At 60.8% G+C, this 57,671-nt stretch carries 53 protein-coding genes and 2 pseudogenes (1 of these 55 running past the window's edge); 32 read left to right on the top strand and 23 right to left on the bottom strand.

Going from position 1 to position 57,671, the window contains the following annotated elements; genetic code table 11:
* The 6 genes from HFO71_RS21270 to HFO71_RS21245 form a co-directional block, all read left to right on the top strand.
* Positions 1-217: the end of a MarR family winged helix-turn-helix transcriptional regulator gene (locus HFO71_RS21270; RefSeq protein WP_077976771.1), read on the top strand. The gene continues 269 nt to the left of window position 1, outside the view; only the last 217 of its 486 coding nucleotides appear in the window; its start codon lies off the left edge, out of view; it ends in the stop codon at positions 215-217.
* Positions 218-338: 121 nt separating this feature from the next.
* Positions 339-1,745 (top strand): adenylate/guanylate cyclase domain-containing protein, encoded by a 1,407-nt coding sequence (locus HFO71_RS21265; protein ID WP_025397037.1) that lies wholly within the window; start codon positions 339-341, stop codon positions 1,743-1,745.
* Positions 1,746-2,297: 552 nt separating this feature from the next.
* Positions 2,298-3,428 (top strand): TRAP transporter substrate-binding protein, encoded by a 1,131-nt coding sequence (locus HFO71_RS21260; RefSeq protein WP_077976770.1) that lies wholly within the window; start codon positions 2,298-2,300, stop codon positions 3,426-3,428.
* Positions 3,429-3,487: 59 nt separating this feature from the next.
* Positions 3,488-4,135 (top strand): TRAP transporter small permease subunit, encoded by a 648-nt coding sequence (locus HFO71_RS21255; RefSeq protein ID WP_017959442.1) that lies wholly within the window; start codon positions 3,488-3,490, stop codon positions 4,133-4,135.
* Complete coding sequence (locus HFO71_RS21250; protein ID WP_077976769.1) at positions 4,132-5,559, top strand: TRAP transporter large permease; 1,428 nt, start codon at positions 4,132-4,134, stop codon at positions 5,557-5,559. Before HFO71_RS21255 ends, HFO71_RS21250 begins: the two co-directional genes overlap by 4 nt.
* Positions 5,560-5,593: 34 nt before the next feature.
* A complete protein-coding gene (locus tag HFO71_RS21245; protein ID WP_020047375.1) occupies positions 5,594-5,776 on the top strand; it encodes a hypothetical protein in 183 nt (60 codons plus the stop codon).
* Positions 5,777-5,957: 181 nt separating this feature from the next.
* Here HFO71_RS21245 and HFO71_RS21240 read toward each other — a convergent pair whose 3' ends face one another.
* Entirely contained in the window at positions 5,958-6,857 is a 900-nt protein-coding gene (locus HFO71_RS21240) for a helix-turn-helix transcriptional regulator (protein ID WP_094087754.1), read from the bottom strand.
* A 248-nt stretch (positions 6,858-7,105) separates the two neighbouring features.
* On the opposite strand from HFO71_RS21240, the gene HFO71_RS21235 reads away from it, so the two are divergent.
* From HFO71_RS21235 to HFO71_RS21200, 8 genes are all read left to right on the top strand, one after another.
* Complete coding sequence (locus tag HFO71_RS21235; protein WP_221988403.1) at positions 7,106-8,569, top strand: aldehyde dehydrogenase; 1,464 nt, start codon at positions 7,106-7,108, stop codon at positions 8,567-8,569.
* Positions 8,570-8,637: 68 nt separating this feature from the next.
* Positions 8,638-9,957, top strand: coding sequence for an ABC transporter substrate-binding protein (locus HFO71_RS21230; protein WP_221988402.1), 1,320 nt, complete (start codon positions 8,638-8,640; stop codon positions 9,955-9,957).
* A 6-nt stretch (positions 9,958-9,963) separates the two neighbouring features.
* Positions 9,964-10,719 carry an ABC transporter ATP-binding protein gene (locus HFO71_RS21225; protein ID WP_206108839.1) on the top strand — a complete coding sequence of 252 codons (756 nt, stop codon included), beginning with the start codon at positions 9,964-9,966 and terminating at the stop codon, positions 10,717-10,719.
* On the top strand, positions 10,716-11,444 hold the full coding sequence (locus HFO71_RS21220; RefSeq protein WP_168335544.1) for an ABC transporter ATP-binding protein: 729 nt from the start codon (positions 10,716-10,718) through the stop codon (positions 11,442-11,444). Before HFO71_RS21225 ends, HFO71_RS21220 begins: the two co-directional genes overlap by 4 nt.
* On the top strand, positions 11,441-12,349 hold the full coding sequence (locus tag HFO71_RS21215) for a branched-chain amino acid ABC transporter permease (RefSeq protein WP_221988401.1): 909 nt from the start codon (positions 11,441-11,443) through the stop codon (positions 12,347-12,349). The genes HFO71_RS21220 and HFO71_RS21215 overlap by 4 nt, the downstream gene beginning before the upstream one ends.
* Positions 12,346-13,383: a branched-chain amino acid ABC transporter permease gene (locus tag HFO71_RS21210; RefSeq protein ID WP_131641403.1), complete on the top strand. Its 1,038-nt coding sequence runs from the start codon at positions 12,346-12,348 to the stop codon at positions 13,381-13,383. Before HFO71_RS21215 ends, HFO71_RS21210 begins: the two co-directional genes overlap by 4 nt.
* A 40-nt stretch (positions 13,384-13,423) precedes the next feature.
* Positions 13,424-14,209: a coniferyl-alcohol dehydrogenase gene (locus tag HFO71_RS21205; RefSeq protein ID WP_132612153.1), complete on the top strand. Its 786-nt coding sequence runs from the start codon at positions 13,424-13,426 to the stop codon at positions 14,207-14,209.
* A 23-nt stretch (positions 14,210-14,232) separates the two neighbouring features.
* The gene (locus HFO71_RS21200) at positions 14,233-15,678 is read left to right on the top strand and encodes an aldehyde dehydrogenase (protein WP_221988400.1); all 1,446 of its coding nucleotides are present in this window, start codon (positions 14,233-14,235) and stop codon (positions 15,676-15,678) included.
* Positions 15,679-15,833: 155 nt separating this feature from the next.
* Here the strand turns inward: HFO71_RS21200 and HFO71_RS21195 are convergent, their stop codons facing one another.
* From HFO71_RS21195 to tssH, 20 genes are all read right to left on the bottom strand, one after another.
* Entirely contained in the window at positions 15,834-17,012 is a 1,179-nt protein-coding gene (locus tag HFO71_RS21195; protein ID WP_221988399.1) for a hypothetical protein, read from the bottom strand.
* Positions 17,013-17,107: 95 nt separating this feature from the next.
* Positions 17,108-17,680 (bottom strand): hypothetical protein, encoded by a 573-nt coding sequence (locus HFO71_RS21190; protein ID WP_077976760.1) that lies wholly within the window; start codon positions 17,678-17,680, stop codon positions 17,108-17,110.
* Between the two features lie 328 nt (positions 17,681-18,008).
* On the bottom strand, positions 18,009-18,512 hold the full coding sequence (locus HFO71_RS21185) for a hypothetical protein (protein WP_131641406.1): 504 nt from the start codon (positions 18,510-18,512) through the stop codon (positions 18,009-18,011).
* Positions 18,513-18,596: 84 nt separating this feature from the next.
* Positions 18,597-19,490, bottom strand: coding sequence for a leucine-rich repeat domain-containing protein (locus tag HFO71_RS21180; protein WP_132612161.1), 894 nt, complete (start codon positions 19,488-19,490; stop codon positions 18,597-18,599).
* Positions 19,491-19,900: 410 nt separating this feature from the next.
* Positions 19,901-20,812: a hypothetical protein gene (locus HFO71_RS21175; RefSeq protein ID WP_221988398.1), complete on the bottom strand. Its 912-nt coding sequence runs from the start codon at positions 20,810-20,812 to the stop codon at positions 19,901-19,903.
* A gap of 70 nt (positions 20,813-20,882) precedes the next feature.
* On the bottom strand, positions 20,883-21,482 hold the full coding sequence (locus tag HFO71_RS21170; protein ID WP_131641410.1) for a hypothetical protein: 600 nt from the start codon (positions 21,480-21,482) through the stop codon (positions 20,883-20,885).
* Between the two features lie 253 nt (positions 21,483-21,735).
* Positions 21,736-22,176: a hypothetical protein gene (locus HFO71_RS21165; protein ID WP_131641411.1), complete on the bottom strand. Its 441-nt coding sequence runs from the start codon at positions 22,174-22,176 to the stop codon at positions 21,736-21,738.
* Positions 22,169-22,621: a hypothetical protein gene (locus HFO71_RS21160; RefSeq protein ID WP_221988396.1), complete on the bottom strand. Its 453-nt coding sequence runs from the start codon at positions 22,619-22,621 to the stop codon at positions 22,169-22,171. Before HFO71_RS21160 ends, HFO71_RS21165 begins: the two co-directional genes overlap by 8 nt.
* 24 nt (positions 22,622-22,645) lie before the next feature.
* Positions 22,646-23,311 (bottom strand): GAD-like domain-containing protein, encoded by a 666-nt coding sequence (locus tag HFO71_RS21155; protein WP_025397019.1) that lies wholly within the window; start codon positions 23,309-23,311, stop codon positions 22,646-22,648.
* Between the two features lie 267 nt (positions 23,312-23,578).
* Complete coding sequence (locus HFO71_RS21150; protein ID WP_080685848.1) at positions 23,579-23,881, bottom strand: PAAR domain-containing protein; 303 nt, start codon at positions 23,879-23,881, stop codon at positions 23,579-23,581.
* 123 nt (positions 23,882-24,004) lie between these two features.
* A complete protein-coding gene (locus HFO71_RS21145) occupies positions 24,005-24,679 on the bottom strand; it encodes a GAD-like domain-containing protein (protein WP_025397017.1) in 675 nt (224 codons plus the stop codon).
* Between the two features lie 125 nt (positions 24,680-24,804).
* The gene (locus HFO71_RS21140) at positions 24,805-25,107 is read right to left on the bottom strand and encodes a PAAR domain-containing protein (protein ID WP_131641413.1); all 303 of its coding nucleotides are present in this window, start codon (positions 25,105-25,107) and stop codon (positions 24,805-24,807) included.
* Between the two features lie 13 nt (positions 25,108-25,120).
* Positions 25,121-25,810, bottom strand: a complete 690-nt coding sequence (locus HFO71_RS21135; RefSeq protein WP_131661147.1) for a hypothetical protein — start codon at positions 25,808-25,810, stop codon at positions 25,121-25,123.
* Positions 25,811-25,897: 87 nt separating this feature from the next.
* On the bottom strand, positions 25,898-26,476 hold the full coding sequence (locus tag HFO71_RS21130) for an SMI1/KNR4 family protein (protein WP_025397014.1): 579 nt from the start codon (positions 26,474-26,476) through the stop codon (positions 25,898-25,900).
* Positions 26,477-26,482: 6 nt separating this feature from the next.
* The gene (locus tag HFO71_RS21125; RefSeq protein WP_025397013.1) at positions 26,483-27,307 is read right to left on the bottom strand and encodes an HNH endonuclease; all 825 of its coding nucleotides are present in this window, start codon (positions 27,305-27,307) and stop codon (positions 26,483-26,485) included.
* Positions 27,300-28,367 (bottom strand): DUF4123 domain-containing protein, encoded by a 1,068-nt coding sequence (locus HFO71_RS21120; protein ID WP_025397012.1) that lies wholly within the window; start codon positions 28,365-28,367, stop codon positions 27,300-27,302. The genes HFO71_RS21125 and HFO71_RS21120 overlap by 8 nt, the downstream gene beginning before the upstream one ends.
* Positions 28,367-30,769 carry a type VI secretion system tip protein TssI/VgrG gene (tssI, locus tag HFO71_RS21115; RefSeq protein WP_168335545.1) on the bottom strand — a complete coding sequence of 801 codons (2,403 nt, stop codon included), beginning with the start codon at positions 30,767-30,769 and terminating at the stop codon, positions 28,367-28,369. The genes HFO71_RS21120 and tssI overlap by 1 nt, the downstream gene beginning before the upstream one ends.
* Before the next feature lie 13 nt (positions 30,770-30,782).
* Complete coding sequence (locus HFO71_RS21110; protein WP_105008874.1) at positions 30,783-31,376, bottom strand: hypothetical protein; 594 nt, start codon at positions 31,374-31,376, stop codon at positions 30,783-30,785.
* Between the two features lie 79 nt (positions 31,377-31,455).
* On the bottom strand, positions 31,456-31,932 hold the full coding sequence (locus tag HFO71_RS21105) for an Hcp family type VI secretion system effector (protein ID WP_003575677.1): 477 nt from the start codon (positions 31,930-31,932) through the stop codon (positions 31,456-31,458).
* Positions 31,933-31,973: 41 nt separating this feature from the next.
* Entirely contained in the window at positions 31,974-34,748 is a 2,775-nt protein-coding gene (tssH, locus tag HFO71_RS21100) for a type VI secretion system ATPase TssH (RefSeq protein ID WP_168335546.1), read from the bottom strand.
* 230 nt (positions 34,749-34,978) lie between these two features.
* Here tssH and tssA point away from each other — a divergent pair, with 230 nt between their 5' ends.
* The 14 genes from tssA (at position 34,979) to HFO71_RS21030 (ending at position 53,657) form a co-directional block, all read left to right on the top strand.
* Positions 34,979-36,046, top strand: coding sequence for a type VI secretion system protein TssA (gene tssA / locus HFO71_RS21095; RefSeq protein ID WP_168335547.1), 1,068 nt, complete (start codon positions 34,979-34,981; stop codon positions 36,044-36,046).
* Between the two features lie 58 nt (positions 36,047-36,104).
* A complete protein-coding gene (tssB, locus tag HFO71_RS21090; protein ID WP_168255848.1) occupies positions 36,105-36,629 on the top strand; it encodes a type VI secretion system contractile sheath small subunit in 525 nt (174 codons plus the stop codon).
* Positions 36,630-36,758: 129 nt separating this feature from the next.
* Positions 36,759-38,240, top strand: coding sequence for a type VI secretion system contractile sheath large subunit (tssC, locus tag HFO71_RS21085; protein WP_168335548.1), 1,482 nt, complete (start codon positions 36,759-36,761; stop codon positions 38,238-38,240).
* A 75-nt stretch (positions 38,241-38,315) separates the two neighbouring features.
* Positions 38,316-39,704 carry a type VI secretion system contractile sheath large subunit gene (tssC, locus tag HFO71_RS21080; protein ID WP_168255847.1) on the top strand — a complete coding sequence of 463 codons (1,389 nt, stop codon included), beginning with the start codon at positions 38,316-38,318 and terminating at the stop codon, positions 39,702-39,704.
* A complete protein-coding gene (locus HFO71_RS21075; protein ID WP_168335549.1) occupies positions 39,701-40,531 on the top strand; it encodes a type VI secretion system accessory protein TagJ in 831 nt (276 codons plus the stop codon). The genes tssC (HFO71_RS21080) and HFO71_RS21075 overlap by 4 nt, the downstream gene beginning before the upstream one ends.
* On the top strand, positions 40,524-41,033 hold the full coding sequence (tssE, locus tag HFO71_RS21070) for a type VI secretion system baseplate subunit TssE (RefSeq protein WP_025397003.1): 510 nt from the start codon (positions 40,524-40,526) through the stop codon (positions 41,031-41,033). Before HFO71_RS21075 ends, tssE begins: the two co-directional genes overlap by 8 nt.
* The gene (gene tssF, locus HFO71_RS21065; protein ID WP_168335550.1) at positions 41,026-42,807 is read left to right on the top strand and encodes a type VI secretion system baseplate subunit TssF; all 1,782 of its coding nucleotides are present in this window, start codon (positions 41,026-41,028) and stop codon (positions 42,805-42,807) included. Before tssE ends, tssF begins: the two co-directional genes overlap by 8 nt.
* Before the next feature lie 20 nt (positions 42,808-42,827).
* Positions 42,828-43,829, top strand: coding sequence for a type VI secretion system baseplate subunit TssG (tssG, locus tag HFO71_RS21060; RefSeq protein WP_168335551.1), 1,002 nt, complete (start codon positions 42,828-42,830; stop codon positions 43,827-43,829).
* Between the two features lie 11 nt (positions 43,830-43,840).
* Positions 43,841-45,034: a type VI secretion system-associated FHA domain protein gene (locus tag HFO71_RS21055; RefSeq protein ID WP_168335552.1), complete on the top strand. Its 1,194-nt coding sequence runs from the start codon at positions 43,841-43,843 to the stop codon at positions 45,032-45,034.
* Complete coding sequence (tssK, locus tag HFO71_RS21050; protein ID WP_168335553.1) at positions 45,024-46,364, top strand: type VI secretion system baseplate subunit TssK; 1,341 nt, start codon at positions 45,024-45,026, stop codon at positions 46,362-46,364. Before HFO71_RS21055 ends, tssK begins: the two co-directional genes overlap by 11 nt.
* Positions 46,361-47,893 carry a type VI secretion system protein TssL, long form gene (tssL, locus tag HFO71_RS21045; protein WP_168335554.1) on the top strand — a complete coding sequence of 511 codons (1,533 nt, stop codon included), beginning with the start codon at positions 46,361-46,363 and terminating at the stop codon, positions 47,891-47,893. The genes tssK and tssL overlap by 4 nt, the downstream gene beginning before the upstream one ends.
* Entirely contained in the window at positions 47,890-51,366 is a 3,477-nt protein-coding gene (tssM, locus tag HFO71_RS21040; protein WP_221988394.1) for a type VI secretion system membrane subunit TssM, read from the top strand. Before tssL ends, tssM begins: the two co-directional genes overlap by 4 nt.
* Positions 51,367-51,376: 10 nt before the next feature.
* The gene (tagF, locus tag HFO71_RS21035) at positions 51,377-52,750 is read left to right on the top strand and encodes a type VI secretion system-associated protein TagF (protein WP_170269004.1); all 1,374 of its coding nucleotides are present in this window, start codon (positions 51,377-51,379) and stop codon (positions 52,748-52,750) included.
* Positions 52,740-53,657, top strand: a complete 918-nt coding sequence (locus tag HFO71_RS21030) for a serine/threonine-protein kinase (protein ID WP_168335557.1) — start codon at positions 52,740-52,742, stop codon at positions 53,655-53,657. The genes tagF and HFO71_RS21030 overlap by 11 nt, the downstream gene beginning before the upstream one ends.
* On the opposite strand, the gene HFO71_RS21025 is transcribed toward HFO71_RS21030, so the two are convergent.
* On the bottom strand, positions 53,654-54,793 hold the full coding sequence (locus HFO71_RS21025; protein ID WP_168255837.1) for a polysaccharide biosynthesis/export family protein: 1,140 nt from the start codon (positions 54,791-54,793) through the stop codon (positions 53,654-53,656). The genes HFO71_RS21030 and HFO71_RS21025 overlap by 4 nt on opposite strands.
* A gap of 272 nt (positions 54,794-55,065) precedes the next feature.
* On the opposite strand from HFO71_RS21025, the gene HFO71_RS21020 reads away from it, so the two are divergent.
* The 4 genes and pseudogenes from HFO71_RS21020 (at position 55,066) to HFO71_RS21010 (ending at position 57,167) form a co-directional block, all read left to right on the top strand.
* Complete coding sequence (locus tag HFO71_RS21020; RefSeq protein ID WP_168258433.1) at positions 55,066-55,413, top strand: DUF488 domain-containing protein; 348 nt, start codon at positions 55,066-55,068, stop codon at positions 55,411-55,413.
* 146 nt (positions 55,414-55,559) lie between these two features.
* Positions 55,560-56,080, top strand: a pseudogene (locus HFO71_RS21015) (DUF4142 domain-containing protein).
* A gap of 9 nt (positions 56,081-56,089) precedes the next feature.
* Positions 56,090-56,457: pseudogene (locus HFO71_RS35870) on the top strand (cupredoxin domain-containing protein).
* Positions 56,454-57,167, top strand: coding sequence for an RNA polymerase sigma factor (locus HFO71_RS21010; protein WP_168339505.1), 714 nt, complete (start codon positions 56,454-56,456; stop codon positions 57,165-57,167). Before HFO71_RS35870 ends, HFO71_RS21010 begins: the two are co-directional and overlap by 4 nt.
* A 124-nt stretch (positions 57,168-57,291) precedes the next feature.
* Here the strand turns inward: HFO71_RS21010 and HFO71_RS21005 are convergent.
* Positions 57,292-57,671 (bottom strand): winged helix-turn-helix domain-containing protein (locus HFO71_RS21005; protein WP_221988393.1); only part of this gene is annotated, 380 nt, incomplete at its 5' end.

Genomic DNA, 57,671 nt, shown 5'->3' with positions numbered 1-57,671 from the left:
CGTCAACCGGCTGGCCGCCCGTGACCTGATCGAGCGCCGCCCCTCCGCTGCCGATCGCCGCCGCCAGGAACTTCATTTGACGAAGGAGGGACGCGCAATGCTCGCACGGGCGCGAGAACTAATCGATAGGCATGAACAGCGCTTCATCGAGCTGTTTTCGCGCGAGGAACTGGATGCGCTGCTGGCTGCGCTGAAGCGGATATACAAGGGGAGCTGAAGCCGCTTCGCTCGGGAAGCGAGCGGCATCCGAGCCTCTAGATTTCTATTGGGAAACTCCCGTGTTATGATCCCGGTCCTGGCGTCGTCCGCCGTGGGTTCTGCGCACGGAGACTTGTCTGATGAGCGAAGTGGACGTCCTTTTTGCCTCCCTGCGACAGGCGGCTGACCCGCAGACGGTGGAGTGTATCGAAAACGTCGTTATGCATGGCTCGGATCGCGAGCTCAATCGCATCAATGCGCTCGCTTTCGCCGATAAACACCATCTCGATGAAGAGAAAACGATCGCCGCATTTCTCCATGCAGCCCGCATAGGCGCATTCGAGATGACCTGGAATGTCCTTTGCCCAGGATGCGGCGGCGTCCTCGACAGCGGCGCAACCCTTAAAACCGTCGTCCATGAGACGTATCATTGCGCGCTCTGCGCGGCCGGATACGAGCCGACCCTCGACGAGATGGTCGAGGTCACGTTCACGGTCAGTCCGCGCGTGCGCAGGATTGCCGCTCACGATCCCGATCGGTTGTCGCCACTCGAGTACTACCGCCAGATCTTCTTCAGCTCCGGCGTTGACCTGCCTGACGATCTCGAAGCGAGGCTGGCGCGCATCCAGCTGGAGATGATCGAACTGGACCCGGGCGAAAAGGCCTTCGTCTCCCTGCAACTGCCGGCGCAATTCGTCATCATCTTCGATGCGGTGACACACTCGGCGCAGTTCATCGACGTGCAGGGTGAGCCCACCGACGAACGTCAAACCCTCTCGATGATCATCAGTCGGACGCATGCGCTGAACGAAACGCTGACGCTGCGCCCCGGCTTACTGCGGCTGACGCTCGAGAACCACACAGATCGCAGAGTGGTGCCGAACGTCTGCATCGCAGGCGATGACCTGCACGACCTCTTGGGCCGCAGGCAGGCTTTCCTGACCGCCAAGCGCCTGCTGACGAACCAGAGTTTCCGGGACATCTATCGCACCGATACACTCGATGTCGACCAGCGCCTCAAGATCACCAGCCTGACCTTCCTCTTCACCGACTTGAGAGGCTCGACCGCGCTTTACGAGCGCGTCGGAGATCTTGCCGCCTTCGATCTGGTGCGAGCGCATTTCCGGGTTCTTCACGAGATCGTCGCCACAGAGGCCGGAGCAGTCGTCAAGACCATAGGCGATGCCGTGATGGCGACGTTCCCGAGCCCGGACCGCGCCGTGGCGGCGGCACTCAGGATGCGGGAGGCGATGCTTCGCTTAAATGCCGAACACGGCAGCGACGATCTTCTCCTGAAGATCGGCATCCATGAGGGGCCCTGCCTCGCAGTCAACCTGAACGACCGGCAGGACTACTTCGGCCAGACCGTCAATATCGCTTCCCGCGTCCAGGGCCTTGCCGATCCCAATGTGATCATGACGACGGAGGCGATCGTCGGGGATGCCCAGGTTTCAGAAATCCTCCGCGACAGCGGCATCAAATCGGCCTCCCGGATGGCGGAGCTTCAAGGCATCGGGCGGGAAGTGAGGATTTTTGCGCTGTCGTGAGCTTGGTCTGCTCTTCGACATCGAGCCAGCTTTAGCAGTTTCCACTAACGGCCATTTTTGGACTTTCATTGGGCAATCAGTGTTCGGCAGCTTCGCGCCTCTTCTCGGTCATAGAGGCAATTGTTGCCGCTCCCCGAAAGCGGCCATAGCATTGGTTTGGCGAGACGACATCCGTGCGCCATGTGTGGACGTCGGCTCTCTTCGGCTTAATCGACTTGGGACGAAGGCGATCAAGAACGAGCACGTGGTTCCAGTTCAGCATATGGCTCCAGTTCATCGTCGACGGGCGAAAGCAGCTCTTTCTTTCTAAGCTGAGGTAGTCCGGACAACGCGGAGTAGCGGTACTGTGCCTTGGACGCTGGACCACAGCCCCAAGCTGTGATCAACAACAATTGAACGTCTGTCAGAATTGCAAAAAGTGTGCATAATAGACAAATGAGAACAATCAGTTGTTGATACTGATCGCGAAAAGGTTGGGAGCCCTCCTCTTCAACTTAGCAGACTACCAGGAAATGCAGGGAGAATTCGACTACAATCCAGGGAGGAAGAACAATGACCAAAAAGGCAGTATCGCGTCGAGAGTTGCTGGGAGCCTCTACGCTCGTTGGAGTAACCGCAGTTGGGGCTCTTGCCGCCCCGGCCGTGCTGGCCCAGGCACCCACCGTCATTAAAATGCAAACATCCTGGCCCGCGTCGGACATCTGGATGGATTTTGCCCGCCTGTACGTCGAACGGGTCGAACGAATGTCCGGCGGACGCCTGAAGTTCGAACTAATGCCTGCCGGTACGGTCGTCGGCGCGTTTCAGGTGCTCGACGGCGTCAACGATGGCGTGATCGACGCAGCCCACACCGTTCCCGTCTATTGGTACGGAAAGCACAAGGCAGCTTCCCTCTTCGGTACCGGGCCGGTATTTGGCGGCAGCGCAACCACCATGCTCGGATGGTTCCATCAAGGTGGCGGCAAGGATCTCTACCGAGAACTCACCCAGGACATCATGGGGCTGAACCTTTACGGCTTCTATGGCTTCCCGATGCCCGCGCAGCCGTTCGGCTGGTTCAAGAACCCGGTCGCGACCGTGAACGACGTCAACGGCCTCAAATATCGTACGGTCGGGCTCGCCGCCGATCTCATGCAGAATATGGGCATGAGCGTCGCTCAACTTCCGGGCGGCGAGATCGTGCCGGCAATGGAGCGAGGTGTGATCGACGCCTTCGAGTTCAACAATCCCTCCTCTGACATACGGTTTGGTTCGCAGGATGTCGCCAAGAACTACATGCTGTCGTCCTACCATCAAGCGAGCGAATCTTTCGAGTTCCTCTTCAACAAGGATGTGTTTGACGACCTTCCCGAAGATCTGCAGGCGATCCTGGAATATGGCGTGGAGGCAGCAAGCACGGCGATAACAGCGTCCGCGATGGACAACTATTCAAGCGACCTTCAAAAACTCCAGGCCGAACATGGCGTGACCGTGCACCGCACTCCAAAGGAAATTCTGGATGCGCAACTGAAGGCCTGGGATGAGATCATCCCCACGCTTGAAGCGGATGCGTTCATGAAGAAGGTGCTCGACAGTCAGCGGCAGTGGGTGGAGAGGGTCGTGTACTACGAGTTGATGAACTCCGCCGATCTCGCACTCGCCTATGAGCACTATTTCCCCGGAAAATTGAACCTCGGAAAATAGATGGGGAAGGCCCGGTATTTCCGGGCCTCGTCCCTCTTCGAGATTAGGGAGGCGCTTGCATGCTCCGTTACATTGCATTCGCCGACGAATTGTCGGCGTGGTTCGGCAAGGTGTTCGCGTGGGGGATACTCATCATGGCCTTCGGCGTCGGCTATGAGGTTGTTGCACGCTACCTCTTTCGCGCGCCGACCCCCTGGGCCTTCGATCTGAGCTACATGCTCTATGGAACGATCTTCATGATGGCGGGAGCGTATACCCTCTCGCGTGATGGCCATGTGCGCGGCGATTTCATCTACCGGCTCTGGAAACCGCGCACCCAGGCCAGGCTGGAACTGGTGTTGTACTTCATCTTTTTCTTTCCCGGTATTACCGCGCTTGTGATCTCGGGCTGGAAATATGCCGCACGCAGTTGGGGCTATCTGGAGGTCAGTTCCAACAGTCCCGCCGGTGTGCCGATCTTCCAGTTCAAGGCCGTGATCGTCGCCGCCGGCATTCTCCTGTTCCTGCAGGGCGTGGCGCAGGTCTTCCGCTGCATTCTCTGCATAAGGACGGGCGAATGGCCGAAGCAGGCCGAAGATGTCGAAGAACTGGAAAAGGTACTACTGGAAACAAAAAGCCTGGACGTGCTCAAGTCCGAGGACGAGGGTTTCCTTCCGTCGCGGGAAGTTGACGCTGGACGTGAACCACGGGATCGGGACGCTCAATGACGGATGCACATATCGCCGTCGGGATGCTCCTCATCCTGATCCTCGCCATCTTCCTCGGATTCCCGGTGGCGTTCACCTTGATGGCTCTGGGTGTCGGCTTCGGATACTATGCCTATTTCGATGCCGGCCGCATGTGGCGCGGCTATGACCGCGCGCTCGAATCCGGCGGCGATGCCTTTACACTGGCGCAGACCTGGATCGGCGGTTTCTTCAACAACCGGATCTTCGATCTGTTCGTCAACCAGACCTACTCGGTCATCCAGAACGACGTGCTGACGGCTATCCCGCTGTTCCTGTTCATGGGCTACATCGTCGAGCGAGCCAACATCGTCGATCGGCTGTTCTCGACGCTATTCAGCGTCACGCGCCGGGTGCCCGGCTCGATGGCGGTCGCCGCCCTGGCCACCTGCACACTCTTTGCCACGGCAACCGGCATCGTCGGGGCCGTGGTGACGTTGATGGGACTGCTCGCCCTACCAGCGATGCTGAAGGCAAAGTACGACGTGCGCTACGCGACGGGCGTGATCTGCGCGGGCGGCACGCTCGGGATCCTGATCCCGCCTTCCATCCTGCTGATCGTCTATGCGGCCACCTCCGGGATCTCGGTTGTCCGAATGTATGCGGCGGCGCTCCTGCCCGGCCTCGCCCTGGCGGGGTTTTATCTCATCTATGTCGTGGTGCGAGCAATCCTGCAGCCGCAACTGGCGCCGCGGCCAACGAAAGAAGATGTGGGCGAGCACACGCCGGTCCAACTCGCCTGGATGATGCTTACATCCTTCGCGCCGCTCGCCTTTCTAATTCTTGCGGTGCTGGGTGCCATTCTCTTTGGCCTGGCAACGCCGTCGGAAGCCGCCGCAATCGGCGCATTGGGGGGACTGGCGCTTGCTGCGGCCTATCGGGCGCTGACCTGGCAGCGACTGAAGGAGTCGGTGTATCTGACGGCGCGAACGACCGCGATGGTCTGCTGGTTGTTCGTCGGTTCGGCGACCTTCGCATCGGTATTCGCCTATCTCGGCGGCCAACAGTTCATCAGTGACTTCGTGACCGGCCTGGACATGTCGCCGCTGATGTTCCTGATCCTGGCCCAGATCATCATCTTCATTCTCGGCTGGCCTCTGGAATGGACTGAAATCATCGTCATCTTCATCCCGATCTTCATTCCGCTGCTGCCGCATTTCGGGATCGATCCGCTGTTCTTCGGTATCCTCGTGGCAATCAACCTGCAGACGGCCTTCCTATCACCACCCATGGCGATGTCGGCATACTACTTGAAGGGCGTCTCGCCTCCGCATGTCAAACTGACCGACATCTTCCGCGGCATGATGCCGTATATGTTGATCGTCATTCTCTGCATGGTGGTCATCTATCTGTTCCCGAGCATCGTCTACATGCTGCCGAATCTACTCTATGGAGTACAGAGATGACGCAGTGTCTGGCCCATTCCGAAAGGATAGACCGATGAACAGAAGCCGGTTTTTTGCAATATTTGCATTCGTGACGCTTGTCGCGTTCTGCGCGATCATCCTGGCGTTTGTTCCACGGTTCGATTTGGCCGCTGCACTGCTGATCGGGATTGTCCCTGCGGGGTACGACATCTGGGATCAGCTCTTTCGGCGACGCCCGTCGAAATCGTCCGGATAGACTGCAATCGTTCAACCGCCGCCCTTTCGTGACGGCAATCCGCTGCAAAAAGCCCGTTCGTCCATCGACCTACGGGCTCTCGGCTTGGAAATTGGTCACCCATGGCCCCTCCCTGTGAAAGCGAGAGGCACCGGCGTTACGCGAACTTCCGGTTGACTCGCATCGAGAAGGCGTCGGTGCCCTAAGGCCAATCCGCATAACCCGAGGACAGCATGCTGTTTTCCGAGCCGGCGGAAGCGCGGGCGATCTCGCGGTAGCCGGCGGGTGAAAGGCCGGTCTTGCGCTTGAAGAAATGGCTGAAATAGGTTGGGTCGCGAAAGCCGAGGCTGTCGGAGATTTCCTGGATATTGCGGGCCGATCGCTCCAATCTGAGCTTTGCCTCCTGCACCACACGCTCGTGCAGCAGTTGGATCGGCGAGCGGCCGAGCGCCCTTTGGCAGGTGGAATGCAGCCGGTCGGCCGTGACGCCCAACTCCGCGGCATAATCGCTGATCGGCCGGTGCTGGCGGAAACCGGCCTCGACCAGTTGCCGATACCTCTGCAGGATCGAACCCACTTCGCCCTGCCCGCGCTGCTCGCTTCTCTCGCCATCGGAGCCACGCCACAGCGCCATCAGGATGAGCCTGATATAGGCGGAGGCGACCATCCAGGAGGAGCGGGAGGGGTCGCCCAGTTCCCGCACGAAGCCGGAGATCAGCGGGCTGATTTCGGTGACCGTCAAGGGATCCAGTGCCTCGACCAGCTTGCGCTGTTCGGTGAAGATGCGCAGCGAATAGGATTCCACCTTGTCGCCGATCGCATCGACCATGATCTGCGGCGAAGCGCCGACCAGATGAGCCGCGGTTCCGGCTGATATCGACAGGTCGCATCGCGCCTGCGGCGGCAGGAAGGCAAGCAGCGGTCCGTGCAGCGGCCGATGTTCGCCATTGTCGAAATGAAGCTCCCCACTCCCCTCCCCAAGCAGCAGGAAATGGTGGAAATCGGCATACAACCCTTTTTGAAAACGGATGCGCCGGTGCGACAGCGACGGAGCATGCCATTCGCCCCTGGCATAATGATGAATCCCTCCGTCCGTCGCCAATGCTTTTCCTCCGCTTCCCAAGTCAAGCAATGCTGATATCACCGGATAATTACAATATTAACCCAATAAATCGCATTCCATCCGCGCCAGATCGGCGTAACCTTTCTCCATCAGCCTTTGGGAGGAGGCACTTCAACAGATGCAGGAACGGTCAGGCCGCCTTCGTGGCGCCGCGTCCGCTCGTTTTCTCCCATGGCAACAACGCAAACCGGCATGTGGCGCCAGCACGTGGCGCCAATACGGGTCGAATGGGTGGAACAGTGTTTTCGGCAAAGCTGATGATCAACAACGAGGCGATGGATGCTTCCGAAGGGGCCACCTTCGAACGCATCGATCCGTTGACCGGCGACATCGCAACGATCGCCTCGGCAGGATCCATTGCCGACATGACGCGGGCAGCCAATGCGGCAGCAGCCGCCTTTCCGGACTGGTCGCAAACCGGCCCGGGCGAACGGCGCAGACTTCTGAATGCCGCAGCCGATATCCTGGAGGCCCGCACATCCGAACTCGTTGCCGCCATGACCGGCGAAACCGGCGCCACCACGCAATGGGCGGCGATCAATTGCGGGCTCGGCGCCGATATCCTCCGCGAGGCGGCGGCGATGACCACGCAAATATCCGGAGAGCTCATCCCTTCCGGCACTCCGGGAAGCCTTGCCATGGCCGTCCGTCAGCCGGCAGGCGTCTGTGTCGGCATTGCCCCCTGGAACGCACCTATCATCCTCGGCACCCGCGCCGTCGCCATGCCGCTTGCCTGCGGCAACACCGTCGTCCTCAAGGCCTCCGAACTCTGCCCGAAAACCCATGGCCTGATCGGCGACATCCTGCGTGACGCCGGCTTTCCGCGCGGAGTCGTCAATGTCGTTTCCAATGCGCCGAGCGATGCCGCCGTTGTCGTCGACGCGCTGATCGCCCATCCCGCCGTGCGCCGCATCAACTTCACCGGCTCCACCCGTGTCGGCAGGATCATTGCCGAATCCGCGGGAAGGCATCTCAAGCGCTGCCTGCTCGAACTCGGCGGCAAGGCGCCGTTCATCGTCCTTGCCGACGCCGATATCGATGAGGCCGTGCGCGCTGCCGCCTTCGGCGCCTTCATGAACCAGGGGCAGATCTGCATGTCGACCGAACGGATCATCCTGATGGACGAGATCGCCGATGGCTTCGTCGGCAAATTCCGGACGAAAGCCGCAACCCTCGTCGCGGGCAATCCCAAGGACGGCAACACGCCGCTCGGCACGCTGATCAACACTGAGGCCGTCCGGCGTGTCCGGTCGCTCGTCGATGATGCCCTGCAGAAGGGCGCGGTCCTCGTCTGCGGCGGCCAGGCCAACGGCACGCTGATGGACGCGACGGTCATCGATCACGTGACGCCTGCCATGCGCATCTACCGCGAGGAAAGCTTTGGACCGGTCGCAGCGATCGTCCGCGTCGGCAGCGTCGACGAGGCCGTGACGGTTGCCAACGACAACGAATACGGGCTGTCGGCCGCCGTCTTCAGCGCCGACGTCAATGCCGCACTTGCCGTCGCCATGCGGCTCGAATCCGGCATCTGCCACATCAACGAGGCGACCGTTTCCGACGAGCCGCAAATGCCCTTCGGCGGCGTCAAATCAAGCGGTTACGGCCGCTTCGGCGGCAAGGCGGCGATCGATGAATTCACCGAGCTCCGATGGATCACCATGGCGTCGGGAAAACGGCACTACCCGATCTGAATTGAGATCGGCCGATATGAACAATGGGAACGGGCCGGGAGGCCCGATCAAGAGGGAGGAATGATTTCATGAACGGCATTTTCCGCAGCGGAAAAATCAACGCGGCATCGCTGAGCCGCCGGTCTTTCATCGCATCGACCGTGGCGGGCGGTGCGGCGCTGGCGCTTTCCGGCCGCACGGCCTTCGCTCAAAGCAGCGACACGCTGAAGGTCGGCTTCATCAGCCCGCGCACCGGCCCTCTCGGCGGCTTCGGCGAGACGGACGGTTATGTGCTGGAACTGGCGCGCAAGGCGCTGGCGAACGGCCTGCAGGCGGGCGGCAAGACCTGGAAGGTTGACATTCTCGACCAGGACACTCAGTCCGATCCCTCGCGCGCCGGCCAGCTGGCGAAGGACCTGATCAACAACCAGGCGATCGACCTGATGCTCGCCGTCTCGACGCCCGAAACCATCAATCCGGTGGCCGATGCCTGCGAAGCGGCAGGCATTCCCTGCCTCTCGACGGTCATGCCCTGGGAAGCCTGGTATTTCGGCCGCGGCGCCAAGCCGGGCGCGCCCTCGCCGTTCAAGTGGACCTATCATTTCGGCTTCGGCGTCGAAGAGTTCCACAAGGCCTATGTTTCGCAGTGGAACCTGATCGAGACCAACAAGAAGGTCGGCGTCATGTATCCCAACGACGCCGACGGCAATGCGATCCGCACCCATCTGGCGCCGGCACTTTCCAAGGCGGGCTTCACCATCGTCGATCCCGGCGCCTATGAAACCGGAACCACCGACTTTACCGCGCAGATCGCTCTCTTCAGGCAGGAGGGCGTGGAGATCTTCAATTCGTTCCCGATACCGCCTGACTTCGCCGCCTTCTGGCGTCAGGCCGCGCAGCAGGGCCTCACCCAGCAGATCAAGATCTGCCAGATCGCCAAGACGGGCCTGTTTCCCTCCGACATCGAGGCGCTCGGCGATCTCGGCCTGAACATCGGCAGCGCCGCCTACTGGCATAAGGCCTTCCCGTACAAATCCGCGCTGACGGGCGTTTCCGGCACCGAACTTGCTGATGGCTATGAAACGGCAAGCGGCAAGCAGTGGACACAGCAGCTCGGCGCCAGCCTTGCGCTTCTCGACGCCGGCTTCGATGCGCTGAAGGCCAGCACCGACGTCAAGAGCAAGGAGGCCGTCGCCAAGGCGATCAGCACGCTGAAGACCACCACCATCGCCGGCAAGGTCGACTTCAACAGCGGTCCCGTCGCCAACGTCTCTCCCGGACCAATCATCGGCACGCAATGGGTGAAAGCGCCGGAGGGCTCGAAATTCGCGCTCGACTATGTCGTCACCGAAAACGCCACCGACCCCAATGTCCCGGTCGGCGCCAAGCTCACCGCCTATAACGGGTAGCGCACAGTGCTGCAGCGGGAAGCTCAAAGACGGCCGGGGGGAGCCTTTCTCTCGGCCAAAGGGATCCACAAGCGGTTCGGCGCGCTGGTGGTGCTGGAGAATCTGGATTTTTCCATGGGCGATGGCGAGGCGATCGGTATTGTCGGGCCGAACGGCGCTGGCAAGACGACCCTGCTCAGCGTGCTCGCCGGCGCCTTCCCGCCGAATGAGGGAAGCATCACCTTCGACGGCGTCGACGTCACGCGCCGGACGGCGGCGGAACGCTGCCGCTCCGGGCTCGTCCGGACCCATCAGATTCCCAAACCCTTCGGCGGCATGACGACCTTCGAAAATGTCTTCGTCGCCGCATCGCACGGCAATACCGCAAGTCGCGACGAGGCCTATGAGCGCGTGGTGGATTCGCTTTCGCTCTGCGGCATGCTTGGCGTCGCCAACCGCCCCGCCGACACGCTCGGCCTGCTGGACCGCAAACGCCTGGAGCTTGCCCGTGCGCTTGCCACGCAGCCAAGGCTGATGCTGCTCGACGAGATCGGCGGCGGCCTGACCGATGGCGAGGCAAGCGAGCTCGTCGAAACCATCCTCGAATTGCGCCGCCGCGGCATCGGCATCGTCTGGATCGAGCATATCGTTCATATCCTCCTGCAGGTGGCGGAGCGGCTGATCTGCATGGACGCCGGCAGGATCATCGCCGATGGCGAGCCGAAAACGGTCATGAGCAATGCGGAGGTGGTCAAGGCCTATCTCGGAGGGACACCCGCATGAGCCTTCTCTCCATCCGCGACCTCGACGTCCGCCACGGCCTGCTCCAGGCGGTGCGCGGCGTCAGTTTCGATCTTGCCAAGGGCGAGGTGCTGGCGCTGGTCGGCGCAAATGGCGCCGGCAAGACGACGCTGCTCAGATCGATCGCCGGCGCCCATCTGCCATCCTCCGGCCACGTCCTTCTCAACGATGAAGATCTGGCCGCCGTCCCGTCCCACAAGCGGATCGCCAAGGGCATCGCCCTGGTGCCGGAAGGCCGGCGCCTGTTTTCGCAGATGACGGTGGAGGAAAACCTGCTTCTCGGAAAGAGCTCCGGCCGCAAGGGCGAGTGGAGCATCGACCGCGTCCTCGACGCCTTTCCGAACCTGAAACCCCGCCGTCACGCCAAGACAGGACACCTCTCGGGCGGAGAACAGCAGGCGACCGCCATCGGCCGGGCGCTGATGAGCAATCCCGATATTCTTCTCCTGGACGAGGTCTCGCTCGGCCTTTCGCCTCTGGTCGTCGATCGCGTCTATGCCCAGCTGCAGGCCCTGCTCACCTCGGGAACGACCATCGTGCTCGTCGAGCAGGATCTCGCCCGCGCCATGAGCGTGGCAAGCCGTGTCATCTGCATGCTGGAAGGACGCATCGTTCTCGACAGGCCGGCCGCCGCCGTCACGCGCGAGCACGTCACTCAAGCCTATTTCGGATTACACCGGGCAGCCGGCGAAAGGAGCGCATCGTGATCAACACCCTGCTCCAGGGCATTCTGCTCGGCGGTTACTACGCCGTCATCGCCTGCGGACTGTCCTTCATGTTCTCGGTCATGCGGATCATCAATCTCGCCCATGGCAGCCTGGCGGTCGCAGCCGCTTACGGGCTGTGGCTGCTCGCCGCCAAAGCCGGCATTCCACCTTTCGCCGGCCTGCTGATCGTGCTGCCGGTCATGGCGGCCGCCGGCTGGCTGCTGCAGCGCTTCATTCTGGAACGCAGCGCCCGCGGCGGAACGCTGCTGCCGATCCTGACGACCTTCGGCCTGTCGATCGTCATCGACAACCTGCTGTTCGAGCAGTTCGGCGCCGACACCCGCTCGCTCGCCCCGTTCATCGGCAATCTGTCCTATGCATCCTGGCAACTGCCGGGCCACATCTACGTCGGCAAGCTTGCCGTCATGATGATGGTGACGGCAATCCTCGTTCTCGGCGGGCTGCAGTTCTTCCTGAGCCGCTTTGCACTTGGTCGCGCGATCCGCGCCACGGCCGAAGATCCCGATACGGCGGGGCTGGTCGGCATCGATGCCCGCAGGGTAAACGCCGTCGCCACCGCGATCACCATGGTCACGGTCGGGATCGCCGGTGCTTTTCTCGGGATGCGGGCAACCTTCAGCGCCTATTCCGGCGGCCCGCAGCTTCTCTTCGCCTTCGAGGCGGCCGTGATCGGCGGAGCGGGATCGCTATGGGGCACGCTTGCCGGCGGCATCGTTCTCGGCCTTGCCCAATCGCTCGGCGCGCAATTGCATCCGCAAGGCTTCCTGATCGGCGGCCATGCCGTGTTCCTGCTGGTGCTTTTCGTCAGGCTATCCCGGTTCGGCATGCCGGCTCTCGACAAACTTGCCGCCTCCCTGCGCACCCGTCTCCGGAGCCCGACATGAGCCCCAACGCGACCCTTGCCTCCAACGGAATATCGATAGAACGCTGGACGAAAGCGTCACGGGTGGCGCTCGGCTGCATGGCCGCGGTGCTTGCCCTGCTGATGTTTGCCCCAGCCGTGCTCGGCGCCGGCGCGATCGACCGGATGACGGCCCTGTTCATCTACGTGATCCTTGCCGCCATGTGGAATGCGCTTGCCGGTTTCGGCGGGCTGGTCTCAGTCGGCCAGCAGGTGTTCTTCGGCCTCGGCGCCTATTTCACCATCCGGCTTGCGGATGCGGGGCTCAATCCCTTCGTCGCGCTCCTTGCCGCCGCGATCGTGACCGGCGCGCTGTCGATCCCGCTTTCGCTGTTCATGCTGCGCCTGAAGGGCGGCGAGTTCGCGATCGGCATGTGGGTTATCGCGGAACTCGCCCATCTGCTCGTCAACCTCGACCGGCTGATCCAGGGGGAAACGGGAACCTCGCTGATCTCGCTCAACGTCTATGACGGCGCGACGCGGCGGGCAACGATCTACTGGCTCGCCTTGACGGCCATGGCCGCCCTGCTCGGTGCTCTCTTCATCCTGATGCGCAGCCGTGCCGGCGCTGCGATGCAGGCGATCCGCGACAATGAGGAGGCGGCAACCTCGGTCGGCGTGCGCGTGATCGCAACCAAAAGGCTGCTCTTCGTGCTCGCCGCCTTCGGTATCGCGGTCGCCGGAGGCCTATGGCTGGCGACCGCCACGACCTTCCAGCCGAAGACCTATTTCAGCGTCCAGTGGACGGCCTACATGATCTTCATGGTGCTGGTCGGCGGGATCGGCAAGTTCGAAGGCGCGATCCTCGGCGCCATCCTGTTCTTCGTGATCGAAACCGTCTTCGGCGGAGCCGGCGTCTGGTATCTGATCGGCCTCGGCGCCACGGCCTTGATATTCTCGCTCTACCTGCCGCGCGGCCTTTGGGGCGAAATCGAGCGCCGCTTCGATTTTCAACTTCTGCCGGTCGGCTACCGGCTGAAATTGCCCGGTCCGCATAAAATCAAATGGGAAGAATGAGCCGGCTTATTTCCGGATTCTGTTGCGAAAGGTGACGTTCATGCTTTTTGGTAAAACAATCCTGGTGACCGGCGTCGCATCCGGCATCGGCGCCCGCACGGCGGAACTGGCCGGCCAGATGGGCGCCGAGGTCATCGGCGTCGATGTGCGCGAGCCTGCCAGTGGAGGGGCCGCCTTCATCAAGGGCGATCTGTCGACTGCATCAGGCGTTGCCGAGATCGTTGCGCAGCTTCCGGTGCGCCTCGACGCGCTCGCCAATGTCGCCGGCCTCTCCGGCAGCACCGGCATCTCCTCGACGCTCGCCGTCAATTTCTACGGGCTTCGCGCCCTGTCGGAAGCCGTGGCGCCGCGCCTGCGCGAAGGTGGCGCCGTCGTCAACGTCGCCTCGATCGCCGGCTACGGCTGGCGCGCCAACATCGAGCGGGCAAAATCCTTGGCCGGAATCGAAGGCTTTCCCGAAGTGGCGGCGGTTGTCGCCGAGCACGGTCTCAAGGATGAGGAAGGTTACCCGATCTCCAAGGAGCTGCTGCTGCTCTGGACCATGCGCGCCGCCCATCAGCCGCTGTTCAAGAACCGCGGCATCCGGGTGAATGCGGTCAGCCCCGGGCCGGTGGAAACGCCGATCCTCAAGCAGTTCCGCGCCGTGCTCGGCGACGCCAGGGTCGACAGCGACATTACCCGCGTCGGCCGCGCCGGCACCTCCGCCGATATCGCACCCGCCGTGCTCTTCCTCTGCTCGGATGGCGCACGCTGGATCAACGGCGCCAATCTTGCCGTCGACGGCGGCCTCGAAGCTTCCATCAACGCCGAAGTCCTCGGCTTCTAGTTCTTGTCCCAAGGAGACCTCCGATGAATATTTCCCTCCTCATCAACGGCGCAGACCGCGCGGCCTCCGGCGGCCGCACCTATGATCGCATCGATCCCTTCACCGAGAAGCTCGCAAGCCGCGCCGCCGCGGCAAGCCTGGAAGATGCTGCCGCTGCGGTCGATGCCGCCAGCGCCGCCTTCGGCGCCTGGTCGAAGACCGGCCCCGGCCAGCGCCGCGCGATCCTGATGAAGGCCGCCGATATCATGGATTCCAAGGTGGGCGAGTTTACCCAGCTGATGATCGAGGAAACGGGCGCCACCGCGCCCTGGGCCGGCTTCAATGTCATGTTCGCCGCCAACATCCTGCGCGAGGCCGGCGCCATGACGACGCAGATATCAGGCGAAATCATCCCTTCCGACAAGCCCGGCACGCTCGCCATGGGCGTTCGCCAGGCTGCGGGCGTCTGCCTGGCGATCGCCCCCTGGAACGCGCCGGTCATCCTCGCCACCCGCGCCATCGCCATGCCGATTGCCTGCGGCAATACGGTCGTGCTCAAGGCCTCCGAACAATGCCCCGGCACGCACCGGCTGATCGCCACCGCGCTGACCGAAGCCGGCCTGCCGGCCGGTGTCGTCAATGTCATCACCAACGCGCCGGAGGATGCGCCCGAGATCGTCGCCGCGCTGATCGCCCATCCGGCCGTCAAGCGCGTGAACTTCACCGGGTCGACCAAGGTCGGCAAGATCATCGCCGAGACCTGCGGCAGGCATCTCAAACCCGCCCTCCTCGAACTCGGCGGCAAGGCGCCGCTGGTTATCCTCGACGACGCCGATATCGACGGTGCCGTCAACGCCGCCATTTTCGGCGCCTTCATGAACCAGGGCCAGATCTGCATGTCGACGGAACGCATCATTGTCGACGAGACGATCGCCGATCAGTTCGTGGCCAAACTGGCCGCCCGCGCCAGCCAGCTCCCGGCCGGCGATCCGCGCGGCCACGTTGTTCTCGGTTCGCTGATCAGCCTCGACGCGGCGAAGAAAATGGATGAGCTGATTGCCGATGCGACCGCCAAGGGTGCAAAGCTCGTGGCCGGCGGCAAGCGCTCGGGCACCGTGGTCGAGGCGACGCTGCTCGATCACGTCACGCCCGAGATGCGTGTCTACTCGGAAGAATCCTTCGGTCCGGTCAAGCCGATCATTCGCGTCTCCGGTGAAGAAGAAGCCATCCGCATCGCCAACGACAGCGAATACGGCCTGTCCTCCGCTGTCTTCAGCCGGAATGTCCAGCGAGCAATGGCCGTTGCGGCGCGGATCGAATCCGGCATCTGCCACATCAATGGCCCGACCGTGCACGACGAGGCGCAAATGCCCTTCGGCGGCGTCAAGGGCAGCGGCTACGGCCGCTTCGGCGGCAAGGCGGCGATTGCCGAATTCACCGATCTGCGCTGGATCACGGTCGAGGATTCCGCCCAGCACTATCCTTTCTGAGCCGGTTTTACAGCCGTCACCGTGCCACGACGCCATTGCGATCGTGGCACGGCCTATGCTCAGACCGGCGAAAGAGATTCGCTCCGCCCTTAGGAAGATGCTTCAGCGCTTCGATATGGCGTGGGCGGCGACCCGCGACTGCGATCGGTCCGAGTTCAGCTCTCCAGCCATTGGGCGATGAGCTTGGCTGCCGCCCGCTTGCGCCCCACACGAATGTCGGCGGCGCCGGTATCGAAATCCAGGCCGTTTTTCTCGCGCACCTGTCTCAGCCATGTCGGAAAGGCATAAAGATTTCCGCAACCGAGAACGGGAAGGCCGAGATCGTTCCGGCAGGTCTTTTTCTCGCTTTCCGAAAACTCTCCGCGCTCGGCGATACGCGCATTCAGTTCCCACTGCCAGTCCGGGTTCGGCCGGATCTGCAATCGCACAACGTTCTTGGCAATCAGCGGATGACCTTCGGAACCGCGCAGCGGGACCGCAATATGAATTTCCCAGTCCTCGTCATCGCCAAATGGCAGGCCCAACCTTTGGGCCAGAGCGACGGATTCGGTGGCATTGCGGCGCGCAAGCTCGATGCCCTTGAGCTGCCGCGCCAGCGAGCGGAAACGCTCTTCGTCAGGCTCGATATCCGGCAGGACTGTCTCGACATAGCGGTGCAACATCGCCAGTTGCTCGACGCGCCGCATGAGATCATATTTGCCCTCGATCATATCGGCAACAAGATCGCCGCGGGTCGCCTTGTTGAGCAGGCAGATAAACACCATGCCCCAGAAGCTGAGATTGGTGACATCGTAGAGGTCTTCGCCGTAACGTCGGTCGTGGCGATAGTCGAGATGCCGGAAAACCTCGAGAATGCGCACCGCCTCGTCGGCAAAGGGAACAAACTTTGCCTTCTTGTCGCGCTGCGCAGGCATCGTCGTATAATTGCCGACCTGCGCAATGAGCTTGAGCCGCGCTTTTAGCGCCTTGGCCGAAATCGTCTCGCCGCTGGGCAAGGCGCCAGTATCGTCAAAACCGAACACGAACAGCAGCTTGTGCCGCCGCGACATCTGGATGACGCCGCCAAGATCGAGAAACGGCAGCATCCGCCGATAGGCCTCGAGCAGCAGCGGCATTTCCTTATCTCCGACGGAGGGTGCGCCGCCGGCAATGCGCATGAAATGGAAATAGAAATCGATCTGCTCGTTCGGATCGAGCAGCCCGGAAGCTTTGGTCGCCAGAGGCCCGATACGATAGTGATTGGCAGGCCAAAATTTCCCCTGGCACCGATCGGCAAAGGCTTCGTTCTCATCGGCAATGAATGTCCGCAGCAACTTTGCGTCGGTGTCGGTCATGGCGCTCCCCTAATTGTCGCGAAGCCGTCCATTGCTTAGGAAGCCGCTCGATTTGTCTCAGCACCTCAGCCACATCGAGCGAAGGTCGCTTCGGGTTATCTCAGCTCAGCCAATATGCTCCGGTCGTAAGTCATATTCTGGCGGCGATGAACCGCAGTGGTGCTCAGCCGTTTACCAGCTCGCAGCATTTGAACTGCCTCAGTGCTCAGCCACCAAGATTGAACTTTTTCGAACTTCGCCTTTTTCAGAGAAGCCTGAAAATCTCGCATTATTTTCTTTGCGAATTCATTGTTGTGCATTGACCTGACACTTCCGGGTAAAAGGGTGCCGTCCTCCCAAATGCCGGCGAGCGTCATTTCAACAGACTCGTCATTAAATCCGCTATAGACACTCCACATCTTCCTTCCGAACGTGTCGGAGTCCTCGCTCGTATACGGATGTAAATTCAACCGCGAGCCGGCAGGAACAACGAGATATGAATCCGATCCGCTGGCGGTTTCGTTCGTGGCAACCCCTGGATTGGGTATTTCGGCCCCGGAAATCAGCGGAGGGTCTTTAATGTCATAGCTTCCAACTCGTGCAAACACGATTTTGTTGGTCGTCTCCAAAGCAGAAATTATCGGCTGTATATCGTTTGGAGTCGCAAAGAATAGGATCTGCTTCATCATCCGACTTTCGGAACTAGTGCTTCAGAGCCTTGGTCGCAAAGATATTTTTCTTACCGGAATAGCGATGCATGACCGTCGTGAGCCGTTCGGGCAAGTCGTCAGCTCAGTTCCCGATTCGAAGAATTCCGAAAGCGATTCTCGCGTTCTCTGCAGGTCCTGCAGAAAGACATCTTCCCCGATGGCGAGCGTATACGCTGCACATCCTCTGAAGATAGTCGGTTCCGATTCCCTTTGACACCCTTGATCTTGAAGCTGGGGCGCTGTGGCCGCAAATCGCGCCTGATGCGGCGCACGGCATCTAATGCCGGCTGACGGGACCAAAACCGCATCACACGACGACGGTTCCCTCGCTTTCCTTTCGATTAAAATGCAACGACGTATCGCGGGCCACTTCTTCCCTGACGGTAGCAACGATCTTCTCCCACCAATCCAATGCGATGATCTTCACCTTGGCCTTTTGGGCAATCGCAGCAAGCGCCGCTCTGATCATCTCGAGAAACCGGTCGAGCTTGTTGGATGCGCCGGTGATCGCCTCGTAGCGCAGGCGCACGTAATACGCCACCCAGTCGCAGCCGGAAGGCTTGGACGCCCTACCATACAGGAAGACATCCGGATCGTTCGCGCTGGCGGCAATCCCTTGTTGCGCGGCCAGCACCGAGCCTCGCAGACTGTCCACGTAGACAGTGATATCTAGTCCCTTATGCGCGGTGGTCCGTTTCGTCTCGTCGAAGCCCGCCGCCGAGATAAGGCCTGCGAGCCGGATGATCAGAGTGTGGGAAACCCACAATGCGGAACTCGTGTCCGTCATGGATTGGAGGAAACCCAACTTCATCGCTTCATCCCGTGCTTGCCTACTGCACAATGCTACAGCGTCCTTCGAGCGTCTGAAAAGACGTGCAGGACGGGAAAAGCCCTCTCAATCAAAAATGCTGCTCAACGCGCGCCCCAGCTTCCCGAGATCGCCCCCTTCTTCATAGAAGGGGTCACGCGGCCGATAGGCATTGATGACGTAGTTGCGCAGCTTCGGAAAATCCTCTTTCGATAACTTGCAAGGAAGGTGAGATATTTCGAGATTTTGCACAATATCACTCTTTAGGTTTTCCCAGCCTTCCAGCTTGTTCTTCCCATATATCCGTAGCGACCGGAGTTTCTTCAACTTCGAAAAAACCGAAACATCGCCTGCAATCTTACATGAGGAAATCTGCAAAACTTCGATCTCCTTGAAGCACAGAATGTCCTCGACGTCCTTGATGGTCGAAGCGATCAGGAAAAGCCTCTTGATCGGAGCTCCTTCGAAAATCGACAGGGAGCCGGAAAAGCCTTGGAGCGAGAGATTGGCGAGGTTGGGCCATTTGCCATTCAGCGCTTTGATCTTATTGGCCTTCCAATCAAGATTGAGCCATGCCTCAAGTTGCGGAAACAGGTCCGGCAGCGCATCTCCGAAAGGCACATCTTGGGTTGTGATCGCCTTGACGCTGCCGAACCGCTTGAACCTGTCGAGATCGAAATCCTTAGCAAAAGCGCCCGATCCGGACACGCCGATCTTTCCAATGGCATCCTTGTTCTTGATACCATCGAGGCTAGGGGCGAAGTATTCCTGCAGCCTCCCCTCGGCGACATCCTGAACTTCGATGGAGAAGCCATCACATTCATATTGGTCGATCAGATCACCGTATTTTTCGAAGCCTTCCTTGTTGAAGGCCGCTTCCTTCTTTGCAAATCGGGATGCAGCCGTCCGCACGATGACATGAGGCCCCCTCATCAAATTGTCCATGGTTCGCTCATCGGCTTCGAACAGAACTTCCGACACCTATTTCTCCTTATCAAGGGCAAGCAACAGTTACCTGGCTGTAGCATTTTCTTGAGACCTGGCGCTTTTGCGGCCAACGTCAAACATCGTGGAGCTGTATCAGCACTGCCGCCGCCAGAGCAGTCGCAATCATTTTTGAAATTCACATCCTCGCGTGGAGCCGGCCATCCATGATTAAGGTCCAGCAATTCTGCATCCATGTGGCTGTCCAATGGCGTCGCCCTGCATGCGAAGCCGTCGCACACCGAATGCCACGGCGCGCTTGGCATGGCCGGCGAGTTCAAAGCTCACGTGAACCTTGTTGGCCGATTGTTCCTCCGGCGCGGTAATCTCGCCATCCACGAGGAAGTCGACACTCGGCATGCTCATCGAATTCCGCATTGTATTCGGCATCGCATACCACTGCCGGTTCAGACTTTCAGATCGAACTTGTTGGTCGCGGCGGCGTAAGCCGGCAGAAGTTTTGCCAAGGTTTCGTCAAACGGAACCGGCAGCGCATTCTGGAAGCAGCAAAGCGGCGTGGCGTAGAACAGGGGATGATCCAGCGGCGGCAGATCCAGGCCACGTTGCTGGCGGAGCCGGCATGCGGCTAGCAATTCGACCGGGAAGAACCACAATTCTTCTTCGTTGACGACGTCGTAGTCATCCGTCCCGCGCCCCGATGCATGGAAGTCCGCAGCTTTTGCCAATGCCTCGTCGAATGTATGGGGCCGCGGATCGAAGAGCGTTTCGAGCAATGGGGAAAATTCACCCATTTCTACGTCATCCGGCTCCAAATCATAGGTCTCGTCGCTCCCCCGCCACGCCTTGTAGAGTTTGACTGAAAGCCATGGCAGATATTGCGGCAGATCTTTCCACGCGACGGCGCCGTTACCGTCGGTCTGTGCGTCCCACCGGTCGAAAATCGTCTCGGCGAGGCGGTTTGCATGGCTCAGCCAGCCAAGCGCCAGCATGGTGGAAACGTCGGTGAACGGCCGCATTGGAAATTTGTAGCCGGCCGGATCGTCCGATTCCATGACCGCATGCGCACATTCGTAGTGCCAGAACCGGTAAATGCCGGACCTCGCAATCTCGTCGGCAGGATAAAGGGCTTCGTGAAGGCTCTTGTTCATCGCCATCCGCATATGCCAGCTTGCGATGGAACCGAGCGCATCCGGAACCAGCTTCTTTTCGCTGTTCCCGTCACGAACGAATGGCTCGATCGTTTCAGAAAGCGGTTCGTCGTAGAGAATTTCCTTGTTGAAGGAATCCTCGACCCAGTCCCGGATGTCGCGTTTCTCTTGGTTCAGGTTTGCTTTAATCGTCTGCGCGACCGATGGCATTTTTCAATCTCTTACAAAATTTCGCTGTCAAAACATGTCCATTGTATCGGGGCGGGGAGCCCCGCCATCCTCAAATTTTCATCGGTTTATACTCGGAGAGATCAACCCCGCCTTCTCGCGGCCCGGATCGCCATATGATGGAGCGATCGGTTCGACTGCCCTCCGCGTATGCGCCTCCAGCTTCCCGTACGAATTCAAACAGGAATATGAAATTGGCTGGAAAGGCGACTTCTTCGTTCAGGATAAGGGGGGTCTCTCCCAGAGTCTCCGCAATATGTTTAATCACATCGCGGGGGCTTTCCTCGAACATAGAGATATCGCGGTATTTCAAGCTCCGCACTTTTGCGTCCGCCAATATTTCCACCAGACGATCAGAGTTGTAGGTCAGAACAAGTGGGTTATTATCCCCACGTACTTCCGTTTCGCCGGCGGCGGTAGGTCCAGTTTCTTGATATAGAGAAAGAATTTCCTGCTTTTCTTCAGCAGTCAGACCCTCTCCCAATTCAGCTAAGGTAGACTGAAGTATATCATCTGGAATTTTTTCGGAAGAAATCCCTTTCGAGGTTCCGTAGATGGAACTGAAGCGATCGACCTGTGACCGGCTCATCCCAAACCTCAACTTGCCAAGGCCGATTTTTGGCTCGATCCGCCAATGTTGGGATTCATTCATTTTCCAATCCCCATTCCGCAGCGTCCCCCGCCCCTATGGCGCCTTCAACAGCAGCTCCGGCGGCACCGCCAACCCGCGACTATATTCGATCCAGAAATCCATCATGGCGTCAGCAGTTTTCCATAATAACTCTCAGCCTGCAGCGGAAACCGTCGTACCATCTTTGAGCGGCGCGAATTCACCCAGCACTTGCTGAAAGGGGCGCTTTTCGATGGCCAGGGCCGGCGCACCCTCAGGCTAAGTCTGTGACGGCTCAGCCAATCAGCTTCCGCTCGCGCAGATGGTCGAGATACTTTGGGTCGGATTCCTCGAAGATTTCCTCACCTTCTCCCATATAGGCTCGTAACAACGGATCAGTGCTTTCCTCCTGGCGGCCAAGATCGTAAAGGCACGTGCCTATACCAAGTTGGACGAAGCTGCTGGCATAGCCGTCGCTGCTAGCCGCAGCTTGCTGAAAGGATTCTAGCGCTCCGATGAGATCGCCGTCTTCTCTTTGCGCCTCTCCGATGGAAGCATGAAGCCAGATCGCCGCGTCCCATTTACGCCGCGGTTCAGGCAATAACTTTAGAGCCGAGCGCCATGTCGAAATTGCCGCTTTTGCATCTCCGCGATCAAGGAAATCGTTCCCCTGCTCAGAGAGCAGCGTGACGCGGTCGTAGATAGCCTCGGGAAGTTCTTCTTCTCCGCTATTCACCGCGAGCAGCCTTTTCTTTCCTGTAGAACTCAAAATACACTGATTGGTCGCCCGAGAAGCCGCGTTGACCGTAGATCTCGTGAATCCGTCCGAAAATGTAATAGGCACGATCCTTGTCGCCTAGTTTGTACATAGCCTCACCTTCTGTCATGAGCACCAATTGGTCCTCGTGATTCGGATCGCCATACATCTCCGCCATAATCTGCGACCACTCGGATACGCTCTCCTTGTCTCCCAAATCAGCGAAATCTTGAACAAATCCCGCCGAGAGGCTTTGAGGATAATAGTCCCAGTCCGACTTGGGCTCGGGAATTAGGTCCCAAGCTTGCAAAGCGATATCGAGCGACCCTCTGAGGTCACCGGAGGAGAATTTCTTGCCAGATGCCTCCAGCAGTTCGTCGATGCGCTTCCTGATGGTGGGCTCGATTTGCTTTTTCCGGTTCATAAGCAACTCGCTCTGCGTCTCGCATCAGCTTCCGATCACGCGTACCGGCTGCGGCGGGAAAGGAGCATTGTCCATCAATTGCAGCTCATGCGCCTGCGCAAGGATCGCCATATGCGGCAACGCTTCGTAGATCGTCAGGCTGGCCAGCGCCCTTTTCCCGCCGAGCGCAAGGATCGGCCTGAACCCGTAGATCTGATCTACGCCGAGCTTGCCCAGCTTTGAACGCGCCGGCTTGAAAAGCTTTTCAGCCTCTGCATCGTATTCATCGAATGTCGGGCTATCGAGCAACATCAAATCGCTGGTAACGGCAATATTGGGATCGTAGGTCTTGCCGTTGACCAGCGCCTGGCACGATACCTGCCCATTCACAAGATCGATGGTCACATTCTGATGAACTTCGTTCCACGCGATGATCGTTCCGAATGCGCCAAAGCCCAGCACATGCGTCTGCTCGGCGTCAATCTGCGAATCGCCGTCAAACACGAACTTCATGATCGATGCATAGACATCGGGATCGCAGAACTGAAAATAGCCGTTCATTATGATCCCGGTCCCATTCTGCTGCCAGAACTCGATCACCGCATCGGGAACCCTGCCGCGGTAGCGCTCCACATCGACGGCCGCTCCCCCGCCCTGCGGAGCACCGAAATCCTCGACGATTGAAGCAAGCCTTACCTGATAATCCTTCACGGCACCTCCACTGAGAACCGACAGATGCACTAGGCAATGTTATGACATCGGAGCATTGCCGGGACCACCTCGCCCCTCCTCGGTCCACCGGCAATGAACTTGACTATTACTACCCTTAGTCTTTTCTGATACCACTCGATCTCTTCCACTCGCATCTGCTTCTTCTTGCTGGGAACGCGCCCGCCGCCGCTGCCAAGGAGCGGCATGGTGGATTGTAACATTGGAATGCTTCGCACTATTAGAAGCATCAGCACCGCCTGACGTCGGTTAATCGAATGTCAGCCAAGGAATTCTTTGCACCAGCCGGCCTCCATGCTCGCAAGCATCGCCGAAGCGGGCGACCTTCTGGCCCCCGATCTTGGCAACTGACGATCCGCTTGTAATACCGGCGGTCGTCGGAACGCCCGTGCATGTGCATTTGTCTCCCACTGTCGCGATTGGCACGCCTTCGACGCAGACGAAAGATTGGGATGTCGAAGACACCGGCCCTCCAACATGCGGCCGCGGCCCCGGATCGACCATCGGGCAGACATGCATATGGCCCCTAAGCGTGACCGGACGACCAACCATTTGGGCTCTCATTTCTAACGGCGAGGCTGCAAACCTGTTTCAGACACAAACCTGATATCTAATTGTTCAAGACCAGCGAGCCGGCATCAACATCTCAAGTACCTGAGATCTGCTTGCCCATCATCATGCACCAACTTCGCGGACCGCCGGGACGCTAGGTATGCTTGTGTTATAAAGGGTGAACGGCACCGCCTGAGCTGCGATCGTCATGGCCGCGAGCGCCCCTGCCGGGCGGAGATTGTCGACGGTGATCGGTCCGCCCAGAGCCGGGTGAAGTTTGGGCGCGTAGATTTGTCCCACTTGCAGTGCGCCGTGTGCAAGGAGGAGACGCTTGAACATCGGCTTCCCATTTTCGTCCGGATTGTCGTAGGAATCTGCCTTCACATTGCCGATCACAATGCCCAACGTGATTTTAGGGTCCATATCAGGCTCGGGCGAAAACAGTTCCGGGCAACTGACGCGTCCATAAAGCATATTGATTTTGACGGTTTTATAATCCTCGTTCCAAGCAACCAAATCCCCGAAAGCCGAAAATCCGAGAGCATGCGTTCTTTCCGGCTTCAACTCCTCATCGCCGCCTAGAACCAGCGCCAGGACCGATTTATATTCGTCCGGATTGCAGAACTGGAAATAGCCCTGGAGCCATTTTCCAGCGGAATGAAGGCTCATGAAGTCAAGAAAACTATCCGGAATTCGACCGCGGTAAGCGTCCAGAGTGGTAGATGGCAGTGGAGATCCGCCCTGCGGTTCGCCAAAATCCTTCAAAGCATTTTGATAGGTGATGAAAAGGTCGGTCATGACTTCAACCAGGCGCGTGACATCAGCTTGCGATAGCACGTATCGGCTGCGGATGCTCAATAACTCAGGCGGGATTTCGATTTCTGTCAGCGTCGAAGCCGCACTACGCCGCTTACCCGATCAACTTATTCGAACGTGATCCATGAAACGCCCTGCACAAGCCGTCCGCCATGCTCGCAGGCGTCTCCGAACCGGGCGACCTTCTTGCCCTTGATGTTTGCGATCGACGAACCGCTGATGATCCCGGCGGCCGTCGGAACGCCGGTACAGGTGCATTTATCGGATACGGTCGCAATCGGAATCCCTTCGACACAAACAAAGCTCTGCCCGGTCGAGGAAATCGGACCGCCGATATGCGGCTTCGGCCCTGGATCGACCATCGGGCAGACATGCATGTGCCCCCTTAGGGAAACAAATTGTCCTACCACTTCCAGCCTCCTCTCATGATAAAAAAAGCCGCCCGGAAGCGCTCCGCTCCAGGATGGGATTCACTTCCACAACCTTGATCGCTTCGCCGTCCGCTCCCTTAATAAGGAGAAGGTCGAGAAGCGCGTAACCTATGCCGACCCGCTCCGCGATGTTCGCGGCAAAATTCGAGAGCTTTTCACCGCTGCCGGGCGGAGGGACATAGCGATCGGAGCGGTTCATCCATTTGGCGTGCACCGGCTCTCCGTCCTCAATATGGAACCGCACCTCGAATGCCTTACTAAGATCGACAAACGGAAAGACATGCAGCTTCGTCGAGACCTGCCTACAGACGAACGCGTGCAGGATAAAGGCCATCCGATCTGTCACCCCGCGTAACATAACGGGCATCAACTCATCTATCGCAGCCAGAGGCACGCTGATGAACGCTGAAATTTCCTTCCAGCTGACCGGACCGATCTTCGGAAACGCATCGCCTTCCATTTTTTTGCCGAAGCCCCTAGACGGCAAGGACACCGGCTGGGAGATGTTTAGAAAGCGGCGATATTGCGCATTTTGCGACAGCACCGCCCGCATATCGCCGGCAGAAATGGGGATGGCATCCAAAGGCTCGGCAAGTGCATGGACGCGAAGCTCTTTGGGCCAGTTTTCAAAAGACGACGCAATCACATCGTCGGCCCAGGGCTCGATCCTAGCGAAATCCATCATGGCCCCCGTGACAGGTTGACGCCGTTGTCAGCCAACCGCTTATCGCTTCTCGATAAACCTATGACCGAAAATTGCATCGCCATTTCAACGCACCTTCACTTTCGGATACTTGGCCTTGAGCTCTTCCTTCGTTCCGACGCCCGCCATAAATTCGGTAAATGTTTCGCCGACGAAGGCTACATTGTCCCAATCGTAACCGGGTGTTCCGAAAGTTTTCTTTTTCAGATCCGAAATATAATACATACGGCCAAAGCTGTCAGACCTGAGATCGATCAGGAAAGTGCAATAATTGTCGATATTGGTCGCGATCATGTTCTCCGGTATGCGCGGACCGACATTGTCGAGAGTCTGATGCGGTTTGGAGAGGACTTTGGTGCTCGCTATTGTATGTCTTGCACCCGAGATCATCCCAAAATCGGAATCGATGACTTCCTTGTCCGGATATCGGCAGAGAAAGTATCGGACACCCGTCTGTACCGAACCGCCCACATCCCCATATTCAAGGAGAAAATCCTTGTAGTCTTGCGGCAGCTTTCCACCGGCCAGGGTTTCCAGTTCCTGTACAGCTGATGGATCCGGCGGCGAGTGAAATTCCGGCGGCGCATTCTTAACGAGCATCCAGTTTTCGTAAAGACCGGGATTTATGGCTTTCAGATCGAACATGATACCTCAGAAAACATCTGTTTTTTCGATGGAGCGGAAGCCAGAATGAGAGACATTGTTATGGACTGAACTTTCTACAAAAGCCAACGAGCCGTCTTCCATATGATGAAGAGTATATCCACGCGGAGCTTGCCCTCCCGGAAATGCGTCCTTGTATTGTGCCAACACGGCTGCAGTGTCCTTGTCGACATCGTTCGTGACATTATCGAGATGGAACTTATTGTCCTTGCCTCCCCAGGTACTCGGCCCGAAGTCCGGATAACCATCCTTGAATGTCACGGACTTCGGGTTCCCATACTCGTCCGTGAAGTTCCAGGTTCCATTTCCGGTCTCGCGCGCGTTCGGCGGATGCCAGGTTCCACCTTTCGACGGCATATTCGAACGACGAACGCGCTTGCAGGCCTCGGTATTGCAGCCAAGACGTTTTTCCTGCTGAGCTTTCCTGACGGCCCTCGCTGCCGCCTCTCGCGCGCGCTGGATGGCACCCGGCTCAACCGCCTTCAACGCCTCCATCATGTCAGCAGTTTTTGCCTTGCGCAGCGTGTTGAGCCCATCGAGAACCTTCATCGCCGGCTCGCCATATTTACGAGCAATCTTGAGCGGCTTAGCAGCGGCATCGCCGAGGTAGGGGATCATCGAGGCACCGCCCAGCAATGCATCAACAAATTGCCCTTTCCAAAGAGAAACAGCAACGCTCGCGCCATCCGAAATTGGCGTCGGATCGAATATCCCGGCTATGTCGAGCACAAGCTGTGGGTCGATGTCTTTCGCCTGCTTCTGCAGCGATGACCATAGCTCACCCCGAAGCGCGCTGTTATATTCCTCAGACATACCTCTTCTCCGGGTTCTCTGCGCCTATCCACTCGTCGGGATCATCAAACCGTCGGGCATCCTCCCAGTCATCGTCATAACGGCGATCGAGCATGATCTCGAACCTGTCCTCTGGTGACAATTCAGCGCGCGTGAGGACTTCCCTCAGCTTGGGCTGACGGTGCCACCCTGGCGCCACACGCATCATCAGGTCAACGAACAGGTGAATATGGCTGACATCGAAGATCCGGTAATTCATGGCGATATCGATGCCGTGATTGATATTTTGGGCCAGCAGGACCGGAGGCATGACCTTCATTGCCTGACCGAAGTCTTCCTCAAGATAAGCGATGGTTGATGCCACCAGTTTCGGACGGTTGAACAGGATCGGCGCCTCGAGCTGCGCCTGCGTCAGGGTGAGTACTGGCCTGACGCCTGCGCCGTTAAGATCGAATGTCATGATGCTTGCAAGCGACACCGACGGATCCCCGATGGTCGCTTCCTGTACCGATGGTGACGGCGCCTCATCCGACGGAGGCAGTACAAGAGTTGTATTGATATCGCCGGTTTCTCGAAGTTGCATCTTGCCAAAGCCACATGCCGGTCCAACGGCGACCTCCATGAGCATGGCGGCTGCCGGACCAAACACATATTTTCGTTGAGCACCGGTCAGGAAGGGCAGGATAGATCCAAGAACGTCTGGATCGTAATATCTGAAAAACAGGCTCTCCCCGTCGACTTGTCTTATCTTGGTCAGGTGCCTGAAGTGGCGAAAAAGATCATCGAACGACCCGCCACTGATAACAAAAACACACCAATGCTGCCCGAGCCCCTCATCAACGAGATAGTCCGAGAAACCATCCATCTCGCCACACTGAACCAACCAGGGAGCGTCGTCTTCAAACTCTTGGCGCGCGCTTCCGATGTAAAGGCACTCGGCCCGCTCCGACAGCCCCTGCGCTACCGTTGTTATCTTGGTATCGCGCGATGGGTCGAGAAGAACAAACAGCTGGGCTCCCGGATGCTCTTCAAGCGACTGCCGAAGCAGATCTTTGGCGGCTTGTCCGATGGTGGCAGTCATTAGGACTTCTCCGCCTTGCCGGCTTCAGAGCAATCCTCGGCAAAGCCCTTGTTGGTTCTCTTGCCTGGTCCGCCCTTGGAGAAATTGATCTGGTTGCCCTTGATGTCAATACGCAGGCCCTTGATGACAATGCCTGTCTTGTTGATCTCGATCTTGCCCCCGGGTGCGGTTAAGACGATTTTGTCATTCGCATTAATCAGCCAGGTTTCGGACCTCCCCAGGAATTTCTGGTGTGTCCATAAGTCAAAGAGTTGGCCGACTTCCATGCGTATCGTCTCGCCGACCGTGGTACGTTGCTCTTTTCCGACCTTGGTCACCTGCGTCTGGCCGATATTTGTTACCTTGCTCATGCCGATCTGTTCCGCACGAGCAATACCGATCGTATCGGATTTGAACGAGCCGACGATGGTATTCATGATGCCTGGAAGCGGGAAAAGTCCGGACGCTGCATCCCCGACACCGCTTCCCGAACCGGCGAGAGCCGTACCCGCATCAGCGCGGGGCGACGAACCAGCCACCACACCTTGACGGCTTCCCAGACCGGCCGCGCTCAGGAAGCCGAGCGCAGAAGATGCAAGCGTCCCGGCAAAGGCCGCTACTCCGGGCCCGCCACCTCCGGCGATCTGACCGGCCTGCGAAAGAAGGCCCGCCGTCTGACCTGCCATTCCCTGCACCGCCCCCATCAGCGCCATGGCCATCGGCCCGGTGCCGCCGACGACGGTGTTCATCGAGCCGCCGACTTCATGTTTCTGGTTGCCGCCGACCTCGACCGTCCGGTTGGCGCCGATCGCCGAAACTTCGTGGCGATCGATGCGCTTGGTGCGGTCGTTGAGAACGCGCGTCGTCTGGTCCTTCTGCGCATGGAAGAACATATTCTCCTGACCGGCCTCGTCTTCGAACGTCATTTCGTTGAAGCCGGTGCCTTTGTGCGTGTTCGAGCGCATCACCATGCGCGTCTTGTTGGCCGGCAGGTCGTAAGGAACCGTATTGCTGGGATTGGGGACCACGCCCGTCACCAGTGGCCGGTCGGGATCGCCGTCGACGAAGGCGACCATCACCTCCATGCCGATGCGCGGAATGACCTGGGCGCCCCAGGTCCCGCCTCCCCAGACCTGGCTGACGCGCACCCAGCAGGTGTCGGAACCGTCCTTCTTGGCCTTGCGGTCCCAGGGGAACCACAACTTGATGCGGCCGTATTGGTCGGGATGGATCTCCTCGCCGGAAGGGCCGGCGACGATCGCCACCTGGGTGCCCTCGATCCGCGGCCGCTTGGTCTCGCGATGCGGCGTCATCGCCACCCGCGACGGCACCGCCTCGAATGTGTTCGTGTATTCCGGCTCGTTGCTGTTGGTTTCGTAGGATCGATCGACGACGGTATGCACCGCCTTGACCACCACATGTTCCTCATAGGCGTGATCTGGATGGGCGACTTCATAGGGGGTGAAGCGGCGTCCCGCCTCAAGGATGCGGGATGTGGAGCCGCCGAAGACCCGGTCGTGATCGGCTTCGGAGGCCTGCATCCTCAATTTTTCCGCCCGCTCCGCCTCGGCCACGGAAGAAATGCGCGCCGGATATTCGTAAAGCTCGCGCTTGGTGGCCTCGGGCATCTGCACCAGGGACGGGGTCATGGTGCCCGGCACCATGCGCGGCGTCTCGAAGTTCCAGTCGGCGCCGGCCCGCTGCCCCGGCACATAGGAATAGCGCCGGCTCCACTCGTTGATATGGTTGCGGTCGGACGAGCCCTGTGCCAGGCGAACCCGCCCCTCGCCCTGCGCCGAGGGCGACGGGCCGAGCCAGGATCTTGCGCCATCGGCCACATGCAGCTTGTGTTTGCCATCCTCATGGGAGAACCAGTAAAACAGGCCGTCTTCCTCGAAACGGCGCGTGAGATAGGCAAGGTCCGTTTCGTTCCACTGCACCGAATAATGCTGCGGTGGCGGCGGCGTGATCACGCCCGAGGTATCGGGCGCGGGAATACCGTGCTCGGAAAACAGCGTCTCGACGATATCGACCGCGGTCTTGTCCATCCAGATGCGGCAGTCGGAACGGCGCGACAGCAGCCACATCTGCGGCCTGAGCACCATGGAATAAGACCGCAGGCCGCGGGTGATGGGCGGTCCTTCGTTGAGTTCGGTCACCAGGCCGTTGAACGGCCGACGCACGCCGCCGCCATCCTCGCCCTGCTGCACCTCGACGGAGACATCCATCAGCCGGCCGATCAGTTCCTCCGGCTTGACGGATGGTTTCTTGGCGCGGGCCGACAGCCTGATTTCAAAGAGCGAGGAAATACCTTCCTCGATCGTCACCCGCTCCGGCAGAAGCTGGTCCTCACCGAGCGGTGAGACGATTCTGAGGATTCGGCTCGCCTGGATGAAGTCCGCGGCGGACGACATATCGTTCATCGATGAGGACCTCTCAACCTACGGCAGCGGCGGATGCTTCCGAGAAGCGTTTCAAAAAGCCGTCGACAAGGGTGCGCCGATCGAAATAATGCAGGAGTTCCAGCCGGTTGTTGTTACCGTTGAAATAGGCGGCAGCCATCGGCCGCTCTCCGGTCTTCTGGATGAAGGTGACCGCGGGATTGCCATACAGCAAACGGGTCGGCGCCGGATCCTCGCCATAGATGGGAAGGAAATTCAGCGTGACCGACGCTTTGTAATGCTCCAGCGCCTTGGCCGTGAAGATGTTCTTCTTGCCGAGGTAGCGGTGCATGACCGTCGTGCGGCCGTTCGGGCGGGTCGTCAGCTGCGTTCCCGATTCGAAAAACTCCGAAAGCAATTCCCGCGCGCCGGGCGAACCCTGTAGCTTGCGGCCTTTGAAATAGACGTCTTCGCCGATGGCGAGCGTATAGACGCTGCGCATCACCTGAAGATGGCTGGTCCCGACCCCCTTGACGCCTTTGATCTTGAAGCTGGGCGCGACCATGCCGAAGACGCTTTCGTCGAACACTTCCTCGACGATGAGATGGTAGTTCGTCAGTTTCACATTATCGATGGCCAATCCGCTCATGGGAAGACTTCCTTCAAGCCCGCGACGACGATGGAGCGAACAGGCGCCGCAACGATGCGGCGCCCCTTCCAGTCGGATGTTAAGCAGCCTTGGTGGTCGCGAGATCGTAAGAGGCGATCATCGGCGACTGCGGCGAGTGCTTGTCGTCGTAAGGCGTGTACTTCACTTCCATCTTGGTGAAGTTCAGCTTGATCGTCTCGACCGGGCGGTCGCCGTTGGAGTCGATCGAGTAGCTGGCGATCAGCGTGTTTTCGAGGGAATACTCGATATAGGTGTCGCCAGGATTGCCCGTGGTGACGAGATGGATGACGGAGCGCTTGCCGGTACGGCCCGAGCAGGCCTCCTGGAAAAGCTTGGTCGACGAGGAGTCGCTGACCTTGGTGAGGATCACTTCCGAAACGGTCGGCTCGGAAGCTTCACGGTTCGCCGCCGAACCAGCGGACGTGTTCATGTTGCGGGCTACATTCCAGTGGATGGCTTCGATATCCATCCATTTGCGATGCTGTTCGTGGGTAGCATCCCCCTGGATACCGTCGATCTGAAGATAAATCGGCATGCTGTCAGCTCTCCTGTTGGCGGTTGAGTGCCTAGTTGCGTCTAAGGCGTAGTTGCCTTTCTTCTCGCTGCTCCCCGAGTGCGCTTGCGGCTCGGGGCTACTTCATCCGACAACCGGTTTTCCCCCGGCGTGTCGAATTCCTGTGGGGCGGCCTCTTCGGCATCAAGGCCGAAGCGATGGCCGTCGTAACCGATGGCGACCCCGGTAATTTTCTTTCCCTGCCCAACGGCATCGAGGAAGAACGTCGAAAGATCAGGCAAGAGGTCGCGGGCGATCATGACCTCGATCGCGCGGGCGCCCATCTCGCTGGTGCGGGCGCGCGAAATCAGCGCGTCGCGGGCTTCCGGCGACAATGAAAGCTTGGTGCCGTAGGTCGCCTCGACCCGCTCGCGGATGCGGCCGATCTGGATATCGACGATGCCCGACAGGGTCTCGTTGCCGAGCGGCATGAAGGGCAGCACAGTCGTGCGGCCAAGGAAGGCCGGCTTGAAATGCTTCTGCAATTCCGGCAACAACATCGCTTCGAGCGCGTCTGCCTCCGGCATCGTGTCAGGATCGGCGGCAAGTGCGGCGATCATCTCCGAACCGGTATTGGCCGTCATCACGATGGTGGTGTTCTTGAAATCGATGTCGCGGCCTTCGCCGTCGCGCAGCGTTCCCTTGTCGAACACCTGATAGAAGATTTCCTGGACACCCGGATGCGCCTTGTCGATCTCGTCGAGCAGCAGCACCCCATAGGGCCTGCGCCTCACTGCCTCGGTGAGTACGCCGCCTTCGCCGTAACCGACATAACCGGGGGGCGAGCCGAGGAGCATGGAAATCTTATGCTCCTCCTTGAACTCAGACATGTTGATGGTCGTGAGGTACCGGCTGCCGCCATAGAGCATATCGGCGAGCGAAAGCGCAGTTTCGGTCTTGCCGGTGCCGGACATGCCGACCAGCAGGAAGACGGCCGGCGGCCGGCGCGGATCGGAAAGCCCGGCGCGGGCGGCCCGCATGGCCGAAGCGATCCGCTCGATCACCGCATCCTGACCGAGCACCCTCTCCTTCAGACGGGCATCGAGCGTCTTGACGGTCTCGATCTGGTCCGACAGCAGCTTGCCGACGGGAATGCCGGTCCAGCGGGCAACGACGGCGGCGACGATCTCCTTGTCGACGACGCGCGGCAGCAGAGGCGTTTGATCCGCCACTGTCGCCAGGCTCCGTTCGGTCACCGCAAGGGCAGCGCGCGCGCTTTCCGCCGTCATTGCCTGCGACGGGAAAGGCGCCACATTCGTGCCGTCGCCTGTAGTGTCGGCTGGTGCCAGCGGGACCACGGCGTCGTCGGGCGAGAAGAACTCCTCCAGCCGGTCGGCCTCGCGGACGAGCCGGTTTTCTTCGTCGAATTTCGACCGGAGCGCTTCGATCTCCAGAATAATTTCCCGTTGCTTCGCTGCGATTTCGCCAAGCCGGGCGCGCTTTTCCGGCGTCTCCGGTTCGCGTGCGAGCCAGTTCGCCTCGGTTTCCAGAAGATCGCGCTCGTCGGCGAGCAACTTCAGCGCCTCCGGTGTCGTCTGGCGCGCCAGCGCCACCGCAGCCGCTGCCGTATCGATCAGGCTGATCGCCTTGTCGGGAAGCTGCCGGTCCGGCAGATATCTGGCCGAAAGCCGGACGGCGGCGACGATTGCCTCGTCGCGGATGCGCACCTTATGGTGGGTTTTCAGGCCTTCCGCTACGCCGCGCAGCATGCGGATGGCGGCTTCTTCGTCCGGCTCGCGGACATGCACGGTCTGAAAGCGGCGGGTGAGTGCGGCGTCCTTTTCGATGAAGCGCTTGTATTCGCTCCAGGTCGTCGCCGCGATCGTCCGCAATTCGCCGCGCGCCAAAGCGGGTTTCAGGATATTGGCGGCATCGCCCTGCCCTGCCTGTCCGCCGGCGCCGATCAGCCCATGCGCCTCGTCTATGAACAGAATGATCGGTTCCGGCGACGTCTTCACCGCATCGACCACGCCATGCAGCCGCCGCTCGAACTCGCCTTTGACGCCGGCACCGGCCTGCAGCAGGCTCAGGTCCAGCAACAGCAGCTTCACGTCCTTCAACCGGGCTGGCACGTTGCCGGCGGCGATCTCCAGCGCAAGGGCTTCCGCCACCGCGGTCTTGCCGACGCCCGCCTCGCCGACGAGGATCGGATTGTTCTGCCGCCGGCGCATCAAGATATCGATCAACTGCCGCAGCTCGCGATCGCGACCGATGACCGGGTCGGTTCGCCCCGCACGGGCGTCCGCGGTCATGTCGTGGGTGTAGAGCCGCAGAAATTGATTGTCTCCCGAGAAGTTCGCGGACGAGGCGGCGGGTGCGGAAAGCTGTTCCGACGGGCCTGTCGTCGCCTTTTCCAGCAACTTGTCGAGCGTCGCTCTGTCCAGATTGCGCATCGACGGGGCAATGCCGCGCGTCACCGCCCGCAATGCAGAATCGTTGATTAGCGCGGTAAGCAGATCTGCCAGCAGCACGACATTCCGCCCGCATTGCAGCGATGCAACCAGAAAGGATTCCCGTCCAAGGGCAAGCAGGTTCGGTGAGAGCGCGAGCGAGACGCCATCTTCCCGCGGCAGGTCGGCGATCGCCGCGTCGAGCTCCGTCCTCAGTATCTCGGAGGAGAGCTTGAGCTCTTCGAAAACGGCTGAAAACTCTGCAATATCAAGAAGGGAGCGAAGCCAATGGGCGATATCTACGACGGCATGCTGATGCCTTACGGCAAGCGAAGCCGCTGTCTCAAGACCGACACGTAGATTGGGCTCAAGCGTTCTTATCAGACGATTGAGATCGATATGGGACATCCGCAAGTCCTGTCTTTACGTCGAAATTCAGTATGCTCTCGTGATGCGAAGAAACAACTAGGGCGCTCATAAACCCTTGTCCAGAAGAAAAACGACTCTATTTTGAAAAATGAGCATAACGAAAGTCGTCATAAATCCGTCATCATCCTTCTGTGGTTGACAAGGGAATATGAGCCGCCCAAAATGACCATTCTTCGGAGTATGTTCTGTTTTTTGAGGAATTTAACCGCGTGAACGTTCGTGAAATTGTAGATCCACTTGAACAAGATCGCCCGTGCGGAGAAAACGTGCGGATTAATACTGTATCACGTGAAATATACTATAGAATTAAGGACGCGAGAAACGCCGCGCGTACAGCCGAACGTAGTATTGTCCCGGGTGAAACTATTGGGCTTGCACCTGCTTGGCACGATGTTAGCAATCTTGGATTGCAGATCCTTTCTTCCAGGAGCAAGGACATAGAAGTATTGGCATGGCTCGCGGAAGCGCAGCTGCGGTTGCATGGGTTCTCAGGATTGCGTGATGTCTATATCGCAACCGTGTCGCTTTTAGACAAGCATTTCGATGCGTTGCATTCGATTGGAGATGGTGACTTCGAGGAGCGGTTCGCGCCCTTCGCGGGTTTGAACGGCGTCGGCGGCGAAGGAACGCTCATCCAGGCTATTCGTTTGACATCGTTGATCCCGGGCGGAAAATTCGCGCAGTTTTCGCTTTGGGATTTCCAGCTTTCGCAGCGGCCGAACGAAACCGAACGGCGCAAGGAATTGCAGCAGGCGGCGGCAGAAGCCGGTGTCGCTCAGATGTCAGCCTATCTCGACGTGCTGACCGAGTGCATCGCCGCCTTCGATCGCATGGTCGAAATACTTGACCTACACTGCGGCGACCAGGCGCCCCCGAGTTCGAATACACGCAATGTTTTGCAGGAGGCCGCCTCCGCGATCCGGATGCTCGCCGGGATCGAAGCACCCTTGGCCGCTCCGCAAGCCCCTGCTTCGCACGAATCCGAGCTGCAGCAGCAGGCAAACGATACCGATGGGGCCGAGGTTATCCGCCTGCGGCCTGTCAGCGCCGAGACGATTCGTTCGCGGGAAGAGGCCTTCGAACTTCTGATCGCCGTTGCGCGCTATTTCCGCCGCGCGGAGCCCCATTCACCGATCTCCATGTCGATCGAGACGCTGGTGCGTCGCGGCCGCATGGATTTTTTCGAGCTTCTAGCCGAACTCCTGCCCGAACAAAACACCCGCAACGCGGTGCTGACGGCAGCCGGTATCCAGCCCGTAACCGACAAGGGGGGTTAGCGGCACGCCGCAGCATCCTCAATTTGACAATCCGCCGATGAGACGAAGGAGAATCTCGATGGCAAGTGTGCATGAGAAACTGGAACGGGTTCGCAAGCCGCGGGTCCACATCAAATACGAAGTAGAGACCGAAGGCGCGATGGTGGTGAAGGAGCTGCCTTTCGTCGTCGGCGTGCTCGGCGATTTCTCCGGCAATCCTACGCAGGCGCTCAAGCCGTTCGGCGAGCGCAAGTTCGTGCAGATCGACCGCGACAACTTCGACGACGTCATGCGCCGCATGACGCCGGGCCTCACCCTGTCGGTCGAGAACACTCTCGAGAAGAACGGAACCGAGCTTCCCGTTTCGCTGAAATTCGAAAGCATGGCCGATTTCGAACCCGGCGCGGTGGTCGATCAGGTGCCGGCGCTGAAGGCCCTGCTCAACGCGCGCAACCAGCTGCGCGACCTGATGAGCAAGGCGGACCGCTCCGAAGAGCTCGAGCGCCTGCTGGAGGATATCCTGCAGAACAAGGCCGATCTCTCGCAGCTGGTGGCCCAGCTCGGCGGCGACAAGGCCGAAGAGGCCAAGGACGCATTGAACTGAGTACCTGGGATCGCGGACCGATCGCGCCCGCGCGCTCCATTCCTGAAGAGTCGTTGTCCGGCAGCGGCCCCTTTTGAAGGGAACCCTTCATGCTTCGAGGGCCGCTGCTTTCGCAAAAAGGATCGATAGATGACCGCCGAAACGCAATTGCAAACAAAGGAAGAAGTAGGCTTCGCGCCTGATGAGAACCTGCTCTCGAAGGTCGTTGCGGCGACCCGCCAGACCGAGCCCGACCGTGCCCAGGACCTTCTGCGCACCCTTACCGATCAAGCCCTGAAGGGCACCGTCACCTATGATCGCAACCTGACGATCACCTTGAACAATGCCATTGCCGAAATCGACAAGGCGGTATCAAGCCAGCTCGCGGCCATCATGCAGTCGCCTGAGTTCACCAAGCTCGAAGGAGCCTGGCGCGGCCTGAACTATCTCGTCAAGAACACCGAGACCAGCGCCAACCTGAAGATCCGCGTGCTCAATGCATCCAAGCGCGATGTCGCCAAGGATCTGGCAAAGGCCGTCGAATTCGACCAGTCGCGGCTCTTCAAGTCGGTCTATGAAGACGAATTCGGCACGCCGGGCGGCGAACCGATGGGCGCGCTGATCGGCGATTACGAATTCGACAATTCGTTTGACGACGTTCAGCTTCTGCAGGGCGTCTCGATGATCGCCGCAGCCGCTTTCGCCCCGTTCATCTCGGCCGCCAGCCCGCGCATGTTCGGCTTCGAGGATTTCCGGGAGCTGGCAAAACCCCGCGATCTCGAGAAGATCTTCGAGACGGTTGAATACGCCAAGTGGCGCGGCCTGCGTGACAGCGATGATTCCCGCTTCGTGACGCTCGCCATGCCGCGTGTGCTCGCCCGCATGCCCTACGGCCCGAAGACCAGCCCGATCGAGGAGTTCAATTTCGACGAAACCGGCGGTTCCAAGACCGGTGAGCTCTCGCACGGCTCCTATTGCTGGATGAACGCAGCCTATGTGATGGGCACCCGTCTCACCGAGGCCTTCTCCAAGAACGGCTGGTGCACTGCCATTCGAGGGGCGGAAAACGGCGGCAAGGTCGAAGGGCTGCCGATGCACATCTTCTCGAGCGACGACGGCGATCTGGACCTGAAATGCCCGACGGAAGTCGGCATCACCGATCGCCGCGACGCCGAACTCGGCAAGCTCGGCTTCCTCCCGCTCTGCCATTACAAGAATACCGACTATGCCGTATTCTTCGGGGCGCAGACCGCGCATAAGCCGAAGCTCTACGACCGGCCCGAGGCGACTGCGAATGCGGCCGTTTCAGCCCGCCTGCCCTACATGATGGCGACCTCGCGCTTCGCCCATTATCTCAAGGTCATGGGCCGCGACAAGATCGGCTCCTTCATGGAGGCGGAAGATTGCGAGGCCTGGCTCAATCGCTGGATCTCCAACTATGTCAACGCCAATGACGACGCAGGCGAAGAGTCGCGGGCGAAATATCCGTTGCGCGAGGCGAAAGTCACCGTCCAGGAAATCCCCGGCAGGCCAGGCGCTTACAACGCCGTGGCCTGGATGCGTCCGTGGTTGCAGATGGAGGAATTGACCACCTCGCTGCGCATGGTCGCCCGGATTCCCTCGAAGAACTGATGAAAGCAGGTCCAAGCGCGGCGGGTTGCCGCCGCGCTTGGACCTTGCGTTCGAAACATCTGTGTCAGGTTGACGATGGGTTCCAGCACCGAATGGCGGCGCCGGGCGGATCAGCTGATTACGCTGATCGACGAAGCGCTGAACAAGCAAGTCAATGCCATCCTCCACCATCCCGATTTTCAGGCGATGGAGGCGAGATGGCGTGGCCTCGCCATGCTCGTGCGCGAGGCAGGGCGCAGCGGCGAAGTGAAAGTCAAACTTCTCGGCGTCAGCTGGGGCGAGCTCACGCGGAGCATGGAGCGTGCCAGCGACTTCGACCAAAGCCACCTCTTCGAACTGATCTACAGCCGCGAGTTCGGCATGCCGGGCGGCGAACCCTTCGGCCTGCTGGTCGGCGACTATTATCTTTCTCCGGCCGATCCGGCCGGCGGCGATCCGGTCAGCACGCTGTCGCAGATCGGCATGGTGGCGGCCGCCGCCTTCTGCCCCTTCATCGCAGGTGCTGCGCCGCTGGCGATCGGGCTTGAAGACTTTCACGAGCTGAACCGGGTCAACGACTTTTCCTGGCTTGCCAATGAGACCGCCCGCATCCGCTGGAACGGTCTGCGCGCGCGTGAGGATTCGCGTTTCCTGGGACTTGTCGCGCCACGCATCCTGATGCGCTCGCCGCTTACGCCTCATGCACGCAATCGCAACGACGGCTTTCCCTTCCGGGAAAGCGTTGCTAGCGACGGCAGTTCGCTTCTCTGGGGCAACGCCGCTTTCGCCTTTGCGACCGTCGTCATTCGCAATTTCATCGATTCCGGATGGTTCGCCGATATCCGCGGCGTCACGCAGGACGCTATCGACGGTGGCCTACTGAGCGCAACCGAGCTTCCACCTTATGATTTCGGCACCGAAAGCAACGGACTATCAGCTCAGGCGCCGGTGGAAATCCATCTGACCAGCGGCCAGGAGCAGCAGCTCTGCGAGCTCGGCATCATCCCTGCCGCGACCACCTATCTCTCCTCTTCGGCGATTTTCAATTCCAATCAGTCCCTGCATGCGCCGCCCCACTACTCCAACGAACATGCACGCCAGAACGCCCGCCTCGCCGCCATGCTGCAATATGTGCTCTGTGCGTCGCGCTTCTCGCATTATCTCAAGGTCATTATGCGCGACGAAATCGGCCAGCTTGCCGATGCGATCTCGATCGAGCGGAAGCTGGCGGATTGGCTGACCGCCTATACGCTCGGCAATGACGACGCCGACATCGCGCTGCGCACCCGCTTCCCCCTGCGCTCGGCCGGCATCGGCGTCGCCGAGATTCCGGGCAAGCCCGGCAGCTTCTCCTGCACCGTCCGGCTGCAGCCGCATTTCCAGCTCGATGACGTTGCCACGAGCTTCCATCTCATCGCCGAGACCGCGACCACGGGCCAGATCCTGAGCCGCCCCGTTGCCATACCCGAGAGGATGTCCGCATGACGCTTTCCGCCAGCATCGCCCAATCGCTCAGCGACAATGCCCTCGATGACGCGATCGAGGAGGTCAAGGCGCATCTGAAGGTCAAGCCGTCAGATCAGGAGGCGCGGCATCTCTATATCGATCTTCTCGTGCTTGCCGGTGACTACCAGCGGGCGGACAATCAGTGCAGCCTTGCTGCCACCCTCTCTCCCGACGCGACGATGGGCTTCGCCCTGCTGCGCAACGAGCTTCGGGCAATGGCGGCGCGCGACGCCTGGTTCGAAAGCGGCGCCCTGCCGGAATTTCCACAGGGGCCGAGCGAACTCGACAAGCTCGCGGTCCGCCTCGGCATCGCCCATCGCGGCGGGGATGCGGATGAGGCGAGGACCACGCTCGATGCGCTCGAGAAGCTGAGGGGCGAACGTCCGCTGATCTGGAACGGCAGGGCCGTCTCCGATTTCCGCGATCTCGACGACCGCACACCGCATGCTCTCGAAGTCATCATGACCGGCGGCGGCTATCTCTGGATCGATTTTTCCAAGATCGCAGCTCTCTCGATAGAGCCGATTGGGCGTCCGCGCGATCTGACCTTCCGCCGCGCCGAGCTCTCCCTGATCGACGGCGCAGCCGCGTCGGTGCTTCTGCCGGCGGTCTATCATGGCACCGGCAAGGATGCGACGCTCAGGCTCGGCCGCGAGACAGAATGGATCGAGGAGACGACCGGCATCACCACCGGCCGTGGCCAGCGCTGCTACCTCGCCGGCGACGAACTGGTTTCCTTCCATGACACCCAAAGTCTGGAGATCTTGCCGGCAACGGCTGCCGGCAGGCACGTCGCGCATGGTTGACCCCCTCGAACGCTACCGGTTGCGCGACCGCGTCCTTGCCCGCTCGATCCTCGACAGGTTGATCGACGAGGCTCCGGATCGCACCGTCGATCCGCCGATGAGCTTCGTCGACCAGGTCCGCGACGTCAGGGAGGCGATCCGCCGCGATCTCGAAGCACTGCTCAACACGCGGCGCTGCCCGGCAACGCCGCCGGCAGCACTTTCCGAACTCAGGGACGCGCTGGTCAGCTATGGCGTCGACGGCATCGTCTCGGCAAATCTGATGACCGACCAGGCCAAGCTCAAGCTGGCGCAAGCGATCGAGCGGCGGATTGCGCTTTTCGAAACGCGGCTTTCCGATGTGCGGGTGACGATCCTGAAGAGCCGGACGATGACCGAACGGGCGCTGCGCATGCGCATCCAGGCGACCTTCCGCCTGCATGAAGGCATGCCGCCGATCAGCTTCGAGTCGACCATCGATCCCTCGACCCAGCGCTTCCTCGTGGAGGCGGCGCATGGCTGAAGGTTTCCTGCACCGCTACAATGAGGAATTGCTGGCGCTCCGCCGCCGGGCCGCGCGCTTTGCCGATGCCTTCCCGAAGATCGCCGGCCGCCTGCGCATGACCGGCGACGTCGCCGACGACCCGCATGTGGAACGCCTGATCCAGAGTTTCGCCTATTCGGCCGCCCGCGTCCGCCAGAAGCTGGACGACGAGTTTCCCGAGCTGACCGACGGCCTGCTGGAAACGCTTTATCCCCATTATCTGGCCCCACTGCCCTCGATGAGCATCGTCAAGTTCCGCCCGAGCGACACGCTCGCCTCGGTCCAGACCGTGCCGCGCCATACGGAAATCCTGGCCGAGCCGGTGAGAGGCGAAGCTTGCCGCTTCCGCACCACGCAGGAGGTCGAGATCGCGCCGATCGAAATCACCGGTGCTGAACTTTCCGGCCAGCCGATCAATGCGCCGCTTTCGCCCTATGCCGGCGTTGCCGGTTGCCTGAGGCTGTCCATCCGCTCTCTCGATGCCCGAAAGCCGCTTGGCGGTCTTGGCATGAGCCGGCTGCGCCTGCACATTCCGTCTCCCTGGCAACAGGCAGTGGCGATCTACGAACTGCTTGCCAACCACACGCTCGGCATCGCGCTTGCCAAACATGCGGACGACCGTTCGCCGGTCTTCCTGCCGGCGGGCAATCTCAAACCGGTCGGCTTCGAACCTGAAGAGGCCATGCTGCCCTATCCGGCGCCGAGCTTCATCGGCTACCGGCTGCTAACCGAATTTTTCGCTCTGCCGCGCAAATTTCTGTTTCTCGACATCGAAGGGCTCGACGCCTGGCGCGGCGACACGCTGGAGCTCTTCGTCTACCTCGGGGAAAGCGACGCCAAGCTCGAACGCGCAGTCTCGGTCCGCGACTTCGCGCTCAACGCAACGCCCGTCGTCAACCTCTTCCGCCAGGTCTGCGAGCCGATCGCCATCGACGGCACCCGCACGGAATACCGCCTCCTGCCGGATGCGCGGCGCCAGAAGACCCGCGAGATCTATTCGATCGACCGGGTTCTACTGACCGGATCGCGCGGCCAGGAGGAATTCTGCCAGCCGTTCTTCGGGCGGTCGCAACGGGCTGGCACGAGCGCGACCTACTGGCAGGCCTATCGCCGCTTCGACGAAGACGACAGAACCAGCGACATGGACATCGCCTTCGTCGACAGGCAGCGCCGTTCTTCAGGTCCTGTCGATGCGGTCGCAAGCGTCGATACGCTCTGCCTCAACCGCGACCTGCCGGAACAGCTTCCCTTCGGCGGCGGCCATCCATTCCTGCAGCTCGCTTCCGGCCACGAGGCTGTCGCCAGCGTCGAAGCCCTGATCCCGCCGACGCCGTCGGTCAGGATGAACGATCAGGAAGGGCGGAACTGGCGGCTGATGTCGCATCTCATCCTCAACCACCTGTCACTCTTCGACAATGACGGTGCGGCACTGAAGGATATCCTGTCGCTCTACGCCTTCCGGGACAGCCCCGAGACCAAACAATTCGTCGATGCGCTCGTCCGGATCAAGGCGGGCAATTCAACCGCCCGTCTCGGCAGCGGCGGCATGGTGCCCGGCACCGAGATCGCGCTTGAATTCGATCCGGCCGCCATCGACCGGCCCTCGGCCTTCCTGTTCGGCAGCGTGCTCGACCGCTTCTTCAGTCTCTACACCTCGGTCAACAGCTTCACCCGGCTCGTGATCGGGATGAAGGGGCAATCGACGCCGATCGCCCGGTGGCCGGCACGCGCCGCCGCACGCCCGCTTCTCTAAGGAAGGATCGCTATTAAATCATGGATCTCCCAGTCGCCCGCAAGCCAGACGCTCTTGCCGATCTGCTCGAACGCGACCCCAGCCGCTTCGAGCCGGTGACGGCCTTTCGCGTCGCGCAGGCTTCGGTGGGGGAAGGACGGCTTGATGTCGCCTCGCATGTCGGCGTCTCGCCGGCGCCTCTTGCCGTCAGCGGATACAAGCGCAAGGGCGGCGGCGCCGTCGTCCGCAGTGCGCTTGCCGGTCTCGTCGGGGCACTCGGCTCGATGCCGTCGGCCTATAACGACCTCGTCATGCGCGAGGAGCGCAACAGGTCGCGGGCGCTGGCGGGCTTCTTCGACATGTTCAGCGCGCGAATGGCGGCACTCTTCACTGATGCCTGCGAGAAATACCGCATCGCCCGGCGGCTCCGCTGGGGCGGCACATGGGCAAACAACGCCTTCGTCACCACCCTCCTGTCGCTGACCGGCTTCGGCACCAAGCGTCTCGTCGAAAAGAGCGGCGTCGACGAGGAGCTGATCCTGCGTTTCTCGGGCTTCTTCGCCGCGCGCAACCGCAATGCCGTCAACCTCCGCGCCATGCTGTGCGAATTCAGCGGCCTGCCGGTGGAGATCGAGTTGTTCCGCGGCCGCTGGCTGACCATCCCGATCGAGGAGCGCAGCCGCATGGGCCAGCCGCAGGGCGTCCAACTTGGCGTCAATGCAACGGCAGGTGCGGCGATCCACGATTTCAGCGGCGGCTTTCGGATCGTCATCGGTCCGCTCGGTTATGCCGATTACCTCTCGCTCGCGCCTGGCGGACGCGCCATCACCGAGCTCTTCGCCCTGACGCGGCTCTATGTGGGCGCGGCGCTCGAATTCGACATACAGGCCATCCTGAAGAAGGAGGACGTTCCCTTCTGCCAGCTCGGACAGGCGGGCGATCCACCGCGCCTTGGCTGGAACAGTTGGGCGAGGGTCGCGCCGGCTGCAAGCGACAGCGGCGATGCAGTGATCGTCGAGCGCCTGTCGGTTCAGGCGCGGTGAGGAGACGAGGAATGCGGCTTGAACTGAAAGAGATCACCAGTGATGCGGCGGCGCCATCAGGCCAGCCGAAATGGTTCTTCGAACGCGGCCGGCGAACGCTCGGCCGGGCACCGGATTGCGACTGGCGGCTGCCGGAGGATCGGCGCTCCGTTTCGAAGCTCCACTGCATCATCGAGCGCGACCGCGAAGGCTTCCTGCTGCGCGACCAGAGTGCAAACGGCTCCCGGGTCGACGGCGTCGCCGTGCATGAAGGCCAGATCGTGCGGCTTTCCGACCGGTCGCGGCTGGAGGTGGGCGGACTTGCCTTTTCTGTCCACATATCAGGCGAAAAGGACCGCGATATCGAGGATCCCGATGCGGGTCTCATGCTGAGTGACGAACCGCTGACCATTTCCGCCATCCTCGCCGATATCGCTCCGGGCGGCCGCGCTGCAAACGGTATCCTTGGCGAGCGTGCGAGCGATGACTGGGCTTTTCCCGAAACGGGCGGCAAGAAGACAACCGCCTCATCCCGCAATGTCGAGATCGGCTGGAGCGGCCCTCCGGAGATCCGCTCGGTCAGCCAGCTTCTGCCGGAGGATTGGAATTCGGAGGAGACCGAATATGGCAGCCACCTGGAACATGGTTCCGCCACCCATGTCTCCGCGCCCATCACTCAGCGCCGGCCGACCCCGGTCATCGAGACCGTCAACGGCAACGATCCGCAGCCGGAGCTCGAGGAATTTCCAGCGCTGACGATCGGCCGCCCAGAAGCCTTCGCCGATCGCCTGGAGCCGCTGCTTGCCCGGCTCGAGGAGGCTGTTCGAAATAGCTATGCCGTTTTCGAGATGAGTGCGCCATCCGCCGCCAGCGAGCCGGATTTCCTGGCCGACAGCAGCAGGGAGGAAGCGCTTCTTGCGCGCATCGAGACCCTGCTCGGGCAACAGCTCGACCTCAATTCGGCGCTTGAGGCTCTGGTTCAGACAGCAAGCCGGCTGGAGCCGCGCATGCTGGAGGCGCGGGTCGAGACCGGAGCCTGGCGCACGCCCTGGGGCCGGGACCGGGCCTATTGGCGTGCCTACCGGACACAATTCGAACAGGACGGCAAGAGCCGGTCGATCCATGACGTGTTTCGCCACGCAATGACGGGGGCGGTGAACGGCACGCAGGCAGGGCCTCGTCCGCAAGACGGGCAGGAAGGAAAAGACGCGCATCATGAGGAATGAAAACCGGGTGGCCTGGAGCGAAGGCATGTTCCTTCGCGTACAGCATTTTCAGCAGGCGGACCGCTGGACCGAGCGGCTCGTGCGCACCGCGACGCACGGCCTGTCGCCCTATCCCTGGGGAGTGGCGGAAATCGGCATCGATCGCGGCGCACTGGCGATCGGCCAATTCGCGCTCTCGAACCTGCGCGGCGTATTGCCGGACGGAACGCCATTCGAAGCCCCTGTTGATACCGACCTGCCGCCGCCGCTCGATCTCGACGAGAACACCAAGAATGCTGTCGTCTATCTCGCACTTCCTTCCCGTCAACCGGGCAAAGCCGATGTGGCGCTGAACGGCGGTGCCGCGCGCAACAGCGTCCGGCTCGTCGCTTCGCCCTACGAAGCGCCGGATGCAAATGTCGAGACCGACTTCATGGCGCCGATCGATGTCGGTCGCCTCAGCCTGCGTTATCTGAGGACCGGCGATGAACTCGCCGGCTACGAGCTCATCGGACTTGCCCGCATCATCGAGGTGCGTTCCGACAGGGCCGTGATCCTCGATCCGGACTATATCGTGCCAAGCCTCAATTGTACGGCTGCTGCACGGCTGAGCGAGCTGATCACCGAACTGCTCGGCATCGTGCGCCACCGCGCAGAGGCCATCGCCGAACGGATCGGCGATCCCACTATTCGAGGGACCGCGGAGGTCGGCGACTACCTGCTGCTACAGATGCTCAACCGCGCGGATCCGATGCTGAAACACATTTCGGCGAATGCGACGCGGATCCACCCCATGGTCTTTTACGAGACCTGCATCCAGCTTGCCGGCGAGCTCGCCACCTTCACGACCGACCGCAAGCGCGCGAGCGATTTTCCGCCTTACCGCCACGACGACCTGAAGGCGACGTTCGCGGCCGTCTTCGACGATCTGCGCGCCTCGCTGTCATCCGTGCTCGAACAGGCAGCCGTGGCGATCGAGCTGGCCGAACGCCGGCATGGCGTCAGGATCGGCACGATCAACGACCGTTCGCTGCTGAAAGATGCCGGCTTCGTGCTGGCGGTCCGGGCCGAGATGCCGGCCGAAGACGTGCGCCGCAAGCTGCCGGCGCAGATCAAGATCGGCCCGGTGGAGCGCATCGCCGACCTCGTCAACGTCGCGCTGCCGGGCATCCCCGTTCGGCCGCTGCCAGTGCTGCCACGCCAACTCCCCTATCGCTCCGGTACTATCTATTTCGAACTCGACACCAAGAACCCGCTTTGGAAACAACTCGACACTTCGGGCGCCATCGCCGTGCATCTCGCCGGCGATTTTCCCGGGCTCGAAATAGAACTGTGGGCACTTAGAGAATGAAGAACGAACCCGCCTCCACCTGGCAGAACCTGCCGACCATTGTCGAACTTACCGAGGACGGCACTCGAAAAAAGCAATCCGCCCGCAAGATGGCGGAGATGCTCGACGACGTCCTCGACTTTCCCGAAAGCGACGGAGGGAAGACGCCGGCGGGATCGCTTCCGAAGAGCGGAGCGTCCGTCGAAACGCTCGTTCGAGATTTCCGCTTCGGCGCCGAAGACGTGCCGACCCTGGTGCGCTCGGCCGCACCCCTCCTCAACCTCGCCCATGCTCTACGCTACACGGAAGAACAGCCTGATATCGACGAACTTCGCCAGGTGGCGATCGAGGCCGTCGCCCGCTACGAACGCGATCTGGCGAGCGCCCGCATCAGCCCCGAACGAGCGCGCGCAGCCCACTACGTCGTCTGCGCGACGGTCGACGATGTCGTGCTCAGCAAGGCCTGGGGCGTTCGTGCCGGCTGGGCCCGCTCGGGGCTTGTTTCCACCTTCCATATGGACGTGACCGGCGGCGAACGGGTGTTCGACCTGCTCGACCATTTCCACCAGAGCCCCGGCGCCAACAAGGACCTGCTTCTCCTCATCTATCTCTGCTTGTCGCTTGCCTTCGAGGGCCGCACCCGCGTTTCACCGCGCGGCGGGCTGGAGCTCGGCCGCATCCGCGATGGCCTTTACAAGACGCTGCTTGGCCAGTACGGCGTCTTCGAACGAGAGCTTTCCCCGCATTGGAAGGGCGTTTCGGCCCGGCATCAGCCGCTGCGCACCGCGGCCGCGATCTGGACGCTTCTTTCCCTTCTGACGCTGATCCTGGCGTTCGGCTACCTATTCTTCACGCTCTCGCTCAATCGTGCCTCCGACGGAACGTTCGAGCGGCTCGCCAGGCTGCCGCCGCGCGATATGCCGAGCGTATTGGTCAAGGTTCCGGAGCCGCCGCGGCAGCCGCCGCCTGTTGTCGTCGCCGAAACGCCGCCGACGCCGCCACCGCCGCAAGTGAAACCGCCGAGCCGGCTCGACAATCTGCTCGCCTTCCTCCAGCCGGAGGTCGAGAAGAAGCTCGTCACACTCTCTGATTCGAATGGCAGGCTGCTGGTGCGGATCAGCAATTCCGGCCTGTTTGCCACCGGCAGCGCGGAGGTCAGCCAGAAATTCCACGATCTCCTCCAGCGGATCGGCGGTGCGCTGGCCGCAGAGAACTTCCGCGCCGTGGTGGTGGGCTATACGGATAATGTGCCGATCCGCACCGTGCAGTTCCCCTCCAACTGGCACCTTTCCGAAGCCCGCGCCAAGGCGGTCGGCGAAATACTCAGTTCATTCACCGGGCCGGGCGCGATCCTGACCGAGGGGCGTGCCGACACCGACCCGATCGCCGCCAACGATACGCCGGAGGGCCGGGAGATGAACCGCCGCACCGAAATCCTGGTCCTGACCGATCCGAGCGAACGGTTGAACGATGCGGGTTTGACGACACCGCGTCAGGCCGAAATGCCGGATGAACCGACGGCGCCCGCCGCAGGAGGTGGTTCGCGATGAACCCGCTCAGTTATTTCTATACGATCCGCTCTTATGTGGAGGCTTATGCCGGCCTCATCGGCCGCCGCTTCATCTCAATCATCTGGGTGGCGGCAATCTGTGTCGTCATCTGGTTCTACGGCTATCTCGCCGCCTATGGCGATTTCAAGCCGCTGGCGAGCGCCAGCGCCCGGCTGACGCTGATCGGCATCATCCTAACCGCCTGGCTCGCCTATCTCGTCTTCACGACCATCCGCGACCGCCGCCGCGACAAGCAGCTCGTCGACGGTATCGAACGGGACGCGGAAGCAGAAGCCGCGGCCAGCCAGCAAGCTGAGGTTGGGGAGATCCATAATCGGCTCAAGGAAGCGCTGCAGCTGCTCCGCCGCATCACCAAGAAGCGCTTCGGCTATATCTACGAACTGCCGTGGTATGTCATCTTCGGCGCGCCGGGTTCCGGCAAGACGACGGCGCTCACCAATTCCGGCCTCAAATTCCCGCTCGGCGATGCACTCGGCCGCAACTCGGTGCAGGGGATCGGCGGTACGCGCAACTGCAATTGGTGGTTCACCGACGAGGCCATCCTCATCGATACGGCCGGCCGCTACACGACGCAGGACGATCTGAACGGCACCGCCAAGGCCGGCTGGGAAGGTTTCCTCGGCCTGCTGCGCAAGTACCGGCGTTCCCAGCCGATCAACGGCGCGCTGGTGACGCTGTCGATCGGCGATCTCCTGACGCGCGATCCGGAAGCGCAGCGCGAGGAGATCAGGGCGATCCGCCAGCGGCTTTCCGAACTCGATGAACTCCTGCATGCGCGCGTGCCGGTCTATCTGCTGCTGACCAAAGCCGATCTGCTGACCGGCTTCGTGGAGTTCTTCGACGGTTTCAACAAAAACGACCGCGAACAGGTCTGGGGCACGACTTTCGGGCTCGACGAGAGCTACAAGGCGGCGAACCTGCCGGAACGCTTCATGGAGGAATTTACCCTGCTGCAGCAGCGCGTCGATACCATGCTGATCGAACGCCTGCAGCAGGAACCCAATCCGGAATTGCGCGGCCGCATCTTCCGTTTCCCGGCAGAGCTTACCTCTTTGAAGGAGCGTCTGCACGAGGTCGTCACCGAGCTTTGCTCGGGTTCGAGGCTGGTGGAGGCGCCGCTGCTGCGCGGCATCTATTTCGCCTCCAGCACCCAGAGGGAGGAGACGGTCACCGTCCCCCGCATGCGACGCAGCTATTTCCTCTCGCGCCTCTTCAAGGAGGTGATCTTCGGCGAGGCCTCGCTGGTCGCCCGCGATAAGCGGCTTTCGGGGCGGCAGATGCTCTTCCGCCGCGCGGCCTATGCCGCCACTGTCCTGCTGCTTGCCGTGGTGCTGACGAGCTGGACGGCCACCTACATCCAGAACACCACGGCACTGGCCGGCGCGGAAAGACGCATCGACGCCTACGAACAACTGGTGCGTGGCGTGCCGGTTCGCGACGTTTCGGATGCGGATTTCCTGCGCATCCTGCCGGCGCTCGACAATCTCGCCGCCGTCACCACCGACTTCTCGAAGACCCGCGTCTGGCCGATAAGCCTCGGCCTCGACCAGGAAGGCAAGGTCGCCAGTCGGCAGCGCGAGGCCTATCAGCGGGCGCTGAACACGCTCCTCCTTCCGCGCATGCTTGTGCAGCTTCAGAAGGACATGACCGAGACCACCGACGTCACTCGAACCTTCGACGCGTTGAAGCTCTACGGCATGCTCGGCGGGCTCGGCCCGGTGAATGCCGACTTTGCCGCGGTGGAAGCAGAAGACATGTTCACGAGGCTCTATCCCGACGAAGGCAGGGCGGCGGCCCGGCAGGCGCTGATTGCCCATGCCGATGTCATGGCGCGCGGCGCGCTGCCACCGATCGAGCTCGACAAGGCGCTGATCGCCAAGGCGCGCGAAGTCATCCGCTCGCAGAACATCGCCAACCGCGCCTATGACATTCTGGCGGAATATCGCAGGTCCCGCTCGCTTCCCGCCTGGAGCCCGGCAGGCGCGCTGGGGCCGCTCGGCGAACAGGCCTTCGAGCGGACCTCGAAGGCGCCGCTCAACGAAGGCATTCCCGGCCTCTTCTCCGCGACCGGCTATCGCACCGTCGTTCTGCCTGGGATCACCGACGCCGCGCGCGAGGCGCTCGACGAGCAATGGGTCCGCGGCGATCCCAATCCCGCCGGCGTCACGGTCGACACGATCGCCCAGGCGACGCTTCAGCTTTATTTCGACGCTTTCGAGCAGCGCTGGTCGACGATCCTCACCGATATCAGGGTGAAGCCTTCCCAGACGACTAGCGATGCGGCGGAAACCACCCGCATCCTGGCGGGCAAGCCCGGACCGGTCGAGACGATCACCAAATCGATCGTCGCCGCCACCGATCTGCGCGCGCTCGGGGCGGAAATCGCCTCGGCCGCCGGCGACAACCTGCCAGCCTCGACCACGGCGCTTGCCAGCGCAGCGAACGCGCCCGATCCCTTCGGCCGACTTCGCGAAGCGCTGAAGGCGTCGGCCGGACAGTCGTCGCCCGGCGACCAGCCGAAAGATGCGCCGCGATCGGAGATCGGGCAACTCGAACCGATCCTGCAGCGGGTCCAGGAGCAGCTTTCGCGCGCCACGACGTCGACCGCCGAAGTCGCGAAAGTCTTCGACGTCGACAGCCAGCTCACCGACGCCAACCAGGATCTGCTGCAGCAGGCCCGCAAGCTGCCGGCACCGGTCGATAGCTGGATGGCGGGGCTGGCTGCGGATGTCGGATCGCTGGCGGTCAAATCGGCTCGTTCGCGCATCAGCGACGCCTGGGCCGCCGAAGGCGCGGGCTTCTGCTCGAATGTCGTTGCCGGTCGTTATCCTTTCGACCGGAAATCTCCGCGCGACGTGGCGATGAGCGATTTCATCAGGCTTTTCGGACCGGAGGGGCTGTTCAAGACCTTCTTCAAGGAAAAGCTCGAAGCCTTCGTCGACACCAGCGCCTCGCCATGGGGCTGGAAGGGCACGTTTGGCGCGACAAGCATTCCGAGTGCGGCGATCGCCCAGTTCGAGAATGCCGACAAGATCAACCGCGCCTTTTTCCCGGCCGGCAGCGAGAACCCGTCGATTTCAATCAACGTCAAGCCGGTATCGCTAACCGAGGCGGCCAGCGCCGTGATGCTGGAGATCGAGGGCGAACGCGTGGTCTATTTCCATGGGCCCATCCAATCGAAATCGATCACCTGGCCGTCGACCGAAGCCAGCAACGTCTCGCGCCTCGCCTTCCAGCCGGGCGGCTGGCAGCAGGCGCTGACGGAGAACGGCGACTGGTCGCCCTTCCGGCTCTTCGACGATGCCGATCTCGCCATACAGGGCGACGACCTCTTCCGGGCAAAATTCCAGCAGAACAGTCAGACGGCGGAGTTCGACGTGCAGTTCGGTTCGGTGCTCAATCCATTCCGGCTGGAGGCGCTCGGCGCCTTCTCATGCCCGGCGCAATTCTGACCGGTCCGTCATGAACGAGCGCGCCACCCTGGACCGAAGCCAAACCGAAGCCGACAGGATCGGCTTCTTCGGCAAATTGCCGAGCCATGGCGATTTCGTTTCGACGGGACTGAGCCGCCACCTGCAGGCGTCGCTCGACGCCTGGCTGCAGTCGGGGCTGCAAGCGGCGCAGCGGGAACTCGGCGAGGATTGGGAACGCCGCTTTCGCATGATGCCGGCATGGCGTTTTATCGTCGAACGCGGTCTTTGGGGGTCGGCCACCATTGCCGGCGTTCTGCTTCCGAGCCTCGACCGCGTCGGGCGCAGTTTCCCGCTGGTTATCGCCGCCCAGCTTCACGGCTTTGCCGAGCATCCGCGTCAGCTCTACCTTGATGACACCTGGTTCACGGCCGCCGAGGCGATCGCCGAAAGCTCGGCCAAGCGGGATTTCGACATCAATCACTTCACCGCGAGCCTGAAGCGACTGCGGACCCTGCGCCCAGCCGACCTCGCGGAAAACGAGACGCTGCAGGACAATGCTTCCGGCCGCGGCACGCTCTGGTGGCGGATCAGCCCCGAGGATCGGCGAGCCAAGGGGTTTCGTATCGGCGGCGCCCCGGACCCCGAGGATTTTCCGAAGCTACTGCACGACAATTCCCCCGCGGCTTCTGCACGGCGGCAACCCGAAACGGCCGAGACACCAGGCCCTGTTATCGCCGAACCGCATCGTCCGCTGGTGATCCGCCACAGCCATGCCACCCATCCCGGCACACGGCTGAGCGTCAACGCCGATGCGCTGCTCGTCTCGGAAACGCCCTCGCTTTTTGCCGTCGCCGATGGCATCGGCGACGGCAGCAGCGCTGCCGAGGTCGGCAAGATCGCCGTCCATATGCTGGCTGAAACCGGGAACCAGCAGTCGATTGAAGCTCTGGTGCAGGACATCAAAGGCAAGCTTGGCCGAGCCCACGGCCTGCTTCAATCGGCCTATCTTTCTTCTGATCGCGAACCGTCGGCCGCGAGCATAGTCGTGCTGGCCACGCTTCGCGAAAGCTGCGCCCTGCTCTGGGTGGGTGACGCCCGCTGCTATCTTCTGCGGGATGGCATGATGCGCTGCCTCACGCGCGACCACGTGGAGATCGGCCTGCGGCGCACGCTTTCGCGCGCCATCGGCATGCGGGGACATCTCATCCCCGAAGTCCGCTCCGGCGGATTGCAGGCCGGCGACAGGCTCCTGCTCTGCAGCGCGCCCCTTCCAACCACCGTGCCCGAGCGAAGCATTGCCGAAATCCTCATTTCCGCAAAGATCGAAAACGCGGCCGATATTCTCGTCCAGGAGGGGCTGATTGCCAATTGCCGTGAAAACCTCAGCGCGATCGTGATCGATGTGAAGACCGATGACGGATGATCATCCGGAGATGGATTTCGAAGAGATCGCGCGACGTTTTTCGCATCTCTGGCAGGCGTTGAATCACGGATCACCCGAGACCCGGAAAATCCTGGTAGACCGCGTCCGGGACGCGCTTGATCGGGGAGAGGCCCGGCTCCACGAGCCGGATTGCGAGATCATCGCCAACAGTTTTGTGCTCGAGGCGCTGATCCATGACGGCGCGGCCACCCGTGTCTATCGCGCCCGCCATCGCGATCTCGGAACGCTGCATGCCATCAAGGTGCCGCAGCCCGACCACGCCGACGATCCCGTCCTCAGGAAACTGATGCTGCGCGAGGCGGAAATCGGCATGGCGCTCCGTCATCCCCGCATTGCCGCGACCCAGACCGTTCTGCGCCTTGCCGATGGGCGCCCTGCCCTGGTCATGGAGTGGCTCGGGAGCAAGCTTGCGGATCTTTTGCAGGAAAGGCCGCTATTTCTCAGTGAGGTTATAGCGGTCACGACGGCGGTGCTTTCAGGCCTAGAAGCCATCCATGCCGGCGGTTTCGTGCATTGCGACCTGTCGCCGCTCAACCTTATCGCCGACGGCGATCTCTCCAGTTTGAAGATCGCCGATTTCGGGATCGCGCTTGAGCGCGGAGGCCGGCATGGTCAATTCGATCTTGTCTTTGCCGGCCAGCCGGATTTCGCATCCCCCGAACAGTTGGCCGGTGAACCGCTCGACGAACGATCCGATCTTTACGCCGCCGGGTGTCTTCTGTCCTTGCTGCTCAGCCGTTGCAACGAGGAGAGCGATGGAACCGAAGCCATGGTGGCATTGGCGAACCGCCTATCCCAACGGACCCCGCAGGACAGGCCCGAAAATGCAAGAGCCGCCTTGCATCTGCTCGGCGGCTCCGCAAAATGTCCTGTTGTCGATGCTTAATTGCCGCTGGAACCGGGGATCGGTGCTGCGGCCGTCGGCACACTCTTCTGGTACACGTTGAAGAGCTTGGCAAAGTCCACCAGGCTGGCGTTGCTGGCGTAGATGATATCGCCATCCATCATCTGGAACCGCTGCATCAGCGCCAGATTGGAAACGTCCTTCAGATTGACGCGATAGATCACCGGCTTGGTGCTGGCGACAGCCGGCGCGGGGTTCTTGGCATTTGCGGCCGCAACCTGCGTATCGACCGGCTGGTTGCGCAGCACATAGAAATTGCGCGCATCGGCACGATCGTCGAGCAGGCCTCCGGCTCGCCCGAGCGCCTGGGCAAGCGTCAGTCTGCCCGGTTCGAATTCGAACTCGCCGACACTCTTGAAGGCGCCGAAGGCGGTGAAGGTGGGTGAATCCTTGTCGATATAGATCTGATCATCAGGCAGCAGGTAGACATTCTGTTTGTTGTCGTCGATGACGCGCTGGAGCGGCACGGTGGCGCGCTGCTTGCCGCGCATCAGCGTGACGGTCGCGGAGCCCGGAGCAGACGATGCGCCGCCGGCAAGTGCGACCGCATCGAGCACGCGCTCCTTGCGGGCGGTGAGCGGGAAGCGACCGGCGGCACGCACGTCGCCATTGACGGTGATACCGCTGGAGGGCCTATCAACCACGGTGACGACGGCCTGCGGATTGACTGCCGACCCCTTCAAGCCGGTGATGATGCGCGTCTGCAGCGCCTCGGTCGAGGAATCTACCACCCGTTGCTTGCCGATGAAGGGAAGCGTCACGTTCCCGGTCGAATCCACAGTGAAACGGCCGAGATTGAGGGTCTTGCTCTGGGTTGAGGAGAAAAGCCCATCCTCGCCGGGATCGAGAATCGTCACCTCGATGACGTCGCCGCGTCGCAGTCTCGTATCGGCAAATCCGCTTGAGCGCATCAGGCTGAGCCCGGGATCGGTGGCAGCATAGGCAAGCGGAGTGACAGCCACCTGACCCATCGGCGCTTCCGAGAGCCTCACCACCGGGATGCGCTCATTGGTGTTCGGCGAGGTGGCATTGTAAAAACCACCGGCAGTTGGGCCATCCGATGGCCGAGCGCATGCAGTGAGAACTGCGACAAGGACCAACGGCGCCAGCTTTCGCATTAGTTATCCTTTTGGCAATATTGAGAGAATCGAAAAATATCAGCGACAGACGAGCGAGCAATACCAGTTGCACGCGAAAAATCAATTATGACAGCTCGGAGGCAGGCAGCTGTGGCCAATTGGCAACTACGTTTCTTAAGTTGCGGGTGATGGAGGCTGGCTGGACCGTGCCACGCACCAGATCGAGCTGCTCCTCGGGCTCGAGCCTGGAACCAAAACCTTGTCACGCGTATTCGTCTAGATTGGCTTTCGAACGTATGGCGGGTGAGCAAATGGCCTTGCACATCAAACGAATCTACGAGCCGAAAGACGACAAGGACGGCATGCGCATCCTGGTCGACCGACTATGGCCGCGCGGGTTGAGCAAGCAGGATGCAGCAGTCGACATCTGGATGAAGGATATCGCGCCAAGCCCGGCGCTGCGCCGGTGGTTTGGCCACGATTCGGCCAAGTGGACCGAGTTCCAGCAGCGGTATCGGGACGAGCTGGAGAAGAACCCATCCGCCGTCGACGAGTTGAAACGTCAGATCCGGCTAGAGGACGCGACGCTTCTCTACGCTGCGAAAGACCTGAAGCACAATCATGCCATCGTGCTTCAGCGCTTCCTCGGCAAAGACTGACGCGTCGGTGACCAACGCTGATGATACACGGTCTCTCCCTGTCCGAAATTTCCGGGAACCTTTTCGACAAACCTGCATCCAATGTTCGCTTCCGAAGGACCACCGTTGCCGCCGGAAGGTCGGTCACGACACAAGGGAGACAGATCATGTTGAAACGATTTCTCGGCGCCACTCTGATGGTGGCATCGCTCGGCACGGCCTCGATCGCCGCCGATGCCAAGTCGACCGATCCTCGATCGCCCACATCGCCTATACGGCGGGACAGATCGATGTCACCGCGGCAGAGCAGGCGTTGAAGAAGAGCAAGAATACCGAAGTCATTGCATTCGCCAAAACCATGGAGCGCGACCACAAGGCCGTCAACGACCAGGCGCTCGCCCTCGTCAAGAAGCTGAAGCTGACGCCCGAAGACAACCCCGTCAGCCAGTCCTTATCGACACAGACAGGTAAGGAACTGACGACGCTGGAGGCACTCGACGGCGTGGCGTTCGACAAGGCCTATGTCGAAAACGAAGTCGCCTATCACAAGTCGGTCAATGACGCGCTTGCCAACATCTTGATCCCGTCGGCTCAGAATAAAGATCTCAAGTCGCTGCTGGAAACCGGCCTGACCCTGTTCAAAGAACATCAGATGCATGCCGAACATCTGGCTTCCACGATCAAATAGGCTCGAGGAATGGGCTCGCTCATGAAATCGCTCCCGCTGCGTCCGCACTACTTTGGGCGAGCAACGGGGTTGCCTCGGCGGCGGACCATCAGATCGCCATCACCGGCATGAAATTTGGCTCGCCGCCTGCCGAGCTGCATGTCGGCGATGTGATCGTCTGGAGAAACGATGATATATTCAGGCACACGGCAACCGCTCTCGATAAGAGCTTCGATATCGACCTGCCGCCGAAATCGGAAGGCCGCATGACGGTCGCCCAAGCGGGGACGATTGATTTTTATTGTCGTTTTCATCCCGCTATGACGGGCAAGCTGGACGTCCGGCCACAGGCCGGGCGCCAATCGAAAGACGGGCGAACTGGCGGAGAATTCCCATGACAGCCATTCCGGTTCCGGCCGCGCGACACCGGCCGCAGATATCAATACTGTCCGACGCCGATCTCGTGCCCCTGGCGAAAATGGGCGACGAGCCCGCCATCCGCACCATCGTTCAGCGTCACAATCAGCGCCTGTTCCGGACGGCGCGCGCCGTCATCCGCAACGATGCCGAGGCGGAAGATGTCGTCCAGGCCGCCTACATCAAGGCATTCACCAATCTGGCGACGTTCCGGTGCGACGCACAACTTTCGACATGGCTGACCCGCATTACCCTCAACGAGGCGCTGGGCCGCGTGCGGGCTCGAAAGAACACCACCGGGCTGGGGGAAATTGACGTGCAGACGATGGCGCCTGGTGGCGAAGTGCTACAGTTTCCCTCGTCCCTGTCCGCGACCGATCCGGAAACCGAACTCGCCAGGAGCCAGGCGCGGCATCTTCTCGAAAATGCGGTCGACGAACTGCCGGATGATTTTCGCGCCGTCTTCGTGCTGCGGGATATCGAGGGCATGAGTACGGACGAGGCCGCATCTTACCTCGGCATAAGACCCGAAACAGCCAAGACCCGGCTGCACCGGGCGCGCAAGATGATGCGCCAGTCGATTGAAAAACAGCTCTCCGGCGCATTCTCGGCCCTGTTCCCGTTCGATGGCGCCCGCTGCGCTTTCATGGCCGATCGCGTTATCGCTGCCCTTCGTCACAAAACCTTATGATTCCTCATAGCAAAGTCGATGCGGCTCGCCGGGAAGCGCAACAATTCCTGCCGATACCGACAGCTGCCTATTATCGCTGATCCGCCCCGCCTGTAGATCCAGTCGCCTGTCCCGCAGTAGCCTGTCAGAGGCTAAGGCATGCGGAGGTCATCGTGGTGTCGAGAGCGTAACCCGCCCCATATATCGTACGAATTCTCAGATTCCGGAGTCCTGCAAACGCTTTTCGCAACCGGCCGATATGTACATCAACTGTCCGGGTTTCTACAGCGCGTGGATGGAGCCAAACGCCTTCGATAAGTTGCTTGCGGGTACTGATCTGCCCCTGCTTTTCGAATAGGAATCTAAGGATTTTCATCTCCATAGGCGCAAGCGCTATTCTCTTGCCTGAAACCACGACGGCGTGCGGGCCGAAGACAATCTCGGCGGCACCAGCAAAGTTGCGCAGAGTCGAAGCCTCAGACTGCGGGCCTGTGCCGTGGAGAAAGGCGAGGAGTTTTGAAGGCG

Origin of the sequence: Rhizobium laguerreae (assembly GCF_019778565.1) — a bacterium.
Classification (GTDB): domain Bacteria; phylum Pseudomonadota; class Alphaproteobacteria; order Rhizobiales; family Rhizobiaceae; genus Rhizobium; species Rhizobium laguerreae.
The sequence above is the reverse complement of the archived record's forward strand: the minus strand, read 5'-3'. Positions and strand labels throughout refer to the sequence as shown.

Bases quoted from the DNA above. Each gene is read 5' to 3' on its own strand.
- HFO71_RS21265 (WP_025397037.1), top strand. From the start codon at position 339: ATGAGCGAAGTGGACGTCCTTTTTGCCTCCCTGCGACAGGCGGCTGAC.
- HFO71_RS21260 (WP_077976770.1), top strand. From the start codon at position 2,298: ATGACCAAAAAGGCAGTATCGCGTCGAGAGTTGCTGGGAGCCTCTACG.
- HFO71_RS21255 (WP_017959442.1), top strand. From the start codon at position 3,488: ATGCTCCGTTACATTGCATTCGCCGACGAATTGTCGGCGTGGTTCGGC.
- HFO71_RS21250 (WP_077976769.1), top strand. From the start codon at position 4,132: ATGACGGATGCACATATCGCCGTCGGGATGCTCCTCATCCTGATCCTC.
- HFO71_RS21245 (WP_020047375.1), top strand. From the start codon at position 5,594: ATGAACAGAAGCCGGTTTTTTGCAATATTTGCATTCGTGACGCTTGTC.
- HFO71_RS21235 (WP_221988403.1), top strand. From the start codon at position 7,106: ATGGGTGGAACAGTGTTTTCGGCAAAGCTGATGATCAACAACGAGGCG.
- HFO71_RS21230 (WP_221988402.1), top strand. From the start codon at position 8,638: ATGAACGGCATTTTCCGCAGCGGAAAAATCAACGCGGCATCGCTGAGC.
- HFO71_RS21220 (WP_168335544.1), top strand. From the start codon at position 10,716: ATGAGCCTTCTCTCCATCCGCGACCTCGACGTCCGCCACGGCCTGCTC.
- HFO71_RS21210 (WP_131641403.1), top strand. From the start codon at position 12,346: ATGAGCCCCAACGCGACCCTTGCCTCCAACGGAATATCGATAGAACGC.
- HFO71_RS21205 (WP_132612153.1), top strand. From the start codon at position 13,424: ATGCTTTTTGGTAAAACAATCCTGGTGACCGGCGTCGCATCCGGCATC.
- HFO71_RS21200 (WP_221988400.1), top strand. From the start codon at position 14,233: ATGAATATTTCCCTCCTCATCAACGGCGCAGACCGCGCGGCCTCCGGC.
- HFO71_RS21195 (WP_221988399.1), bottom strand. From the start codon at position 17,012: ATGACCGACACCGACGCAAAGTTGCTGCGGACATTCATTGCCGATGAG.
- HFO71_RS21190 (WP_077976760.1), bottom strand. From the start codon at position 17,680: ATGATGAAGCAGATCCTATTCTTTGCGACTCCAAACGATATACAGCCG.
- HFO71_RS21185 (WP_131641406.1), bottom strand. From the start codon at position 18,512: ATGAAGTTGGGTTTCCTCCAATCCATGACGGACACGAGTTCCGCATTG.
- HFO71_RS21175 (WP_221988398.1), bottom strand. From the start codon at position 20,812: ATGCCATCGGTCGCGCAGACGATTAAAGCAAACCTGAACCAAGAGAAA.
- HFO71_RS21170 (WP_131641410.1), bottom strand. From the start codon at position 21,482: ATGAATGAATCCCAACATTGGCGGATCGAGCCAAAAATCGGCCTTGGC.
- HFO71_RS21160 (WP_221988396.1), bottom strand. From the start codon at position 22,621: ATGAACCGGAAAAAGCAAATCGAGCCCACCATCAGGAAGCGCATCGAC.
- HFO71_RS21150 (WP_080685848.1), bottom strand. From the start codon at position 23,881: ATGGTTGGTCGTCCGGTCACGCTTAGGGGCCATATGCATGTCTGCCCG.
- HFO71_RS21145 (WP_025397017.1), bottom strand. From the start codon at position 24,679: ATGACCGACCTTTTCATCACCTATCAAAATGCTTTGAAGGATTTTGGC.
- HFO71_RS21135 (WP_131661147.1), bottom strand. From the start codon at position 25,810: ATGGATTTCGCTAGGATCGAGCCCTGGGCCGACGATGTGATTGCGTCG.
- HFO71_RS21130 (WP_025397014.1), bottom strand. From the start codon at position 26,476: ATGTTCGATCTGAAAGCCATAAATCCCGGTCTTTACGAAAACTGGATG.
- HFO71_RS21125 (WP_025397013.1), bottom strand. From the start codon at position 27,307: ATGTCTGAGGAATATAACAGCGCGCTTCGGGGTGAGCTATGGTCATCG.
- HFO71_RS21120 (WP_025397012.1), bottom strand. From the start codon at position 28,367: ATGACTGCCACCATCGGACAAGCCGCCAAAGATCTGCTTCGGCAGTCG.
- tssI (WP_168335545.1), bottom strand. From the start codon at position 30,769: ATGAACGATATGTCGTCCGCCGCGGACTTCATCCAGGCGAGCCGAATC.
- HFO71_RS21110 (WP_105008874.1), bottom strand. From the start codon at position 31,376: ATGAGCGGATTGGCCATCGATAATGTGAAACTGACGAACTACCATCTC.
- HFO71_RS21105 (WP_003575677.1), bottom strand. From the start codon at position 31,932: ATGCCGATTTATCTTCAGATCGACGGTATCCAGGGGGATGCTACCCAC.
- tssH (WP_168335546.1), bottom strand. From the start codon at position 34,748: ATGTCCCATATCGATCTCAATCGTCTGATAAGAACGCTTGAGCCCAAT.
- tssB (WP_168255848.1), top strand. From the start codon at position 36,105: ATGGCAAGTGTGCATGAGAAACTGGAACGGGTTCGCAAGCCGCGGGTC.
- tssC (WP_168335548.1), top strand. From the start codon at position 36,759: ATGACCGCCGAAACGCAATTGCAAACAAAGGAAGAAGTAGGCTTCGCG.
- tssC (WP_168255847.1), top strand. From the start codon at position 38,316: ATGGGTTCCAGCACCGAATGGCGGCGCCGGGCGGATCAGCTGATTACG.
- HFO71_RS21075 (WP_168335549.1), top strand. From the start codon at position 39,701: ATGACGCTTTCCGCCAGCATCGCCCAATCGCTCAGCGACAATGCCCTC.
- tssE (WP_025397003.1), top strand. From the start codon at position 40,524: ATGGTTGACCCCCTCGAACGCTACCGGTTGCGCGACCGCGTCCTTGCC.
- tssF (WP_168335550.1), top strand. From the start codon at position 41,026: ATGGCTGAAGGTTTCCTGCACCGCTACAATGAGGAATTGCTGGCGCTC.
- tssG (WP_168335551.1), top strand. From the start codon at position 42,828: ATGGATCTCCCAGTCGCCCGCAAGCCAGACGCTCTTGCCGATCTGCTC.
- HFO71_RS21055 (WP_168335552.1), top strand. From the start codon at position 43,841: ATGCGGCTTGAACTGAAAGAGATCACCAGTGATGCGGCGGCGCCATCA.
- tssK (WP_168335553.1), top strand. From the start codon at position 45,024: ATGAGGAATGAAAACCGGGTGGCCTGGAGCGAAGGCATGTTCCTTCGC.
- tssL (WP_168335554.1), top strand. From the start codon at position 46,361: ATGAAGAACGAACCCGCCTCCACCTGGCAGAACCTGCCGACCATTGTC.
- tssM (WP_221988394.1), top strand. From the start codon at position 47,890: ATGAACCCGCTCAGTTATTTCTATACGATCCGCTCTTATGTGGAGGCT.
- tagF (WP_170269004.1), top strand. From the start codon at position 51,377: ATGAACGAGCGCGCCACCCTGGACCGAAGCCAAACCGAAGCCGACAGG.
- HFO71_RS21030 (WP_168335557.1), top strand. From the start codon at position 52,740: ATGACGGATGATCATCCGGAGATGGATTTCGAAGAGATCGCGCGACGT.
- HFO71_RS21025 (WP_168255837.1), bottom strand. From the start codon at position 54,793: ATGCGAAAGCTGGCGCCGTTGGTCCTTGTCGCAGTTCTCACTGCATGC.
- HFO71_RS21020 (WP_168258433.1), top strand. From the start codon at position 55,066: ATGGCCTTGCACATCAAACGAATCTACGAGCCGAAAGACGACAAGGAC.
- HFO71_RS21010 (WP_168339505.1), top strand. From the start codon at position 56,454: ATGACAGCCATTCCGGTTCCGGCCGCGCGACACCGGCCGCAGATATCA.